Origin of the sequence: Fusicatenibacter faecihominis, assembly GCF_020686945.1 — a bacterium.
Lineage (GTDB): Bacteria > Bacillota > Clostridia > Lachnospirales > Lachnospiraceae > Limivivens > Limivivens faecihominis.
The window spans coordinates 1-46,872 of the sequence record NZ_JAJEPR010000025.1; the positions used below are offsets into that span (position 1 = coordinate 1).

38 protein-coding genes are annotated in these 46,872 nt (G+C 50.7%); 29 read left to right on the forward strand and 9 right to left on the reverse strand.

What is annotated here, in order from left to right; genetic code table 11:
* Positions 1-472 precede the first annotated feature (472 nt).
* From spoVT to LKD71_RS12840, 4 genes are all read left to right on the forward strand, one after another.
* Positions 473-1,021, forward strand: coding sequence for a stage V sporulation protein T (gene spoVT / locus LKD71_RS12825; protein ID WP_227615711.1), 549 nt, complete (start codon positions 473-475; stop codon positions 1,019-1,021).
* A gap of 166 nt (positions 1,022-1,187) precedes the next feature.
* Positions 1,188-2,051 (forward strand): sugar phosphate isomerase/epimerase family protein, encoded by an 864-nt coding sequence (locus tag LKD71_RS12830; RefSeq protein WP_227615712.1) that lies wholly within the window; start codon positions 1,188-1,190, stop codon positions 2,049-2,051.
* An 84-nt stretch (positions 2,052-2,135) separates the two neighbouring features.
* Positions 2,136-2,528, forward strand: coding sequence for a pyridoxamine 5'-phosphate oxidase family protein (locus LKD71_RS12835; protein WP_227615713.1), 393 nt, complete (start codon positions 2,136-2,138; stop codon positions 2,526-2,528).
* A gap of 107 nt (positions 2,529-2,635) precedes the next feature.
* On the forward strand, positions 2,636-3,871 hold the full coding sequence (locus LKD71_RS12840; protein ID WP_227615714.1) for a L,D-transpeptidase family protein: 1,236 nt from the start codon (positions 2,636-2,638) through the stop codon (positions 3,869-3,871).
* A 100-nt stretch (positions 3,872-3,971) separates the two neighbouring features.
* Here the strand turns inward: LKD71_RS12840 and LKD71_RS12845 are convergent, their stop codons facing one another.
* The gene (locus tag LKD71_RS12845; protein WP_178045290.1) at positions 3,972-4,538 is read right to left on the reverse strand and encodes a thymidine kinase; all 567 of its coding nucleotides are present in this window, start codon (positions 4,536-4,538) and stop codon (positions 3,972-3,974) included.
* A gap of 108 nt (positions 4,539-4,646) precedes the next feature.
* Here LKD71_RS12845 and LKD71_RS12850 point away from each other — a divergent pair, with 108 nt between their 5' ends.
* The 7 genes from LKD71_RS12850 (at position 4,647) to LKD71_RS12880 (ending at position 13,680) form a co-directional block, all read left to right on the forward strand.
* Positions 4,647-5,579, forward strand: a complete 933-nt coding sequence (locus LKD71_RS12850; RefSeq protein WP_227615715.1) for an LCP family protein — start codon at positions 4,647-4,649, stop codon at positions 5,577-5,579.
* 242 nt (positions 5,580-5,821) lie between these two features.
* Entirely contained in the window at positions 5,822-6,703 is an 882-nt protein-coding gene (gene ispE, locus LKD71_RS12855; protein ID WP_227615717.1) for a 4-(cytidine 5'-diphospho)-2-C-methyl-D-erythritol kinase, read from the forward strand.
* A 51-nt stretch (positions 6,704-6,754) separates the two neighbouring features.
* Positions 6,755-7,447, forward strand: a complete 693-nt coding sequence (locus LKD71_RS12860; RefSeq protein ID WP_178045287.1) for a GntR family transcriptional regulator — start codon at positions 6,755-6,757, stop codon at positions 7,445-7,447.
* Between the two features lie 93 nt (positions 7,448-7,540).
* Positions 7,541-9,022 (forward strand): spore germination protein, encoded by a 1,482-nt coding sequence (locus tag LKD71_RS12865; protein WP_227615719.1) that lies wholly within the window; start codon positions 7,541-7,543, stop codon positions 9,020-9,022.
* 2 nt (positions 9,023-9,024) lie between these two features.
* On the forward strand, positions 9,025-10,161 hold the full coding sequence (locus LKD71_RS12870) for a GerAB/ArcD/ProY family transporter (protein WP_227615723.1): 1,137 nt from the start codon (positions 9,025-9,027) through the stop codon (positions 10,159-10,161).
* On the forward strand, positions 10,158-10,727 hold the full coding sequence (locus LKD71_RS12875) for a Ger(x)C family spore germination protein (RefSeq protein ID WP_227615725.1): 570 nt from the start codon (positions 10,158-10,160) through the stop codon (positions 10,725-10,727). The genes LKD71_RS12870 and LKD71_RS12875 overlap by 4 nt, the downstream gene beginning before the upstream one ends.
* Positions 10,728-10,761: 34 nt before the next feature.
* Positions 10,762-13,680, forward strand: coding sequence for a hypothetical protein (locus tag LKD71_RS12880; RefSeq protein ID WP_227615727.1), 2,919 nt, complete (start codon positions 10,762-10,764; stop codon positions 13,678-13,680).
* 60 nt (positions 13,681-13,740) lie between these two features.
* Here the strand turns inward: LKD71_RS12880 and LKD71_RS12885 are convergent, their stop codons facing one another.
* Complete coding sequence (locus tag LKD71_RS12885) at positions 13,741-15,534, reverse strand: flavin reductase (RefSeq protein ID WP_227615730.1); 1,794 nt, start codon at positions 15,532-15,534, stop codon at positions 13,741-13,743.
* Between the two features lie 178 nt (positions 15,535-15,712).
* On the opposite strand from LKD71_RS12885, the gene LKD71_RS12890 reads away from it, so the two are divergent.
* Positions 15,713-17,107, forward strand: a complete 1,395-nt coding sequence (locus LKD71_RS12890) for an MATE family efflux transporter (RefSeq protein WP_227615732.1) — start codon at positions 15,713-15,715, stop codon at positions 17,105-17,107.
* Between the two features lie 286 nt (positions 17,108-17,393).
* On the opposite strand, the gene LKD71_RS12895 is transcribed toward LKD71_RS12890, so the two are convergent.
* Positions 17,394-18,293, reverse strand: a complete 900-nt coding sequence (locus tag LKD71_RS12895) for an AraC family transcriptional regulator (RefSeq protein ID WP_227615734.1) — start codon at positions 18,291-18,293, stop codon at positions 17,394-17,396.
* Between the two features lie 367 nt (positions 18,294-18,660).
* On the opposite strand from LKD71_RS12895, the gene LKD71_RS12900 reads away from it, so the two are divergent.
* The 4 genes from LKD71_RS12900 (at position 18,661) to LKD71_RS12915 (ending at position 22,998) form a co-directional block, all read left to right on the forward strand.
* Positions 18,661-20,691, forward strand: coding sequence for a glycoside hydrolase family 31 protein (locus LKD71_RS12900; RefSeq protein ID WP_227615735.1), 2,031 nt, complete (start codon positions 18,661-18,663; stop codon positions 20,689-20,691).
* Between the two features lie 373 nt (positions 20,692-21,064).
* On the forward strand, positions 21,065-21,670 hold the full coding sequence (gene thrH, locus LKD71_RS12905; protein WP_178046223.1) for a bifunctional phosphoserine phosphatase/homoserine phosphotransferase ThrH: 606 nt from the start codon (positions 21,065-21,067) through the stop codon (positions 21,668-21,670).
* 122 nt (positions 21,671-21,792) lie between these two features.
* Complete coding sequence (locus LKD71_RS12910; RefSeq protein WP_227615737.1) at positions 21,793-22,782, forward strand: nucleotidyltransferase family protein; 990 nt, start codon at positions 21,793-21,795, stop codon at positions 22,780-22,782.
* A 30-nt stretch (positions 22,783-22,812) separates the two neighbouring features.
* The gene (locus tag LKD71_RS12915; RefSeq protein WP_178046226.1) at positions 22,813-22,998 is read left to right on the forward strand and encodes a hypothetical protein; all 186 of its coding nucleotides are present in this window, start codon (positions 22,813-22,815) and stop codon (positions 22,996-22,998) included.
* A gap of 79 nt (positions 22,999-23,077) precedes the next feature.
* Here the strand turns inward: LKD71_RS12915 and LKD71_RS12920 are convergent, their stop codons facing one another.
* The 3 genes from LKD71_RS12920 to LKD71_RS12930 form a co-directional block, all read right to left on the reverse strand.
* The gene (locus tag LKD71_RS12920) at positions 23,078-25,219 is read right to left on the reverse strand and encodes a HelD family protein (protein ID WP_227615742.1); all 2,142 of its coding nucleotides are present in this window, start codon (positions 25,217-25,219) and stop codon (positions 23,078-23,080) included.
* A gap of 86 nt (positions 25,220-25,305) precedes the next feature.
* Entirely contained in the window at positions 25,306-25,653 is a 348-nt protein-coding gene (locus LKD71_RS12925) for a helix-turn-helix domain-containing protein (protein WP_178046228.1), read from the reverse strand.
* A 123-nt stretch (positions 25,654-25,776) separates the two neighbouring features.
* Positions 25,777-26,985 carry an ATP-binding protein gene (locus LKD71_RS12930; RefSeq protein ID WP_227615744.1) on the reverse strand — a complete coding sequence of 403 codons (1,209 nt, stop codon included), beginning with the start codon at positions 26,983-26,985 and terminating at the stop codon, positions 25,777-25,779.
* A 160-nt stretch (positions 26,986-27,145) separates the two neighbouring features.
* On the opposite strand from LKD71_RS12930, the gene LKD71_RS12935 reads away from it, so the two are divergent.
* A complete protein-coding gene (locus tag LKD71_RS12935) occupies positions 27,146-27,958 on the forward strand; it encodes a DNA-3-methyladenine glycosylase family protein (protein WP_178046230.1) in 813 nt (270 codons plus the stop codon).
* 41 nt (positions 27,959-27,999) lie between these two features.
* Here LKD71_RS12935 and LKD71_RS12940 read toward each other — a convergent pair whose 3' ends face one another.
* Positions 28,000-30,150, reverse strand: a complete 2,151-nt coding sequence (locus LKD71_RS12940; RefSeq protein WP_227615746.1) for a glycoside hydrolase family 36 protein — start codon at positions 30,148-30,150, stop codon at positions 28,000-28,002.
* A 126-nt stretch (positions 30,151-30,276) separates the two neighbouring features.
* Here LKD71_RS12940 and LKD71_RS12945 point away from each other — a divergent pair, with 126 nt between their 5' ends.
* The 4 genes from LKD71_RS12945 to LKD71_RS12960 all read left to right on the forward strand — a co-directional run bounded on the left by LKD71_RS12945 (position 30,277) and on the right by LKD71_RS12960 (position 34,140).
* Positions 30,277-31,119, forward strand: a complete 843-nt coding sequence (locus LKD71_RS12945) for a zinc ribbon domain-containing protein (RefSeq protein ID WP_227615747.1) — start codon at positions 30,277-30,279, stop codon at positions 31,117-31,119.
* 82 nt (positions 31,120-31,201) lie between these two features.
* Positions 31,202-33,031 (forward strand): DNA helicase RecQ, encoded by a 1,830-nt coding sequence (gene recQ, locus LKD71_RS12950; RefSeq protein WP_227615749.1) that lies wholly within the window; start codon positions 31,202-31,204, stop codon positions 33,029-33,031.
* A 3-nt stretch (positions 33,032-33,034) separates the two neighbouring features.
* Positions 33,035-33,496: a YbaK/EbsC family protein gene (locus LKD71_RS12955; protein ID WP_227615751.1), complete on the forward strand. Its 462-nt coding sequence runs from the start codon at positions 33,035-33,037 to the stop codon at positions 33,494-33,496.
* Positions 33,497-33,534: 38 nt separating this feature from the next.
* Positions 33,535-34,140, forward strand: coding sequence for a hypothetical protein (locus tag LKD71_RS12960; RefSeq protein WP_227615753.1), 606 nt, complete (start codon positions 33,535-33,537; stop codon positions 34,138-34,140).
* Between the two features lie 84 nt (positions 34,141-34,224).
* On the opposite strand, the gene LKD71_RS12965 is transcribed toward LKD71_RS12960, so the two are convergent.
* Positions 34,225-34,758 (reverse strand): PadR family transcriptional regulator, encoded by a 534-nt coding sequence (locus LKD71_RS12965; protein WP_227615755.1) that lies wholly within the window; start codon positions 34,756-34,758, stop codon positions 34,225-34,227.
* Between the two features lie 451 nt (positions 34,759-35,209).
* On the opposite strand from LKD71_RS12965, the gene LKD71_RS12970 reads away from it, so the two are divergent.
* From LKD71_RS12970 to LKD71_RS13005, 8 genes are all read left to right on the forward strand, one after another.
* The gene (locus tag LKD71_RS12970) at positions 35,210-36,451 is read left to right on the forward strand and encodes an L-lactate MFS transporter (protein ID WP_227615757.1); all 1,242 of its coding nucleotides are present in this window, start codon (positions 35,210-35,212) and stop codon (positions 36,449-36,451) included.
* Between the two features lie 2 nt (positions 36,452-36,453).
* Positions 36,454-38,400: an oxidoreductase gene (locus LKD71_RS12975; protein ID WP_227615759.1), complete on the forward strand. Its 1,947-nt coding sequence runs from the start codon at positions 36,454-36,456 to the stop codon at positions 38,398-38,400.
* Positions 38,401-38,560: 160 nt separating this feature from the next.
* Positions 38,561-39,007: a carbon-nitrogen hydrolase family protein gene (locus LKD71_RS12980; RefSeq protein ID WP_227615761.1), complete on the forward strand. Its 447-nt coding sequence runs from the start codon at positions 38,561-38,563 to the stop codon at positions 39,005-39,007.
* Entirely contained in the window at positions 39,007-39,156 is a 150-nt protein-coding gene (locus tag LKD71_RS12985) for a hypothetical protein (RefSeq protein WP_227615763.1), read from the forward strand. Before LKD71_RS12980 ends, LKD71_RS12985 begins: the two co-directional genes overlap by 1 nt.
* 76 nt (positions 39,157-39,232) lie before the next feature.
* A complete protein-coding gene (locus LKD71_RS12990) occupies positions 39,233-39,973 on the forward strand; it encodes a peptidylprolyl isomerase (protein ID WP_227615765.1) in 741 nt (246 codons plus the stop codon).
* Between the two features lie 67 nt (positions 39,974-40,040).
* Positions 40,041-41,066 (forward strand): transglutaminase domain-containing protein, encoded by a 1,026-nt coding sequence (locus LKD71_RS12995; protein WP_227615766.1) that lies wholly within the window; start codon positions 40,041-40,043, stop codon positions 41,064-41,066.
* A 3-nt stretch (positions 41,067-41,069) separates the two neighbouring features.
* A complete protein-coding gene (gene glgX / locus LKD71_RS13000) occupies positions 41,070-43,166 on the forward strand; it encodes a glycogen debranching protein GlgX (RefSeq protein WP_227615770.1) in 2,097 nt (698 codons plus the stop codon).
* 84 nt (positions 43,167-43,250) lie between these two features.
* Positions 43,251-45,077 (forward strand): serine hydrolase domain-containing protein, encoded by a 1,827-nt coding sequence (locus tag LKD71_RS13005; RefSeq protein ID WP_227615772.1) that lies wholly within the window; start codon positions 43,251-43,253, stop codon positions 45,075-45,077.
* A gap of 321 nt (positions 45,078-45,398) precedes the next feature.
* Here the strand turns inward: LKD71_RS13005 and LKD71_RS13010 are convergent, their stop codons facing one another.
* Positions 45,399-46,580, reverse strand: a complete 1,182-nt coding sequence (locus LKD71_RS13010; protein ID WP_227615773.1) for an iron-containing alcohol dehydrogenase — start codon at positions 46,578-46,580, stop codon at positions 45,399-45,401.
* Between the last annotated feature and the right edge of the window lie 292 nt (positions 46,581-46,872).

Genomic DNA, 46,872 nt, shown 5'->3' on the forward strand with positions numbered 1-46,872 from the left:
TCCGCTGATTTACTGCGTAAATCGCTGCTTTCTCATGTTTGGCGGGTCCCAAGTTCAAAAGCCTTATCATGCAAGCACGAACGGCTTTTTGAGCTTTTGACCCTGGCATCATACTATTACAGTGAAAATTAAGTATCTGCTATATTGACGCAGCAGATGAAAAGTCAGACAAGTCAATATGGCGGTTACTTAATATCCACTGTACTATATCACAATGAGACACTAAACATCCGTCATTTCACGCAGTTTTTGTATGACGTAAGCCCCCTATTTTCTAAAGCGGGCCCGCAGGGGGAGCTCGAGGGGGAGGCGGGCTCGCGACTTCGAGCCGCCCCCTCGAATAATAATGCTTTCCCTACGCTTTCCCAAAGCGTCAAAATTTGAAATAAAAGCATAATTTTTACATTTTCTCACATACTACCCATACATCATAAATTATGGAAAGTATGTAAGAAGCAGGAGGAATTTTTATATGAAAGCTACAGGAATCGTTCGGAGAATCGACGACCTCGGCCGGGTCGTCATCCCAAAGGAAATTCGCCGCACCCTCCGGATCAAGGAGGGCGATCCCCTCGAGATCTTCACGGATCGCGAGGGCGAAATCATCCTGAAAAAATACTCCCCCATCGGTGAACTCAGCGCCTTCGCCCGGGAATATGCGGAAGCTCTGGCGGCGACCAGCGGGCATAGCGTCTGCATCACCGACCGCGATCAGGTGGTGGCCGCCGCCGGAAATAACCGAAAAGAATACGCCGGGAAAGCTATCAGCCGTCAGCTGGAGAATCTCATCCAGAACCGGGAGCAGCTCCTGGTGAGCCAGAACCGCCAGAACTGCATTGCAGTGACCGTCGAAGAAAATGAAGGCGCCACCTCCGAGGCCATCAGTCCGATTTTAAGCGAGGGAGATGCCATCGGAGCCGTGATTCTCCTGAACAAAGATACCCGCAGCCGCATGGGAGAAGCAGAAAAAACACTGACCCGCTGTGCCGCCGGTTTTCTGGGACGGCAGATGGAACAATGAAAAAGCCAGGGATGAAATCTGTTTTGTGGATTTCATCCCTATCGTGCAAACACGAACGGCTTTTTGACCTTTTGACCCTGGCATCTTTTAAATAAATGTATAGTTGTATAAAGTCTGTTTTTGTGATAGGGTAGAATTAAAAAGTATGAAAAATGGAGGGTTTTCTATGAAAATATCTACAGAAATTGGTTCAGCCGCCCAGCTGGTAGGCGAGGAAAAAGCAGTAGAGTATGTTGCAAAGGCAGGGTTTGATGCCTGGGATTTTTCGATGTTCGATATGTGCGGATATGACTGGAGAAAAAAGGTCCTGGTGCCGTCAGATCATCCGTTGGCATCCGTCGATTATCTGAAGTTTGCCAGAAAATTAAAGCAGATTGGCCTGGACAACGGCATCGTATGCAACCAGTCCCATGCACCGTTTCCTTCCATTCCGCCCATGCGTCCGTTTTTGAAGCGTGCGATCGAATGTACGGCGGAGGCTGGCGGTAAAATCTGCATCATTCATCCGGACAATGATAAATCAGCCGAGGAGAACGCTGAGATGTATTTTGATTTGCTGCCCTTTGCGAAAGAGTGCGGCGTGAAGATCGCCACGGAGAACATGTGGAACTGGAATGAGAAAACGGAAGAGGCCTGCTTTGCAGCCTGTGCGACTTCAGAGAGCTTTTTGGAGCATCTGAACGCTGTGAATGACAGTTCTTTTGTGGCCTGCCTGGATATCGGCCACGCTGAGATGAGAGGAGTCGGTTCTGGCGCGGTCAATATGATCCGGGCGCTTGGCCCTCACCTGCAGGCTTTACATATTCACGATACGGATAAAATTCATGATTCTCACCAGATTCCGTTTTCTATGGCTATCGATTTCCAGTCGATTGTCGCTGCCTTAAAAGAGATCCATTATCAGGGCTATTTTACCCTGGAGGCCAGTTATTATCTGGAAAATTACCCGAAGGATGAAGTCTTAAAGGGTGTGAAAGAACTGGCCAAAAGCGCGAGAAAACTGGCGGAGATGTTTGAGCAGGAAGTATAGGAAGATACTTCGAAAAGATAGCTTTTGATTTTTTACCCCTGTGGTGCTATATTAAAAGTAAAGACATAATAGGAGGAAACCATCATGGAAGAAGTTGTAAAATTTTTAAAAGATGCGAACACTTATTATCTTGCAACTGTGGAGGGCGATCAGCCGAGAGTTCGTCCCTTCGGAACTGCCCACATTTTTGAGGGAAAACTCTATATTCAGACAGGAAAAGTGAAAGAAGTTTCCAAACAGCTCCATGCAAATCCGAAAGCAGAGATCTGTGCCTTCAAGGGCGGTGAGTGGATCCGGATTGCCGGAGAGCTTGTTGAGGATGACAGAAGAGAGGCCAGACAGTCCATGCTGGATGATTATCCGGGGTTAAAGAAAATGTATTCCGCCGATGATGGAAATACGGAAGTCTTCTATTTTAAAAATGCGACAGCAACAATTTCTGCTTTTAACCATGAACCGAAAGTGATTAAGTTTTAAATAAAAACTCTGCGACAGAAAAAAATCTGCTGCAGAGTTTTTTCACAGGACTTTTTAGCATTATAACCGTGAAGATTGGTTTCCGATGGGTATAAGGAGAAACGTGTATGAAGAAATGGATGAGTATCATTTGCCTGGGATTTGTTGTCACCGGAGTCATATTGGGGAGAAACGGACTGCAAAGTCAGGCGGCAGAGTTGAAACAGCCGGAGAAAATTGAGATAATGGCAGAGGAAAAGCTGGCTTCCAAAGATGGTTTCCGGGTAATAAACGGAAAAACCTACTATTACCGGAATGGAAAGAGGGTGAAAGGCTGGCTCCGGCTTTCAAATGGCGCAGGAAGATATTTTGATAGCAGGACCGGGGCCATGAAACTGGGATTTGCCAAAGTTGGCGGAAAATGGTATTATTTTGAGCCCCGGACGGGATGGTCACGAAGAGGAACCTGGACAGCGAAAAGCGGCAATGTCCGGTATTTTCGGAATACGACCAGAGATATGGTGACTGGCTGGGTCAGAAATATGAAGGGCGAGAGAAGATATTTTCAGCCATTCAGCGGCATCATGTGTAAAGGTTTAAAGAAGATCAGGGGAAAATGGTATTATTTCGATCCGGACAGGGGTGTGGCCTGTTCTGGCTGGATTACAGATGAGGCTGGAAACAGGAGATATTTTGATCCAAAGACCTTTGTTATGGCTGAAGGTGAGCAGACAATTGATGGAAAGACCTATACGTTTGATGAAAAAGGAGTAGGAACATTGAAACAGGATAAATGGAACCAGCTTTTGGAAACTTATGAAAATGACAGTTCAGTGAATCAGCTGATCTTTGTACAGTATCAGGGTGGAAGCAATGCACAGGTAATCCTTTATGAAAAACAAAATGGAAGCTGGAAAGAGGATTTTTCCTGTCAGGGATATGTTGGTGGCAATGGAATCGATAAAGTGAAGGAAGGAGACCGCAAAACGCCTACAGGCGTATTTGGTTTCACAAAAGCGTTCGGTATCAAAGACAATCCCGGAGCGAAGCTTCCTTATACGAAACTGAATCCCTATCTTTACTGGTGTGGGGATGAGCAGTGGTACAATACTCTGGTGGATGTCAGGGAGACTCCTCATGAATGTTCCGGTGAACATCTGATTTCATATGTTCCGCATTATAATTATGTGCTGGCAATTGATTACAATCCGGAATGTATTTTTGGAAAGGGATCTGCAATCTTTCTGCATTGTACGGGAAGTAATCCTTATACGGGCGGCTGTGTGGCAGTCAGTGAGAGCAATATGATCAGAATTATGCAGACGGTGGATAAAGGGGCTAAGATCTGTATTTATCCGCAATAAAAAGAATCTCTGAGAAAGAGATCAGATTTTCATTATTCAGAAGCAGAATGATTTTCAGCCAGAAGTGTAAGGACACTTTTGGCTGGAAATCTATTTGGCATTAAACAGGACCGGTTTTTCTTTCGGTGAAGTGTTTCCGGCATAAGGAAATGTAGCGCTCATTTGCGCCGAGTTCCACCTGCTCGCCGGAAGAAACCATATTGCCGTCGGCATCGATTCGGGCATTGCAGCGTGCGCCGCGGCCGCACCAGCAGACGGTTTTCAGTTCCTCAATCTTATCAGCCCAGGCCAGCAGCCACATGCTTCCTTCAAAAAGGTTCATCTGGAAATCGGTTCTAAGGCCGTAGCAGATCACCGGTATATCGAGATCATCCACGAGGCGGGTAAAAAATTTTACGTCTTCTTTTTTGCAGAACTGCGCTTCATCCACGATAATGCAGTCATATTTATTTAATTCATCCAGGGATTTTTCTACCAGATCTTCCACATAGATACAGGGTTGTTCAAGGCCGATGCGGCTGTGCATGACGCCAACCTCCCGCGTATCCAGTTTGGGCTTCGCCAGCAACACCTTTTTCCCACGTTCTTTGTAATTGTATGCGACCATCAGAGCGTTCGCTGTCTTGGAACTTCCCATAGCCCCATATCGAAAATATAATTTTGCCATTTTTCTGTCTCCTTTTCTTGGGATAGTATAACACATTTTTCAGATGAAGCCTATCAATCACACATTTTTCGGGATATAATATTGTAAAAAATATTGGAGAGGTAACAGATGATCAGGAAAATTTTTAAAGTTACTTTATTGCTGCTCCTCGTAGCAGTCTGTGGTGTGGGGTATCTGGGGTGGTCCAGAGTAAAAAACAGCCGCCTGGATCTTGATGATGTGGAACTGATGGCTGATCCGGAAGCGGCCCTGGAGGTGGATCCGGATATTTTGGACGAGATTGCCAGAAGAAAGACGGTGGGAGCAGAAGAGGCTGTACAGGTGCTGAATCAGGAGGAGACGGAAAATGAGTATTCCGGGCTCAGAATTGTAGATCCGAAGGATATCGTCTGGGAAAGTGACAGGCTTTCGGTGATTGAGAACAAGAATCTCATCAATTTCCTTCTGATCGATCAGGCGCAGAAAAAAGGTGCGAAAAGGCAGCCAGCAGATCTGATTCTGGTATGCAGTTTCAACCTGGAATCGAAAAAACTGACTCTGATTTCCATAGAAAAAGATCTCTATGTGCAGATTCCGGGTTATCAGGACAACAAGATCGGCGCGGCTTACCAGATCGGCGGCATGAAGCTCTTGGATCAGACCATTGAGAAAAATTTGGGCCTTTCCATCACCCACAATCTGGGCATGGATTTTGATACAATCCTGAGTTTTTTCCCGGAATTGAAAACAACGCCGCATGAGTCTGTAGAGGAGAAAATAGCGTGTATAAACGCAATTCTTCCGCTGCTGGAAAAGAAAACGCCGACAGAAGTTCTGGAGCTGGCAAACAAACTTCTTTCCGATGTGGTGATGGATCTGGGACCTCTTGACTTTCTGAAATATGTGAAGGAGCTTATGGCCTGCGATAAAAATAATATAAAAGAATGCTCTGTTCCGACGGAAGAGGCTTCGGAGAGAGTGCTTCTGACTATCGGAATGGAAGTACTGCTGCCTGATCTGGAGCAGAATCAGAAATATCTGCGGGAAATGATATACTTTTGATGAAAAGGAGCGGGAAGATTGATGGAGAATAACCTCACATTTACTGTTGAGAGGCTGAACCCTGGTACAATAGGTCAGGATCTTGCAGAGCGTAGATGGGGGAGCGAAGATCTGTATTTATGCAAAGTGAAACTGCTGAACCTGCAAATAAAATCTCATTGACTTTTGCATAAAAAATGATACAATATGGGCAGATTGTATACAAAGTACCAAACGATTTTTAGAGCTAAGGGGAACAAGTGATGAAGAAGATTCGGTTGAAAGCAATGGCAAAGATCAATCTCGGCCTGGATGTGGTGAGGAAGAGAGAGGATGGATATCATGAGGTGCGGATGATTATGCAGACGATCCGCATGTATGACCAGATCGAACTGGAACCCACGGAGGCGCCGGGGATTCGGGTGAGCACCAATTTGAATTATCTGCCGACCAATGAGGACAACCTGGTATACAAGGCTGCGAAGCTTCTGATGGATGAGTTTGATGTAAAGAAGGGCCTGAATATCGGGCTTCGGAAATTCATCCCGGTGGCAGCCGGAATGGCGGGCGGAAGCTCAGATGCGGCTGCTGTCATGGTGGGTGTGAACCGCCTCTTTCATCTGAATCTTTCCCAGAAGGAGCTGATGGAGCGGGGCGTGAAGATCGGCGCAGACGTTCCATACTGTATACTCAGAGGAACGGCTCTTGCAGAGGGGATCGGTGAGAAACTGACGCATCTGCCGCCGGCACCGGCTGGTTATGTGCTGATTGCGAAACCGGGAATCCATGTTTCCACGAAGTTTGTATACACGAATCTGAAGGCAAATGAGCTGGAGAGCCACCCGGATATTGACGGCCAGATTCAGGCGATTCGATCCGGTGATCTGAAAAAAGTGGCGGAGCTTTGTGGAAATGTGCTGGAGACCGTGACGATTCCGGCTTATCCGGTAATCGAGGAGATCAAGGATGTCATGAAAAAAGGCGGCGCTCTGAACGCCTGCATGAGCGGCAGCGGCCCGACCGTGTTTGGCCTTTTTGACGACAGAGAGAAGGCCAAAGCGGTCTATGAGAACCTTTACGGCGGAGAGCTGGCGAAGCAGGTGTATCTGACGACCTTTTTCAATAACCGGAAATCCGGAAGATAAGAGATTTGCGGCCGAATGCACAGACGATAAAAGAACGGAGGAGATACAACTATGGCGGACAAGCTTGAAATCCGTATGGATGAGTACCTGCCTTTGCGAGATGTGGTGTTCAACACCTTACGGCAGGCGATTTTAAAAGGGGAACTGAAACCGGGAGAGAGACTGATGGAGATTCAGCTGGCCAATAAGCTGGGCGTGAGCCGGACACCGGTCCGTGAGGCAATCCGGAAACTGGAGCTGGAGGGACTGGTACTGATGATCCCGAGAAAGGGAGCGGAGGTTGCCGAGATCACCCGTCAGGATATGGAGGATGTGCTGGAGGTCCGGACCGCTCTGGAGGAGCTGGCTGTGAAGGATGCCTGCGATCACATCACAGATGCCCAGCTTTCCGAGCTTAAGAAGGCTTCCAATGAGTTTAAAAAAGCGCTGCTGGAGGGCAAAGATCTCGTCACCTGTGCGGATGCGGACATGCATTTTCATGATGTGATCCTCAGCGCCACCAACAATCGGCGTCTCATTCAGATGCTGAACAATTTAAGCGAGCAGATGTATCGTTACCGCATGGAGTATCTCAAGGATGAGCGGACTCACAAGACCCTCATTGAGGAGCACGATGCAATCCGCCGGGCTCTGAAAAAGCATGATAAAGTCAAAGCCGGAGCTGCGATCCGTGTCCATATCGACAATCAAAAGCGCTCCATTCTGGAGAGCCTGACGGAGAAGGAAGAGGACGAAGAACTCTAAATAATGTATGATTTTCCCATAACTGGATAAAGTAAACATAAGAAGGATAGGTGGATAGCCTATCCTTTTTCATTTTGTTCAGGGAGGGAAACGATGGAACATTTATCAAAGGAGATTTCGGAAAATCAGCGAATTGTGGAGGAGCGGCTCCGGGGCTGTGACGATATACTGCTTCGGCCCATAATGCTGGGAAAAGACAGGGAAACTGCCTGTTTTCTGATTTACATTGAGACGGCTGTGAGCAATCTCATGCTGGAGGATTCGGTGATCGGAAGGTTTTTGAACGGGCTTCGCTCCATGGAGCAGGCAGAGCTTTACGAGACTCTGGAAAAAGATGGCATGGGACTTTCGGATACGGGAAAACTTTGGGATATGGAGGCGGCTTTTGCAGCCATGCTGGCGGGAAATGCCGTGCTTTTTGCGGACGGTCTGGATTTCGCACTGAAAATCGGAAGCAAAGGCTATCCGGGAAACGGCGTGCAGAAGGCGGAGTCGGAGAAGGTTCTCAGGGGCTCCAGAGAGGCTTTCTCGGAATCGGAAAAAACGAACACGGCTCTCATAAGAAAACGGATTCGGAATACCGGGCTGAAGGTAAAAGAGACGCCGCTGGGGGAGAGTTCTCATACGATGGCGGCTCTCCTTTATATGGAGGATCTGGTCTATCCGCCATTTTTAAAGGCTATTGAAAAAAAGATGGCCGGAATCCATCGGGACGGTGTGCTGGATTCCGGTGTGCTGGAGCAGCTGACGGCAGATGTCTGGTACTCGCCTTTTCCGCAGTATCAGGTGACGGAGCGGCCAGACCGGGCAGCCCAGGCTCTTCTGAATGGCAGAGTGGTGGTGGTGACGGATAATTCTCCGGAGGCCCTGATTCTGCCGACCACGCTGAATACGCTTTTTCAGACGAGCGACGACGCTTACCGGCATTTTGCAATCGTTTCATTTTTAAGGCTGATCCGGTATGCGGCGGCTTTTCTGGCGCTGGCTCTGCCGGGGCTTTATGTGGCGGTGACGACGCTTCATCCGGGAATCCTTCCGACGAACCTGATTCTGGCGCTGAAAAAAGCCAGGGAGGGAGTGCCCTTTCCCAGTGTGCTGGAAGTGCTGATTCTGGAGCTGGCCTTTGAGCTTCTGCGGGAGGCGGGGCTTCGGATGCCGGGGCCAGTGGGAAACACGATCGGAATTGTGGGCGGGCTGATTATCGGCCAGGCAGCCGTGAGCGCCAATCTGGTGAGTCCGATGGTGGTGGTCATTGTGGCACTGACGGCTCTGGGAGATTTTGCGATCCCTTCAGAGGAACTTTCCGAAGGCATTCGTCTGGTAAAATACGCCATGCTTTTTCTCTGTGCAGGCTTAGGGATTATGGGCTTTTTCCTGGGTCTGGTCTTTCTGCTGATTCATCTGGCGAATCTGAAAAGCTTCGGCGTTTCCTACCTGGCGCCCTATTCCGCCTGGGAGCTCAACCGGGGAGCGGACCGGAAAGACAGTCTGCTCCGCTTTCCATTGATTTTCCTTAAGCGGCGGCCGGTGTTTGCCAGAGCCGGCCGGCGGGTGCGGACCGGAAAGGGGGAGTGAGGGTGTTCTCAGAAAATGGAAAGATTTCGCCGCGACAGCTTCGCTGCCTTTTGACGCTGGATTTTTTCGGAAAAGGAGCCCTGCTTCTTCCGGCTCTTGCGGAAGGGCTGACCAGCCGGGAATTTATCAGCTGCCTGCTCATCGTTTTTCTGCTGGTGTTCGCCTACGGGAGACTGGTGGAGCGGATAGGAAGAGACTGCGGCGGGAACTTTAAAGCTTACGCGGAGCAGAAAATGGGAGAAAAAACAGTAAAAATTTTTCTCGTTTTCTTTTTTCTCTATGCCTTCTGGAATCTGGTGTATCTTCTGAATACCTTTGGAAGTGTAGGACAGGCTTTTATCCTGCCGGGGGAGAAAAAAGGAGTTCTTATGATTATGGTGCTGGCGGCTGGTGTCTGCATGGCCTATGGCGGCGCGGAAGTCCGGGCCAGGACGGCGGAAGTGCTCTATCCGCTGCTTTTTTTCCCGATTCTGCTTCTGATGCTGCTCAGTGCCTTTCATCAGCAGCCCGGGATCAGCGAGGCGGGTCTGGTGTTTGGTGAATATCAGGAGGCTTTGGGGCAGCTTTTGAAGATATTCAGTGTTTTTGGAGGGTTAAGCTTTTATGTGTTTCTGGCGCCTTATGTGAGCGGACAGGAAAAAGGACTGGCAAGGAAAGGGTTATGGAGGGCGGCGGCCGCTCTTGCAGCCCTGTTTCTTCTGGTGGCAGCTGCTTTTGGCGAGCGGGGAATGGCGCTTCTTCCCTGGCCTGCGGTGTCGTTTATGAGCAGCGCCAGGGTTCCGGGAGGCTTTCTGGAGCGCTGGGATGTGATTTTTGCGGGGCTTCTGGAGACGATGCTTCTGGTGAGTGCGGGAAGCTCGCTTTTTTACCTGGGACTGATTGGAAAGCTGCTTTTTCCAAAAGTGGGGAAAAAACTTCTCTGGGGCGGTCTGGCTGTGCTGGTGTTTCTCGTTGCTCTCTGGTGCGGGGAAAACGGAAAGGCGGCAAAGATTTATGTGATCTGGAACAGCTTTGTGGCGGTTCCGGTGAGCGTGGCGTTTCTGGTGATGGTACGGTGTATTGGGAGAAAAACAGAAAGGAAGGGTGCGGTTTCGTGTGGAAAAGAACAGAAAAGCGGACAGAGAAAATCAGGGGATTGAATGATAGAAGGCATCTGGGAGCAGCGGGGTTTGTCGCGTGCTGGATTCTGCTGACTCTCTCCGGCTGCTCCGCCCAGGAGCTGGAAGCCCGGGATTTTGTGTCGGTGCTGACGGTCCCGGATGGTGATACGGAAAGCCTGCTGGCAGAGCGCCAGAGAACGAGCACCTGTACGCTGGATTACAGCCATACCAAGGCGGTGATCCTTGATACAACTCTGACGCAGAATCCGGAGCAGCTGGACAACGTGCTGGAGACGCTGCTCTCCCGCCCGGAATTTGCCTGGAATCTCCTGGTTTTTACGGGGGACGAGGAGACACTCCGGAGAGCGGATGAAAAGAAAGAAAAACTGGGCCTGGAGCTGGCAGCCTATTATAAGAACCATACGGCAGGGGAGGAGAGTGGTGAACTGGTACCTGTAACGCTTCTGGACCTCTGGAACTGGCGGACCGGAAGCGGAGAGGAGTTAAGCTTACCTGTATTGAGCTGGCAGGAAGATAACCTGATTCCGGAGGGTGTTCTGATAATAAAATCCCCTTGCTCATTCCCAAAAAGAGATTTACAATAGATCATAACAGTTTACTAAAGAAAGGGAGTGGGTTATGAAACGAATGAAAAAATTTTTGAGTTTGCTGTGTGCCGGCCTGGTGCTTTGCGGAAGCTTTGGAGGACTGGGAGTGCAGGCCTCAGAACCGGCTGAGAGCTCCGAAAATATAACGCAGGTCCGTTACCGGCCGGGCTATATCCGGACGCTGTACCCGACGAAATATCACGATCCGGTGAAGTTGCCGGTCCTTTATGACCAGGAGAAGGATACGGTTCTGGTAAATCCAGAGGCCTTTTTTGGAATCTTTCCGAATTATTCTTATACCTTTGATCAGGAGGATCGGTCCGGGGAAATCTGGCTCTATAACCGGAGGATGGCTTTCCATGCGGGCTCGGATGTCACAGCTTATAAGATCAGCGGCTGCGAGGGCTTTTTTTCGATGTCCACGGAGGCGGTTCTCTGGAAGAAACAGCTCTGGGTTCCGGCAAAGGACCTGCTCTATTATCTGGGTTGCCAGGTTCTTCCGCTTTCGATAACGTTGGAGGAGACCTATAAGCCGAAGGAAGATCTTCTGGTGGTGGGTGATCCGGCGTATACGCTCCTGGACGCGCTGGCGGATCTTTTTAAGGAGAACAACGGCCAGAACTGGATGTTCAGTTTTGCGAAGGATTTCGGTTTCACGAGTATGGATCAGTTTAAGCTGGCGGCTTCGGCGGTGGTGGCGGACAGCCTGTACGGTACGGTGACACTGGATCTGGACACGATTCTGAGCTGGGGAACACAGCCCTTTACGGATTTTTACAATAATATCGTAAAACTTTCCAACACCTTTTTCGATACGGAGTGGAAGGAGACGGGCTCCTGGTATGATGGAAAATTTATGCGGAAGTTTCTGACAGCCATGCAGCAGCCGATGGAGGAACAGAGCGATTCTATCGCAGAGCTTTCCGATAACCTGGCAGGCTCCATTCTTCCGATTATCTCGGTTTATGCGGATGATGTGAAGGAACATCTGGTCAACAGTCCGGAACAGCTGGCGGAGCTTATCAACAACTGGACCTGGGATGGCAAATATTTCAATGTTTTCAAGGATTCTATCGAGGAATTTGAGAAAACGAATGAGAGTTATAAAAAGCTTTCCGATACTCTCTCAGATGGTTCAGAGACGCTGGGCACCATGACTACAGCCGCCTATTTTATCCTCTCCGGATTTGAGATTCTGGACCAGACGAAAAATATGGATCAACAGATGATGGAAGCCATGGACCGTTACATATCGGCTTCCAAAGAACATTCTCTGATGCCGGAGACCGCCAGATCGGCTTTGGATACACAATACGCGCTCCTGAAGAGTCAGATAGCATTCAGTATGTCAGAGGTGACGTCCAATGCATACAATAAACTGATCCCGGATTTTGCACTGGATGCGCTGGGAACGGGCTACTCTCTGGTACCGACGATGACAAAGATGCTTTGGAGCGTTTTTGAGGAAAATCAGAGTTTTCTGCCGAAGGTGGAGGAACCGGAGGCCATGCAGTTTGCTACTTATGGCATGTATTATGAGAGCGATGCCTGGAATGAACTGGTCTGGAGCTACCAGGGAATCGCCCTCCAGGATGGACTGGATGGCTATGAAGCGCTGAAAGAGTGCGGTTATCTGGCAGCCAATTATTTGAAAGCCTGTGCCCTCATGCAGGAGGCGGGGCTCAAATCCATGGAGAGCTCCGATTTCGCGAACTCCGAGGCTTATCAGGCGACGGAGGAGAAGTTGAAAAAGACCACAGCTCTGCTCACACAGCTGCTGACGCAGCTTAGGAGGGCGGAGGATACGAAAACGCTGGACAAGATCCCCAGGAGCTACGGTCTCCTTCCCAATACGGTGGCAAACAGCGATTCCAATTATTCTTATGACATGCTGCTCTATCCGTCGCTTATGGAAGTGGACAAAATCTACCAGTATTCCAAGCGGCCGCTGGCGGCTCCGGAGGTAACGCTTCTTCCGCTGGTGAATTTCACGGATTACTATGAATTTATCCATGAGAAACTGCTTCCGGAATATGGATATGCAAACATCGGGGAAAATTCGATTTTCCTGGAGTATCAGAACGGTTATCAGAATGAAAACTGGGATCGGAGAGATGGAATCCTGGATGCGGCGATTAAAGATCTGAACGGAGACGAGGTGGAGGATCTTCTGGTATTCCGCTTCGGTCACTGGGATGGAGATCCGATGGAGGGCGATGCCCTGGGAAATCAGGAAGGACGCAGGATCATTCTGGAAGGAGAAAACAGGCTGATTGCGGAACTCTATTCGATGGATGAAAACGGAGAAATTTTCCTGGCGGGAAGACAGGCCTTAGGCAGCTATTCCGGCCTTACGGGAGAGTGGCTCGCAGCAGGAATCACGGAAATCGACGGAACGACCTATCTGTATACAGAGAGCTATTCGAATGCTCTGTTTGCAAATGGTTTTTATCTGGGCTATGATTTTTACGAGTATACAAAAGACGGAGCCTTCCGGCCCTGCATGAGTGTGTGCAAGAGCGACGGCGGAAGCAGCGGCATCGCTTACTCCGTTCTCCAGAGAGAAGGAGAGGAAAAATGGCGGAAAACGGTGCTCCAGGGAGACGGAGAGTTCCGGATGTATACAGAAGATAAGATCTTTTTCAATGAGGATATCTCGGTGAGAATTGCCCTCGATTATGGATTTTCTGTCCTGGGCTTCCCGTCTACGCTGAATGATATGGAGCTTTACAGTGAATATCCTACCTATATGGAAAATGAGGAACTGATCGAACCGCTGTTTCACCTTCTCTGTCAGGGAGACAATGGAAACGGCGGCTGGAGTATCCATACCGAAGTGAAAGAGCAGTCGGATTTCCGCTGGGTTATGAAAATGCTTTTTGGAGATGAGAATGATGCGCCGGACACCGTTCCGGGCAGGCCGTTTCCGAATACAACGACAACATCATAAGGCATAAAAAATCCCCGGCAGGAAGCGAATCGCACTTCCTGCCGGGGAATCGTTTTTTATTTACTCAATCGGTACGAAGTCCGCCACGCCGTGTTTGCAGAGCGGGCAGATGAAATCATCCGGGAGTACATCGCCTTCGTAGATGTAGCCGCATACGGTGCAGACAAAGCCTTTTTTGCCTTCAGTCTGGGGCTTCGGCTTTACATTTTCCTGGTAGTAGGTGTAGGTCATCGTGTCTTTCTTGTTGATGACTCTGGCCTCGGCAACGGAGCAGATGAACATGCCGTGGGTGCCGAGATCCACATACTGCTCGACTTTCAGGGACATGAAAGCGTTGATGTATTTCGGAAGGATCACCAGTCCGTTCTCAGAACGCGGAGTCTCCCAGCCGGCGAATTTGTCTGCCTGACGGCCGCTCTGGAAGCCGAAGTTCTCGAATACCTGGAAGGGAGCTTCCACGGAGAGGCAGTTGACGTTCATGACACCGGTCTGCTTGATGACATGGTGGGAATAGTTTTCCTTGTTGATGTTGACAGCCACGCGATTCGGCTGATCGGTGAGCTGGATCACGGTGTTGACGATGAGACCGTTGTCCTTCTTGCCGTCGTTGGAGGTAACGACATAGAGGCCGTAGCCGATGCGGAAGAGCGCCGTGGGATCTACTTTTTTCTCCACCTCACCGGAGCGGGCGATATACTCTTCGCAGAGCTCGTTTGCCATTGCTTCCAGCTCGTCTTTGTTCTCAGCGCTTAAGGAGGAGAGAATCCGGACGGTGGTGTCCAGCCAGGTGATCTTTTTGCTCTTCTCGAACATACCCTTCATAATCTTGGCAGCCAGAGGAGCCCAGCTTCCGTTCTCAATGAGACCGATCGTACGGTTCTGGTAGTTACGCTCGGTGAGATGCTCGATAAAGGTACGCATGAAGGGATAGATCTCTGCGTTGTAGGTGGTGGTAGCCAGAATCAGCTTGCCATAGCGGAAAGCGTCGGCAACAGCCTGGGACATATCGCATCTGGCGAGATCATAGACAACAACTTTCGGACATCCCTTGTCACGGAGCTTCTCCGCCAGGAGCTCAACGGCTTTTTTGGTATTTCCGTAAACGGAGGTGTAGGCGATCATGACGCCCTCTTCCTCAACGGAGTAGGAAGACCAGATATCGTATTTCTCAATGTAATGGCCCAGATTTTCTTTCAGAACGGGACCGTGCAGGGAGCAGATGGTCTGGATATCGAGAGTAGCGGCAACTTTCAGGAGCTTCTGAACCTGCATGCCGTATTTTCCAACGATACCGATGAAATAGCGGCGGGCTTCGTCATCCCAGGGTTCGTCAACGTCCAGGGCTCCGAATTTACCGAAACCGTCGGCTGCGAAGAGGACTTTGTCGGTGCTGTCGTAAGTCACCATAACCTCGGGCCAGTGTACCATGGGAGCGAAAACGAAGGTCAGCGTGTGCTTTCCAAGAGAAAGGGTGCCGCCGTTCTGTACCTCCAGTTTTCTGCCTTCGAGGGGCATATCGCGGAAGAAGTTCTCCATCATGCCGAAGGTCTTGGCATTAGCCACGATCGTGGTGTCCGGATAAACCTTCATGAAGTTGTGGATGTTTGCGGAATGGTCCGGCTCCATGTGCTGAACGATGAGGTAATCGGGTTTCGCTCCATTCAGAACGGTAGCGATGTTGTCCAGCCACTCATGGGTGAAATTGGCATCTACGGTGTCCATAACGGCGATCTTTTCATCCTTGATCACATAGGAGTTGTAAGCCATGCCGTTGGGAACCACATACTGTCCCTCAAATAGGTCTACCTTGTGATCGTTGACGCCTACATAAAGAATATCATCGGTTATTTTCATGATGGAACCTCTCTTCTTAAAATAATTTTCATAACAGTAACTATTATTATCTTCAATGACTTTATTATATCACAAGACGCAAGAAAGTCAATAATAAATGGGAAAAAATTTCCAATAAGGGCGCCCATTGCCACTTTTGGCAGAAACTGTTATAATAGTTTCCAGATACAGGGCGTTTATGCCCTTTGGGAGGAAAATAGAAGTGAAGAAAAGTAAATATGAAATCGACATGTGCAGCGGATCGATCATGGACAAACTGATCTCGTTTTCTCTGCCTTTGATGCTGTCCGGAATCCTGCAGCTGATGTTCAATGCGGTGGATATCATCGTGGTGGGACGGTTTTCGGGGAGCGAGGCGCTGGCGGCTGTCGGGTCCACGACGGCCCTCATCAGCATGTTTACAAACCTGTTCATCGGTGTATCGCTGGGAACCAGCGTGCTGACGGCAAGGTTTTATGCGGCGGGGCGGGATCAGGAAGTCTCGGAGACCGTTCATACTTCGATCATGCTGGCATTATTAAGCGGAATTCTCATGGTCTTCGTGGGGCTCTTTTTTTCCAGGGGAGCTTTGGAGCTTATGGATACGCCGGATGATGTCATCGATCTTTCCACTTTATATATGAAGATTTACTTCGTGGGCATGCCGTTTTTCATGCTCTATAACTACGGAGCCGCGGTGCTCCGGGCAGTAGGAGATACGAAAAGGCCGTTGTTTTTCCTGATTATTTCCGGTGTGCTGAATGCCGGGCTGAATCTGTTTCTGGTAGTCGTTTTCCATATGGGCGTGGCCGGTGTCGGTATCGCCACGGTGATTTCCCAGATGGTCTCCTGCGTGCTGGTGCTGATCTGTCTTTACCGGGCGGAGAGCAGCTATCAGCTTCGTCTCTCGAAGCTTACGATGAAGGGCGTTTATTTAAAGCAGATCTTTCAGGTCGGGGTTCCGGCGGGAATCCAGAGTACGGTCATCAATTTTTCCAATGTGCTGCTCCAGTCCTCGGTAAACTCCTTCGGCTCCATCGCTATGGCGGGTTACACGGCGGCCAACAACCTGCTGGGCTTTCTCTATGCGTCGGTGAACTCCATCACCCAGGCCTGCATGAGCTTCACGAGCCAGAATTACGGCGTGGGAAAATGGAAGCGGATGGATCGGGTGCTTATCGACTGCATGATCCTGACGACGGGCGTGGCGCTGGTGATCGGCGGCGCGTTCTATGGCTTTGGCCCGGAGATTCTGAAAATTTATACGGATAACGAGGAAGTCGTGCGAAGCGGTATGGAGATTCTGTCCTTTACGACGCTGACCTATTTCCTCTGCGGCCTCATGGATCTCTTCCCGGGAGCGCTCCGGGGCATGGGTCATTCCGCCGTGCCCATGATACTCTCCGTGCTGGGAACCGTGGGAACCCGGGTGGTCTGGATCTTCCTGATCTTCCCTCAGCATCGGTCCCTGGATATCCTGTTTATTTCCTATCCGGTATCCTGGCTTTTAACGATCCTGATGCAGGTGATCTGTTTTGGGTTTGTGAGAAAAAAAGTACACGAAGGCCTCCAAAGCAAAGGGGCTGCAGCCTGAAAAATGTTTGGTTTTCCCAAGAGAAGGTGACAAAATTCCGGTGCTGGCTGTGGATGAAAATATCATGTTGCCGCACCTTTTGGACGGCCACCCGAAGGATCAGGAGCGGCTTGACAAGGCGGTGGCGGAGATGGGCCTCATGGACCGGCGCGATAACCTTCCGAGTCAGCTTTCCGGCGGTCAGCAGCAGCGGGTCTGGCATTGGTCTTTCCATGGCGTGTCAGCTTTTTCTACAGCAGAACAGGACCATCGAGGCGGGGAAGGGCACGACCTTCCGGATTCGTTTTTACAACGGAGTCTCGCTGTGAGTTTTCCGGTACTCTTTCGGGGTGCAGTGCATGTATTTTCGGAACATGCGGTTGAAATAGCTGATATTGCTGTAGCCGCAGCCGGTGGCGATGGAGCTTACGGGCTCGGAGCCGGAGAGAAGCTGGTCGCAGGCCGCGCCGATGCGGTAGTAATTGATGTATTCGATAAGGGTCATGTGGACCTGGGATTTGAAAAAACGGCAGAACTGCCCTTCGCTCATGTGAAAGGCGGCGGAAAGTCCTTCGAGCGTCAGAATGGAGCTATAATGCTCCTGAATGAACCGGAGGATTTTTTTCGTGAGGAGGATTTTTGAGTCATCTTTGGGATAAACCGAGAAGGCTTGTGTCGCGGGATAGCGGCAGAGATAGTGCCAGATCCGGAGAAGTTCCGCCTTGATGAGGAGCTCATGGGAGGAAAAATCCTCCTGGTAAAGGGAGCGGATGGCCTCTAAACTCTGGCGGAGCGGTTCTGTCCCTGGGCTTTTCGGGTGAAAGACCGTCTGAAAAAGTAACTCGCCGGAGGTTTGCCGGTGGATGTATTTCTGCTGGATGTCGTCGTTTCCGTAGCTGCTGATGAGATCCAGACCGAAGACCACGGCGTAGAAGGTCAGGGGAACGCCGGGAGGGGCAGAGATGGAGTGGACTTCGCCGGAATTGAAAAACAGGATATCGCCGGCAGAAATCGGGAGTGCCCGGCCGTTGACGTGGGCAGTTCCGTTTCCTTCCGTGAGAAAAAGCAGCTCATATTCTTCGTGCCAGTGGGAAGTCACGCGCTCCGAGCGGGAAGGGTCTGAGGCAAATTCGTGGACCATGAGATGAAAGCGCATGTCGCCGTGGAGGACGGTTTCGTGGATTGTGCTGATGTCCGGTGTTTTCATGGAAGCCTCCTTAATTATTCAGGTCGTTCAAAGCAACAGGCCACAGGTCTACGCGCTGCTTCGGTCGGTGCTAAACGAGTCCCACTGGGACTCAGCACCCCGCACATTGCATGTGCTCTCGCTGCATTCGTAGCTTTTGTCTGAGGCTGATGGGCGTTCCGCCCATCCCAAAATGAAAATCCATCCTATTGCAAACAAATTTGCATAGTCTGATTTTTCATTTTGCTGATGCTCTGAACTATTATGTCAAATCTGTGTTAGAAATAGTGAAAAAACGTCAAGTATTTTCATTCTGGGATTAGTATAATACAACTATCAGGAAAATGAAAGTGTTCCGGAAGGCTTTCCGGAGGAAAAGGAGGACACTATGCAGTTTTGTGGAGAAAATGGCATTCTGACTGCCCGTCTGGGCGGTGAGATACTGCGTATTGAGCCCTGGGGAAAAGATTCCCTCCGTGTGCGGGCAACGAGATTTTCAAAATTTACCGATCAGGACTGGGCGCTTATAGAGACACCGGAAAAATGTCAGGCAGTCGTTGAGATCGGCGAGGAGGACCACTGGGTTGGTGACGGCACCATCGATAAAAAAGAGATTGCGTCCATCACTAATGGCCGCATCAAGGCAGTGGTAAACTTCCGCGGAATCATCACCTATTATCGTGACGGCAAGCAGTTCCTTCGCGAGTATTTCCGTTTTTACGATGGAACCCTCTGTAAAGAGAGCCGCTGCCTGAAGGTTGTAAACCGTGAGTGGAAGGGTGTCATCGGCGGCAGCGAGTATCAGCTGAATGTAAAATTCGAGAGCAACGATGGCGAGAAGATCTTCGGAATGGGACAGTATCAGCAGCCCTACATGGATCTCAAGGGCTGTGTGCTGGAGCTGGCCCAGAGAAACTCCCAGATTTCCGTTCCCTTTGCCGTATCGAGCCTTGGTTATGGTATACTCTGGAACAACCCGGCCATCGGCGAGGCCACCTTCGGAAAGAACTATACCGAGTGGACCGCCCGTTCCACGAAACAGATGGACTACTGGCTGACCGTTGCGGACGGACCGAAGCAGATCGTGGAAAATTATACGGCCGTTACCGGACGCGCACCGATGTTCCCGGAGGACCGGATGGGCCTGTGGCAGTGTAAGCTCCGTTACCGCACCCAGGAGGAAGTGCTCTCCGTGGCAAGACAGTACCAGAAGGAAGGTATCAAGATTGATCAGATCGTCATCGATTTCTTCCACTGGACCGTGCAGGGCGACTGGAAATTCGACAAGACCTACTGGCCGGACCCCAAGGCTATGGTGGACGAGCTTCATTCCATGGGAATCAAAGTCATCGTTTCCGTATGGCCTTCCGTGGACCGCAGAAGTGAGAATTTCCAGCCCATGATGGACAGAGGCCTTCTGATCCGCACCGAGCGCGGCGCTGACCAGACCTACGATTATCAGGGCGACTGCGTGGAGATCGACGTTTTCAATCCCGAGACCCGGAAATATGTCTGGGAGGTCTGCAAGAAGAACTACTACGATCTTGGCATCGACGCTTTCTGGCTGGATAACTCCGAACCGGATTACGGCGTTTACGATTTTGACAATTACCGCTATGCAGAAGGACCGGCTCTCTCCTGCAGCAACATTTACCCGCAGCTCTACAGCCGTGTCTTCTATGATGAGATGAAAAACTTAGGCGACGGAACTGTCGTAAACCTGCTTCGCTGCGCCTGGGCCGGAAGCCAGAAATACGGAAATGTGGTCTGGTCCGGCGATGTGCCCAGCACCTTTGAGGCTTTCTACGATCAGCTTCAGGCAGGCCTGAACATGGGCCTTGCGGGAATCCCATGGTGGACCACCGATATCGGCGGCTTCATGACCGACGATGTGAACGATCCGGATTTCCAGCAGCTTCTGATTCGCTGGTATGAGTTTGCCGTTTACTCCGCAGTTCTTCGTATGCACGGCGATAGAGGCCCCTACAACATTCCGGCCCTGGATGACCGCGACTGGGGCGGCGGATACCTCCACACCGGCCAGCCCAACGAGCTCTGGAGCTACGGCGAGGAGAATTACCGGATCATGAAGAAATATTATGACATCCGGATCTCCATGCACGATTACATCCGTGATCTTTATAAGGAAGCTTCCGAGAACGGTTCTCCGCTGATCCGTACGATGTTCTACGAGTTCCCGGAGGATAAGAAGTGCTGGGAGCTTCAGGATCAGTACATGTTTGGAAACGAGTATCTGGTAGCGCCGATCTTCCATCTGAATCAGTTTGAGAGAGAGGTTTACCTTCCCGAGGGAAGCCGCTGGACCGATACCAGAGACGGAAAGGTTTATGAGGGCGGTCAGACGATTCTCGCTGACGCTCCGCTGGATTCCATGCCGGTATTTAAGAAAACGAAATAAGGAATGATTTTTTAAGCGTTCCGCAGGGCTGTGAAAATGGCTTTGTGGAACGCTTTTTTGCTCCTTATTGATAAGAAATGACAAATAAGAACCGTTTACGCCCTTTTCCATCCATGTTAAGCATAATGGTTGTGTAAAACTAACCATTAGCATATATATAAGGTGGTGAGCGCGGAGACGATGGAGACCGCCAGATTCCTGCTGGATGAGGCTGCGATGAGCTTCAGGGCTATTATTATTACCGGCCCATGCCGGAAGAGAGCTTCGAAGAAGTGCTGAAAGAGAGCTGAGGCTTGTCTTGCATGGTGGCCGGAAGTATGGTATGATGGACTACAGTAACGCGATACAGTGTATAAGGAAGGAGCGGATGAATATGTATATTACCTGTTTGGATGTAGAGGGAGTGCTGGTACCGGAGATCTGGGTCGCTTTTGCGGAGGCCAGCGGGATTCCGGAGCTGAAGAAAACCACCCGGGAAGAGCCGGATTATGACAAACTGATGAAATGGCGGCTGGATATTCTGAAAGAACATGGTCTTGGACTGAAGGAGATTCAGAAAACCATCGAGACTATCGATCCTCTGCCGGGAGCAAAGGAGTTCCTGGATGAGCTTCGAACCTTTTCACAGGTGATCCTTATCAGTGATACTTTTACGGAGTTTGCCGCTCCGCTGATGAAGAAGCTGGGCTGGCCGACGCTGTTCTGTAATTCTCTTGAAGTGGCGGAAAATGGCGAGATCACCGGTCACAAAATGCGGGTGCAGCAGTCCAAGCTCACGACGGTGAAGGCTCTGCAGTCCATCGGCTTTGAGACCATTGCCAGCGGAGACTCCTATAACGATCTTGGCATGATCCGGGCCAGCAAAGCCGGTTTCCTTTTCCGTAGCACCGATAAGATCAAGGCGGAAAATCCAGATATTCCGGCCTATGAGACCTACGGGGAACTTCTGGATGCGATTAAAAAAGCAATGAAAGACTGAGCGGGTGGGCATGCTTCCGCCGGTACGGCGCACAGCGGGAGGCATGCGGGATTATGGAGAAAAGGACTGCAGCTGGACGACCAGATCCGGTGTTATGAGAATGCGATGGAAAGGTACAGCCTATGATCACACTAAATGATTACTTATATTCGGGAGATACGATCTTTCGGATTCTGCAGAATTATATGGACGATCTTCGGAAAGAAGCCAAGAAGAACCGCAATGAGATCGATATGATCCACTGTAATTTTCTCCTGCAGATCCGGGAGCTTCTGGCTCATAATGATTTCCTGACGGCCCAGTCCCAGCAGATCCGGGAGTTTTATAAATATATGGCCAGGGAGTATCCTTTCCTTGCCTTCACGTTTCGGGGGCGGATCAAATCCCTGATCCGGGCGGAGGAAAAATTCAACAGCTATATCGTAGAAGATATTTACAATTATTATGAGAAAAACGGAAGTTATCCGCCGATAGCCGAGCTGAAACAGCGCCTGGGCTGCTTTCGGGATCTTATCGCCTATCGGATTGTGATTTCCATGCCGAAATGTCATTATGAGGATGAGGCGGAGCGGGAAGCAGCGGAGATCCACTGTCTTTATGATATTGCCAATATTCTGCCGGGCTTTCTGGAGGAGAGGGGCTTTACCGCGGAGCCGGCCAACGGCGTGCAGGAGAGCACCTCTCACCTGATGGACGAGACCATCCGTCCCTATTACCGGGATTACATATCGAACCACGGTCCTTATGAATATCAGTCCCTTCACATCACCTTCTATGACAACAGCTCCAGAAGCTACATGGAAGTCCAGCTTCGGACGAAGGCCATGGACGATGTGGCGGAGATCGGTCCGGCCAACCACCTGGGCTACGAGAAACGCCAGGAAAATGAGATGAGCCGCCGGGAACTCATTCCCGTGGGCGAAAACCGTTACTTTGATGAAGCTTACGAGAGGGGCATGCGTCTCCTCAACCTGGAACTTTCCAAGCTGGACGTCAACATGTTCTCCGCAGAGAACAACAGCCTCATCAACGATGGCTGCGGCCTTTACCGGGGGCGATTGATTCTGCCTTATGAGCATTTGTCGCGGTTCCAGAATGATTTGATTGATTAAATAAGAACTGCCCTGCGGGGCAGTTTTTTTATGAAGATATGGACTTCCGCGAAATCGCCTAAGGCGGTGGAATACTCCATGACCTACGGCCTCATCGTCTGCGTGGAAAGCCTGGGAATTTTCCTTGAGAGCATTTTTGCGAAGGTGCATCAGGCAGGCGGAAACATGCGGATTCCCATGGCGGCGTGGGTTTTATTCTCTATCGACGCTGGGTGAAAAAGCCTCTGCCTGCAAAAATCGAACAATAACAAAAACGCTGTAAAACAGACGGAAAATCTGTCTTACAGCGTTTTCTTTAATCCTGAATTTCGTAAGCGTACAGCTCGTGAAGCGCACGGGTAGCGGCGATGTATCTCGCCTGGCGGACCAGAGGCCGCTGGTCTTTCGACGGGAAAATGGAGAATACCTGGTCAAACTCCAGGCCTTTCGCCAGATAGAAGGTGGTGACGGTGAGACCTTTTCGGAACGTGGTGCTGTCCCGGTGAAGAAGGGAGAGGGCATTTTTTACATCGAAACCTCTGGCGGAGAGTTTTTCACGGAGAATCTCGTAAGCCTGCTCGGCCTCCGCGGCGGTGCGTAGAATAACAGCGGCGGTCTCGAAAGCGGGAGCGTTGTCGGCGGATTGTTCATCCGGACAGGCAGAATTTTCAGAAGCTGGCACATCCTCATCCGAAGTCGCAGCTACCAGCTCCGGATCGAGACGAAGTTCCTGTACAACTGCATCCAGGGCCTGATCCAGAGAAGCAAAATTCTGTTCCGTCACCGGTTTTCCATGCCGGTCGAAGAGCTCCACATCATCCACGCCGGTGAGGGCATTGGCATAGGAGGAAATCTCCACGGTGTTCCGGTAGCTCTTGTTCATGACGATGCGGCGAATATCCTTCCCGAAAATCTTTGGTAGAAACGTAAGGGAGTCCTGCTTTTCATCGGCCATGGTCTGGGCCCGGTCGCCTAGAATCGTCATGCGGCAGGAGAACATCTGCTTTAGGATCAGATACTGGAGGCGGGAATAATCCTGCATCTCATCCACCACCAGATGTTTGATATCCTGGCGGCCCTGGCGCTTCTGAAGCCGGTATTTGAGATAAAGGATGGGATAAACGTCCTCGTAGGCAAGCTTCCGTTCTTCGGGCGGAAGGTCTGGCAGCAGGGGCAGCCCTTCCTCCTCCAGAAAACGGTTGTACAGCACATAGAAATCCCGCGTGTCGTACATCTGACGGAAACGTTCGATCAGCTCCTGTTTTTCCTCCTCTGGAAGGTCTTTGTTTTTCAGGGTCTCGACCTCATCGATAAAAGTATCTGCCACAGCATCCATGCGGGAGAGCAGGGGGATCTCGCCGAATTTATTATAGAAGAGATCCAGCATCTCCGTCTCGGTCATGGTGACATTTTTGTATTCCACAGGGGTGAAATCCATGAGTTCATCCTCCAGCCGGAGCAGGAAGCCTTCCATATGGGTGATGAAGCGCTGGGACTGTTTTTCCAGAGCCACAGGATCCTCCGTCTCGGATAAAAGATTCCGCTCGATCTGGTCGCAGCGGTCTTCGCAGTCGGCGGCGGTTCCCTTGAGCTGGCGGTAGGCGAAGAGATCGAAGCTCATTTCCTGAATGTTTTCCTCACCCAGTTCCGGCAGAATGTGGGAAATATAGTCGGAAAAAACGCCGTTTGGGGATAAGATCAGGATATTGGAAGATTTCAGGTGCTTCCGGTCATGGTAAAGGAGGTAGGCGATCCGATGGAGGGCCACGGAAGTTTTGCCGCTTCCGGCAGCACCCTGAATCACGAGAATCTTATCGCTGGTGTTGCGGATGATGGCATTCTGCTCCTTCTGAATTGTTCGGATGATATTTTTCAGCTGGACTTCGCCGTGGCTTCCAAGCTCGGCCTTCAGGATCTCATCGTCGATCTTGGTGTCGCTCTCGAAGGCGTAGATCATTTTTCCGCGGCGGATCTTGTACTGCCATTTGGCCGTGATCTCACCGGAAAGCTCGCCCATGGGAGCCTGGTAGGAAGCGGGCCCCTTGTCATAGTCGTAAAAAAGGCCGCTCACCGGGGAGCGCCAGTCATAGATCAGAGGAAGGGCGCCGGTTTTCTCGGCAAAGTTTCCGATACCGATATAGAAAATTTCCGGTTCCTCGTCACCCTCATAGCAGAAATCCACCCGCCCGAAGAAGGGAGAATCCAGCATTTTCCGGAAACGGTGCTTCAGAATCAGCTGTTCCTGGTTTGCGTTGATCTGATGGAGAAGGGCCTGCTGGTTGTCAAAATTTTCATAGCCGTACTCATCCATCTCGGTGTAGTTCTGCCAGTAGTATTCGTGCATGTCATCAATTTCCTTCTGGCCTTCCAGCAGGGATTCGTTGATGGAGAGGATGCGCTGCCGGATTTTTTCCAGAACTGCGTCCAGATAGGCCTGGCCGTCTCTGTTATCTATCATAAAAACCTCCAGATTGTCGTAATAAAAGGATAACGGCCCAGAAATGATTTCTGAACCGTTATCAGTATAACAAAGATTGCCTGCCTTCACAAGGTAGTTTCTTTTTCGTTTTGCTTGAAGATCCTGCGGGCGTAGGAGAGGAGCCGGGAGCGATCTTTTTCATCCAGTTTGAGATAAATGGTCATCAGCTCTTTTTCCTCCGGCGGAAGCTTCTCAAGAAAAGAAGAACCGGTGAAAAACTGGGGAACTGTGATGCCAAGTCCTCCGCAGATAGCGGACAGGGTGCGGTAAGTAGGAGTCGTGCCCTTCTGAAACATGTTCCGGACGGAACTTTCCTGCAGCTGGGAGCGTTTGGCCAGCTCATACTGGGTGATTCCGCGCTCTTTGCAGAGCCGTGCCACTTCGTTGGCAATTTCTGATTTTCGTATCTCCATGCGGAATCTTCCTGCCTTCCCGGATATTACAAATCCATTGACTGCCATAAGTATATCCGGGAGCGCTACTTTTCATAAGTAGGAAGAAAAAATGGTAGATACTGCTAAAAAGAGAATGAAGCCTTACTCCTTTCGTTTTCCGCGTTCGTTGTAATCATCGAGGAAGCAGTAGGCCTCGTTGTCTTTGTGATAACCGATGATCGTCCGGAGATTGACGTTCTGTACGCTGTTGAAAATGTTGGACTCGATGAAGGGGCTGGTCTCGCGGAAATGAGCGATGAGCTCTTTCATCTCGTCACGCTTGGAGCCGCGGCCGCCTCCGCAGGTCGCACAGTTCTCGGTGAAACGGCAGGCGCACTGGATGAAATGAAGATCGTTGGAATCTCTCCAGGCCTTGATGTCGGCTTCTTTCACAAGATAGAGGGGGCGGATCAGCTCCATGCCCTCAAAGTGCTGGCTGTGCAGCTTGGGCATCATGGTTTCAATCTTGGCACCGTAGAGCATGCCCATGAGGATGGTCTCGATGACATCGTCAAAATGGTGGCCCAGGGCAATCTTGTTGCAGCCGAGTTCTTTGGCGTGGGAGTAGAGATAGCCGCGGCGCATTCTCGCGCAGAGATAGCAGGGATTCTTGTCGATGCCGGCTACGACATCGAAGATCTCGGTCTCAAAAACGGTCAGCGGAATGCCTAAAATCCGGGCATTGTTCTGGATGATTTTCCAGTTGTCAGCGTTGTAGCCCGGGTTCATCACGAGAAAGACGAGCTCAAAGGAAACAGGGCCATGCTTCTGGATCTCCTGCATGAGCTTGGCGAGAAGCATGGAATCTTTGCCGCCGGAGATACAGACGGCGATCCGGTCTCCGTCCTGGATCAGCTGGTAGTCCCGGATGGCTTTGGTGAAAGGCCGCCAGATGGATTTGCGGAATTTTTTGATAAGGGACCGTTCAATTTCTTTTGTACGCTCAGTCACAGAAGCTTCTGAAACCATGCGCTCCAGGGAAAGGCGGAGCCAGGAGCGGTAGCCGCCATCAATATTGGAAGCGTTGTAGCCGTCCTCGTTCAGGATTTTGACGGCTTCCTTGCTCTGCTCTCCGGTGTGGCAGAGAATATAGACCGGTTTGTTTGCCGGAAGGTCTTTTTCCAGTGTTTCGATGGAACCCGGCTCAAAAAAGCCTTCCTCCGCGCTGTCCTCGTCCAGATTTTTTTTTATGGGAATATTGATGGCTCCCGGAAAAGAACCCCGGCGGAAATCCTCCTCTGAACGGATATCCAGGATGGTGATATTGGAAGGATCCAGATTTTCCAGTTCTTCCACGCTGATTGTATGCATAAATTCCTCCGTAAAATAGATATAAAAATTCAGTTTTTTGCCTTTACCATCATAAGGATTCACTTTTCAAAAGTCAACTGTTTTAACAGAAAATCCCAGTTGTTTTTCAAAAAAAGGGAGGCTATAATCGGGGTGAGAATGATAGAAGAGGAGTAGTAAGATGGTAGTAAAAGAAATTCCGTATTTTGATCTTTCGGAGATCTGCGATTCCGGCCAGTGTTTCCGGATGGAGCGGATAACGGAAAATGAATTTCAGATCCGTGCAGAGGATAAATACCTGAGAGCCACCCAGGAAGGTGAGACCGTGCGCTTTGACTGCAGCGAGGAAGAGTTCGAGACGTTCTGGAAACACTATTTTGACCTGGAAAGAGACTATGGCATTTATATAGAAGCGATTGACCCGGAAGACACCTATTTGAAAACTGCGGCGGAGCTTGGAAGCGGTATCCGGATTCTGAATCAGGACCTCTGGGAAATGATCGTCTCGTTTCTGATCTCCCAGCAGAACAACATCTTCCGCATCCGAAAATGCATCGACCGGATCTCAAGAAGATACGGCGAGGAAAAAAGAGCCGCGGACGGGACCGTTTATCATGCTTTTCCGACAGCGGAGGCCTTAAGTCAGGCCACGGAAGAGGAGCTTCGGGACTGCAACCTTGGGTACCGGGCAAAATATGTCCGGGACACAGCCCTTCGGGTAGCATCCGGTGAAGTAGATCTCGCTGTAATCCGGAAAATGACCTACCCGGAGGCCCGGGAGGAGCTTCTGAAGCTTTACGGCGTCGGCGTGAAAGTGGCGGACTGCATCTGCCTTATGGCCCTTCACGAGCTTTCGGCGTTTCCAGTGGATACCCATATCCGCCAGGCCCTGGAAAAGCATTATCCAGGCGGTTTCCCGGCGAAGCGGTATGGGGGAATGGAAGGTGTGCTCCAACAGTACATTTTCTATTATGAACTGATACATAAAGAATAAAAAAGCGGTCCATGTGAAAAAAACATGGGCCGCAAATTTTTTTAACGGTCGGGGGTCAGCTCAAAGAGCCGGGCCATCACGGGCTTGGGAAGAGCAACTTTCACTGCTTTTTCCAGAGGATCGTAGGAGGCTTCGGCGGTCTCAGGTCCCGGATAAATGCAGGAGAGGGCGATTTTTTCTGAGTCCAGGGCAGTACGGACGGCATCGGAGATGGGAAGGGTTACGCTCTCGGCAGCACCGCTTCGTTTCCAGACAGCGAGGTAGGCTTTTCCTTCGACGAAAAGGCCGAGACTCACGATCTCGTCGCTGTAGCCTGCAAGACCGAGGGGCCAGAAGGGGCGGGAGACGCGGATGTTCGGGCGGATGGTCTTATAGACGCTGAGGGCCTGTTTTACCAGAGCTTTCCGCTCCTCATCAAGCTTGGCCAGATGGCCGCTCTGATGGATGCGGAGAAGCATGGCGCTGACCATGTTAAAAATGACTTCCTCCCGGAGAGCGTCGGGGGAAATGCTTTCCTCATGGTTCATGGGATAAGCCCAGACTGCGGCCTGCTCCGGGGTGACGCCGGTGGGAGCATTGGCGGCGATGACGGCATACTGGAGATAGTTTTCCTGGTCGCTTGTGGACTGGATGCTACAACGGGAGAGCATGCCGTAATCCATACGGAGGCCGCCGCTGGAGCAGTTCTCAATGATCAGCTCCGGATGGCGCTTGAAAAGACCGTCCAGCCAGGAGATATAAGCCCGCTCGTGTTCCAGCATGCCCTCGCCCACGCTGTCGGCAGAGAGCTCCGTGCCGATGCCGGGCTCAATATTGTAATCCGTCTTGATATAGCCCACTCCGTATTCGCTGACGAGCCGGTCCACAACCTCGTCCATATGAGCGCGGACTGCGGGATTGCGGTAGTCCAGCTGGAAACGGCTGCGGTCGTAGACCCGTTTTCCGTGGCGGACAAAGAACCAGTCGTCGGGAAGCTTTTTCGCCAGGTCACAGCGGATGCCCATGACCTCCGGCTCCAGCCAGACGCCGGGAACCAGTCCTTTGCTCCGGATATAATCGGTGACTTTCTTGACGCCTTCCGGGAAGCGTTTGCGGCTCTCCTCCCACTCGCCGACGCTGTCCCACCAGTCGCCGTCGGCGTACCAGCCGGCATCGATACAGAAGTACTCGCAGCCAGCCTCGGCAGCAGCGTCCACCAGCGGATATTCCTCAGCGGCGGTGGGACGGCCCCAGAGACAGTTCATATAATCGTTGAAAATGACGGGCAGTTTTTCATTGTCCTGATTTTTTCGGCGGATTTTTCGGCGGTAGTCCGTGAGCGTGCCCATGGCATCGTCGAAGCCAATGCCGGTGACACCGACGGCGGCAGGAACGGTGGTGAAGCTCTCGCCGGGCTTTAAGTCCTTAAACCAGTGGGAGTAGGTCTCATTGGGGCCGCCCAAAGCCAGGTAAAAATGGCCGTTCTGGTCGCCGATCTCCCAGTGCCAGGAGCCGTTGTGGTCGATTTCCCAGAAAAGACCGGTATGTACCTCGGTGTTCTCGAGATAAGCCATGGGGAGATATTCCTTGGCGGACCAGTTTCCGGTGTTGGAGATGTGGAGATGGTTGGAGGAGCGCTGAATCGAAGGCTCCTGAACGAGCTCCATGCCAAGCTCCGGGAAGGTGTAGGCCTTCCAGTTGAGTTCCCGCTGCCAGCCGTTGTGGGGGATCATGACTTTGAGCTTTTCATCCCGGGAAAGCTTGCCCTCTTTTTCGATGCCTTCATAATGGAAGTTTGCGATGTAGTCGAGGGTCTGGGTCTCGTGACCGTTGTTTGTCACGGTATGCCAGGTGCGGATCACCGGGAGATCATCGTAGAACTGCCAGAAGGAGGCCGCGGTGACGCCGGTCTCTTCATCTTTGGTATGGAAGGTGAGAAGACGGCCAAATTCATTTCGCTCGTCGGAATGGGAGAGATATTTCATTCGATAGCCGGGAGCAGTGACGATGAATTTGTTTCCGTGGCGTTCATAAGGCCGGTCGAAACCGGCGAGGTTCATGCTGAGGAAGGGGAAGCCTTCCGGAATGGCCTCCTTTACCAGGTCCTCCTCATGGAGAGGGAGCGCAGAGAAATGGAGAAGCTTCAGATCCTGGCTGTCGGTGACGGCGAGCCGGATGTAGATCTGATTTTCGTGAATGTCGATGTACTGCATGAGAGACTCCTTTCTTGAAAAAATATAACGCATTTTTCTTTCATTATATCAGATAAAAATACTTGTGCAAATGGTAAGCTTGAGTTACACTGGAAGAAATCAGTATAGACAAAGGAGGAAGAGAAAATGGGATTTACAGGAGGTTATTATACTGGGGGAGGAAATTCGGCCGGAACGGTTATGGCTATCCTTCTGCTTCTGGCGGTGGTGCTGACCGTACTGGCTTTTATCTTCATCGTGCCGGAGAACCGGCGTGAGAAACTGAGTGCCTTTGGCAAGTTTCTCCATGATACCTGCAATTTCAACTATCTGCTGATTGAGAAAATCCTGCAGGCACTCTACATTTTCCTGACGGTTTTTGCTATTCTTATGGGTCTTTATACCCTGGTTCACAACTTCTGGGTAGGTCTGGCCCTGACGATCATCATGCCCATCGCGATCCGTCTGATCTATGAGTTTCTGATGATGGCGGTTCTGCTTCTCAAGCATGTGATCATGATCGACAACAAGCTGAAAAATCAGAACACAGTCGATAAGAAACCGAAAACAGCTGATCCGGAATTTATAAGCCGTGAGCCGAAAAAGCCCTCTCCGACACCTGCTCCGGCCAAGCCGGCAGTAAAGAAGGCTGCCCCGGCAACAAAACCCGCGGCAGAGAAAACGGCTCCGGCAGCAAAGCCCGCAGCAAAACCGGCTCCGAAAGCAGCGCCGGTGAAAGCAGAAACAGAGACTCCGGTAAAAACAGCCCCGGTTAAGAAAACGGTTCCGACAGAGACGGCTTCTGAGGCTCCGGTGAAGAAAGCGCCGGCAAAACCGGTCGTTGAGAAAGCTGCTCCGGCAGAGACGGCATCCGAGCCTGTCAGCGCCCCGGTCAAAACCGAAGCACCGGCCAGCCCCAAAGCCCGCTTTTGCACGGAATGTGGTTCTCCGCTGGATGAAAACGGCAAGTGCCCGAATTGCAGCAAATAAGCGGCAAGATTTCATAAAAGAATACGGTGTGGTTCCCATTTCGGAGCTGCACCGTTTCTTTATAAAAAAGAAAGGCGTATTGATGACGAAAGAAGAAGTTTTAAAGAAATATTTCGGTTACGACAGCTTCCGGGCGGGGCAGGAGATCCTGGTGAACGGCATTCTTTCCGGCCGGGACACCTTAGGCATCATGCCCACGGGAGCAGGAAAGTCTCTCTGTTACCAGATTCCGGCCCTTCTCATGCCGGGTATCACATTGGTTATTTCTCCTCTGATTTCCCTGATGAAGGATCAGGTCACAGCCCTCAATCAGGCCGGAATCCATGCGGCCTATTTAAACAGCTCCCTGACCCAGGGCCAGTACCAGACCGCGCTTCGGAACCTGATCCAGGGCCGCTATAAGATCGTCTATGTGGCTCCGGAGCGGCTTCTGACGGAGAGCTTTCTCTGGGCAGCTTCCCAGATCGAGATATCCATGGTGAGTGTGGATGAGGCCCACTGCATTTCCCAGTGGGGACAGGATTTCCGGCCCAGCTATCTGAAAATTCCGGATTTTGTAGAACAGCTGCAGGTGCGGCCTGTGGTCAGCGCTTTCACGGCTACCGCCACCGCCGAGGTCCGGGAGGATATTGCAGCTATTCTGGGGCTCCAGGACCCCGTCACCCTGGTCACGGGCTTCGACCGGAAAAATCTCCGCTTTTCCGTAAAACAGCCTGCGGATAAAATGGCGGCCACCCTGGCCTACATCATGGAGCACCCGGACGAATGCGGCATTATTTACTGCCTGACACGAAAGACTGTGGAGGAGGTACACAATGCCCTGGTGGGCCGTGGCTTTTCGGCCACCCGTTATCATGCGGGCTTAAGCGATGAGGAGCGCCGGGAAAATCAGGAGGATTTCATTTTCGACCGAAAGGAGATCATGGTGGCTACCAACGCTTTTGGCATGGGCATCGACAAGTCCAACGTCCGCTATGTGATCCACTATAACATGCCGAAAAATATGGAAAGCTATTACCAGGAAGCCGGAAGAGCCGGTCGTGATGGTCTCCCTTCGGAATGTGTGCTTTTTTATTCCGGACAGGATGTGGTGACGAATCAGTTTTTCATTGATCGGATGGAAGCAGCGGAAGGCATGGATGAGGAGACGGCGGCGCTGGTTCAGGAACGGGAGCGGGAACGGCTGAAAAAGATGACCTTTTACTGCTTCACCAACGAGTGTCTCCGGGCCTATATTCTCCGGTATTTTGGGGAGTACGGGGATAATTACTGCGGAAATTGCTCGAATTGTCTCACACAATTTGAAGAAAAAGACGTGTCGGAGACGGCGAAAAATCTCATCGGCTGTGTGAAGACAGCCAGACGGAGCTACGGAATGACGCTGATTGTGGATACGGTCCACGGCAGCAAAAACAGCCGGCTCATCCAGGTGGGCATGGACCAGAATCCCTACTACGGTACCTGTGAGGAGGAGCCAATCTACCGCCTTCGCCAGATCCTGAACCATCTTCTGGTGGAAGGTTATCTTTTTCTCACGGACGACAAATATCCGGTGCTGGAGCTCACGGAAAAATCAGAAGAAATCCTGAATGGCGGCACGCTTCTCATGAAGACCGCCAAAGAACAGCCGAAAAAAATCAAAGAGAAAAAGCCGAAGAAACGCCTGCTGGCCGAGGAGGGAGAGGTGGACTACGACCTCTTTGAAAAACTCAGAGGGCTTCGCATGGAGCTTGCGAAAAAAGACCGGGTGCCGCCTTATCTTGTTTTCACGGATAAGACTCTGACCCAGATGTGCCAGCTCCACCCGAAGACAAAAGAAGAAATGCTTATGGTAAGCGGCGTGGGCGAGAATAAATTCAGAAAATACGGGGAAGCGTTCCTTGCGCTTCTCAACGAAGAAAGGCAGGACTAAGAAATGTCATTAGTAAAAGCGGAAGAAGATCTCAAAAAGAAAGGAATGCTGGATCGCGTAATCCATCTGGCAGCTTCCACGGCGACGGTGGCGGAGGCCGCCGAAGCTCTCGGCGTGGAGCCCGGAATGATCGCCAAGACCCTTTCCTTTCTCCAGGAAGAGAAGCCGGTGCTGATTCTGACCGAAGGAACCGCAAAGATCGACAACCGGAAATACAAAGATACCTTCCATATCAAAGCCAAAATGATTCCCTTCGAGGAAGTGGAAACTCAGGTCGGTCATGCTCCCGGCGGCGTCTGCCCCTTCGGCATCAACGAAAATGTCATCGTCTATCTGGACGAAAGCCTGCGGCAGTTTGAAACCGTCTACCCCGCCGCCGGCGACGACCACAGCGCCGTGAAACTCACCGTGGACGAACTGGAAAAGATCGCCGGAGCCACGGGCTGGGTGGATGTGTGCAAATAAAAAGAATATACACTGTACTAGAAAGGAAAAAATAGTGAATGGAAATACAACGAATTGATACATACGCGGATAGCAGATTTTCTGAATGTGCGTTGTTTCAGCATGGATGTTTCCTTGTAGAGGGAAAACCTTATGAAATAGAAATTATTTCTGATTTTGAAGCGGTAGTTCGAGGAGAAGAAAAAGAAGTATATTTGAAAATCATCGAAGAATTTAGATTTTACGCTCCTCACATTACAAAATTTTATAATAGCCGGGGAAATATAATAAAAGAATATTCAACTGTTTTTATAAAAACGATTTCACTTGAAGAAATTCAGCCTTCACAGTTTTATGTAGATGAGGAAAAGATTTTTGCAATTCAAAAATTTGTTCATAGCGCAAATGATATTATAATTCCGGTAATGCCATATAAAGGGCGCTATATCTCTCTAGATGGTCATACACGTTTGTATTATGCAGTGTTAAATGAATGGAAAGCCGTCCGGGCCGTTGTGGAAAGTTCAGATGTGTATATTTTTGATTTTGTGAAAGAGGCACAAAAGCGCGAGATTTATACGCCACAAGGCATAAAAATGGTAAGTCATAGTGAGTATGAGAAAAAGTGGTATCAGTTTTGCGATGAGTATTTCAAGACACATTAAAATAGCTATCCTACACTGTCAAAAATGCGTCAATTTCCCTAATGAGCCCAATGGGCTCTTTGGAAAATTGACGTATTTTTACCCTCAGCCTAACAGCGCCAGACACTTCCTCAGCCACTCAATCACCATTTCCTCCCGCATGATAGCTCCCATCAGCACGAGATAATCGCCAAATTCATCTGCCTCACTGTCCGGTACGGCGGTAAATTTGGTCTGGTTGTTCCTGAGGTGCTTCAGGCGGGAGGAATGCTTGTGGAGCTGGTCCTCCAGGAGAAATTTCCGGTCCTCAGCCGGAAGACAGTTACAGAAAAAAATCTTCAGCCGGGAGATATCCTTCGGGGTAGGCTGCGGCTTCGTCTCAGAAGAAAGCCAGTCGATGAAATCCCTCCGCCCTTCCTCCGTGATATGATAAATTTTTTTCTCAGCTCCGTTGTCAGAAGGCTCCGTCTTATAAGCGACGCTGCCCTCCTCCGTGAGCTTCTTCAGTTCCGGATAAATCTGGCTGTGCTTGGCAGACCAGAACTCACACAAAGTAGATTCAAACTGCTTCATCAGATCATACCCGGTCATTTCCTTCTGATTCAAAAGTCCAAGAATTGCATATTTTAAAGTTCTCATCTAAATTCACTCTTTCTTTCGTATAAAAATCCTGTTTTTATCATACCATATCGCCAGAAATTTCCAACAGCTTTTTACCCAAATCCAACTAACTGTCTACCAAAGGGCTTTTTTTCTCAGATACACCCCAGCCTCACGCTCCGGAAGAGCTCAGACTTCATGTGGAGGCAGTAGAGAAATTCTTGGTTTGTCGGAATCTGCGTATGAGCGGAAATCCATTGTCTGAGCGAAGCGAGTTCTGGATTTCCGCGAATGCTCTTAGCAGATTCCGGCAAGCCTTAGAATTTCCTACTGCCGTAACTGAAGACGGAGTGCTTCCGGAGCATGGGGCGTCCTGTTTACAAAATGACGAAAATTACATGTAATATTTTATATGTCACTATTTACATATCGAGAAAGATGTGATATGATAGCGATGCATTGATATAAAATTAACAAAGGAGAGTAAAAAATGAACTTAGCCAAAAAACGATGGGTGACTCTGATTGCCTGCTGCTTCATCAATCTGTGCCTGGGGTCCATTTATGTATGGAGCGTTTTCGCTTCCTCCATGGCAGAATTTTTAAGCGCACATAACGGCGTTTCCCTGACAACTGCGGACCTGGCAATCGTTTATACCGTAGCCAATTCGGTTGGACCAATCACCATGATCACAGGAGGCTGGTTTAACGATAAATTCGGTCCGAAAAAAGTGATACTGGCAGGCGGCCTCATGGTCGGCATCGGTATGATTGCCTCCGGCTTTGCCACAAGCGTCGGCATGCTGGTAGTGACCTACGGTCTGATTTTCGGACTGGGACTTGGAATGACCTATGGAACGGCAGTCAGCAGTTGCATGAAATTCTTCCCGGACAAACGCGGCCTCATCGGAGGAATCACGACGGCCATTTACGGACTGGGCTCCGTGATCCTGCCGCCGGTGGTGACACTGATTGTCTCAAAATCCAGCGCCCCGACAGCCTTCAAAATCGTCGGCATTGCCTTTCTCATCATCATCTGCGGATGCTCCTTCCTGATGGAACAGTGCCCGGCTGATTTTAAGCCGGAAGGCTGGAATCCGCCGGCAGCTATGAAACAGGGCGGCGCGGAAAACAAAAACTGGAAAGAAATGCTGAAAACGCCTGTTTTCTATGTGATGCTCCTTCTTTTCACCTGCGGAGCCTTCAGTGGAATGATGGTTATTTCCCAGGCTTCCGCTGTGGCAGCAAATATGGTAGGAATGACTGCTGTTATGGCCAGCACGGCCGTGTCTGTTTTGGCAGTCTTTAACGCCTCCGGCCGTATTCTGGCAGGCCTTTTATCCGACCGGATCGGCCGCATCAGCACACTGACCATCGCGACCGTTCTTGGAGTTGCAGGTCTTCTGCTTCTCTATTTTACCGGAGAAGGCGGCTATGTTACCTTCTATATCGGAATCGCAGGCATCGGCCTCAGCTTTGGTTCCTTCATGGGCGTTTATCCTGGCTTCACCGCCGATCAGTTCGGCGCAAAAAACAACAGCGTAAACTATGGTATCATGTTCATCGGTCTGGCAGCGGCAGGCTACTTCGGACCGTCGGCCATGCGGAGTATTTACCGGGTGGACGGAGCCTATGGACGGGCCTTCCTTGTTGCAGCCGCTTTCGGAGCCGCAGGCTTTGTGCTTACCTTTGTATATCGTTTTTTCACCAATAAGAGAAAGAGAGGAATCTAAAAATGGAAAGAAAATATCCGCATTTATGTCAGCCCATCACCTTGGGAAATGTCACCTTCCGCAACCGCATGTTTGCTTCTCCGATTGGAGCCACCGACATCGACAAAGACTGTGTGCCCGGCGAGCGGACAAGGGCCTTTTATGAGCTCCGCGCAAAAGGCGGTGCAGCAGCTGTGACCATGAGTGAGCTCGTGGTTCATCCGGAAACCGATGGTTCTCATATGCTTCATCTGGACCTTGCCACCGTCGGTTCCCTGGCAGCCTTTACCTTTACGGCAGATGCCATCAAGCGCCACGGGGCAGTCCCGAGCGTGGAATTTTCCCATTCCGGCCAGTATGCCGGAACCTACATGGCAGACAAAGATAAAAAACAGGGCCTGACCCAGTACGGCCCGAGCGACGGCGTGCGCCCGGACGGCAGAAAAGTGACCGCCCTGACGAAAGAGCAGATCGCGGATATCGTGAAACGTTACGGTGAAACTGCGATCCTTGCAAAAAGAGCCGGCTTTGAGATGATCATGGTTCACGGCGGCCACACCTGGCTTCTGAATCAGTTCATGTCTCCATTTTTCAACCACCGGACCGACGAGTACGGCGGAAGCTTCGAGAACCGCATGCGCTTTACTATCGAGGTACTTCAGGAAGTGAGAAAGGCCGTAGGTCCCATGTTCCCGATTGAGTTCCGTATGAGCGGTTCTGAACTTTTCGAGGGCGGCTACGATCTGGAGGAAGGCGTGCGGATTGCCCAGGCGGTAGAAGAGTATGTGGATCTCATCCATGTCTCTGCCGGTTCCTACCAGTTTGGCTTTTTCAAAACCCATCCTTCTATGTTCTCCGAGCACGGCGTGAATGTTTATCTCGCTGAGGAGATTAAGAAACATGTGAAAAAGCCTGTGGCTACGATTGGTGCCCTCAACGATCCGGAGCAGATGGAGGAGATCATCGCTTCCGGCAAAGCAGATGTGGTCTACATGGGCCGTGCTCTGCTGGCAGATCCATACCTGCCCCAGAAGGTCGTTTCCGGAAATGATGACAAGATCGTGAAATGTCTCCGTTGCTTTACCTGCATGGCGGAGCGCCCCACGACCCAGACCAGAAGATGTACCGTCAACCCCCTGATCGGAAGAGAGATCGAGGGAACGGAAGTTCTTCCGGCAGCTGTGAAAAAGAAAGTTCTCGTTGTGGGCGGCGGCGTGGCAGGCCTCAAAGCGGCTGTCACTGCAGCGCTCCGCGGTCACAGGGTTGTGCTCTGTGAGAAGAGCGACAAGGTCGGCGGTATCTTAAAATGCGAGCAGGCCATCGATTTCAAACAGGAAATGTATCAGCTTGGTCTTTCCCTGGAAGCACAGGCAAAGGAGGCCGGTGTGGAGATCCGCTGCAATACGGAAGTTACCCCGGAGTATGCGGAGAAGGAAAATGCCGATGTCATGATTCTCGCTGTTGGCTCCAATCCCATCGTTCCGCCCCTTAAGGGTATCGACGGGGACAATGTGGTCATCGTCAACAATTATTATCTGGAAAAAGAAAAAGTCGGGGATTCCGTGGTCGTTCTCGGCGGCGGTCTGGCAGGCTGTGAGGCTGCCATTCATCTGGCCCAGGAGGGCAAAAAGGTTCATCTCGTGGAGATGCGCCCCGAGCTTGCGCCGGATGCCAACATTCGTCACCGTCCGATCCTGATGCAGATGGTGGAAAAATATGTGGAGGCACATACCGGCTACCAGGGTCTGGAAGTCACTTCCGAAGGCGTGATCTGCAAAGATCCCGAAGGAAAAGAAGTGCTGGTGCCTGGAAAATCCGTGATCTGCGCTGTGGGCCAGAGAGCCAACCGCGCCGCTGTAGACCAGCTTCGTGACTGCGCGCCCGTCGTTCGCGAGATCGGCGACTGCGTCCGTCCGAGCAACATCACCAGCGCCATCTACATGGGCTACCATGCAGGACTTGATGCATAAATTATAAAAAAGAAATGCGCTCCGGACGAAAAAAATCCGGGACGCATTTTTTTTATGATAAACTATAGTCAGAAAGAAGGATAAGAGAAGGAGGAGAGGGGAAATGTTTTTTCAATCAACTGCAATTGTGATTCTGTTGTTGTTTTACGGATGTTATTATATGAAACTCAAAATAGCTTTTTTACAACTGCTGCCTGGTGCAGCTATCGAAGATAATATAGAAAAAGGAATAAAAGCGTGCCGCGAGGCCGGGGAGAAGGGTGCGGATATCGCGCTGTTTCCTGAAATGTGGAGCAGCGGCTATGTATTTCCACATGATGAAGAATGGCTGAAGAAAAACACAGTTTCCCTGGACAGTGCATATGTAAAGAGATTTTCAGGGCTGGCCCGGGAACTTCAAATGGCAATCGCGATCACACTGCTGGAAAAGCATGAGGCTAATCCCAGAAATACCGTCTGCCTCTTTGACCGGCATGGAAAGCTGGTTTATCGCTATTCCAAGGTACATATCTTTTTCTGGAGCAGGACACTTATCTTTTTGACACCACCATCGCGGAAAATATCGGCATTGCCCGAATCCTTCTCCGCGATCCGGATATCTGCCTGATGGATGAACCCTCCAGCGCCCTGGATGCCCTCCATGAAAAAGAGCTTCTCCACACCCTGAACACCGAATATGGGGGGAAAGACCCTGCTTCTCATTTCTCACCGGAGCAGCACCCTCACCGGCTGCGACCGGATCCTGAAAATGGTTGAGGCGAGAAAATAAAGCTGTTGTTTTTCTCCAGAGTCTGTTATACTTTTGGAAGAACAAGAAAAAAGGAGAACAACAATGGAAAATAAGGTATTAGCCACCGTAGCAGGTGAAGAGATCACAGAAGCAGAATTCAACGCATTTTTACAGAATGTGCCCAGAGAGCAGCAGGCTTATCTCTCCAACCCGGCCATGAGAAGCCATTATCTGGACCAGCTCATTGCCCTGCATCTTTTTGCAAAGGACGGAGCCGATCAGAAGCTGGATGAGACTGAGGAGTTTAAGAACATGATTGCCAACGCGAAACGCGACATTCTGGCTCAGATGTCCATGGCAGAGGCTCTGAAAAATGTGACCGTTTCCGACGAGGAGATCCGCACCTTCTATGAGGAAAATAAAAATCAGTTTACCAAAGGCGGAAAGGTCCGCGCAAAACACATCCTCACCGACAGCGAGGACAAATGCAAGGAGATCCTGGAAGAGATCGAGAACGGCACCAAAGCCTTCGAGGTAGCTGCTCAGGAATATTCCACCTGCCCCTCCGGCCAGAAGGGCGGAGACCTAGGAGAGTTTGGCAGAGGCCAAATGGTAAAAGAGTTTGAGGATGCAGCTTTCAACGGCGAGGTCGGCAAGGTCATCGGTCCGGTGAAGACCCAGTTCGGTTATCACCTCATCAAAGTGGAGAACCGTACAGAGGAAACCATTGCTTCCTTTGACGAGGCAAAAGAATCCATCCGCAGAAACCTTCTGAATATGAAGCAGAATACTGCTTATAATGAGAAGGTGAAAGCCCTGAGAGAAAAATACAACGTGAAATAAGAAATACATATCTGTGGCGCAGTCTGGGCAAAACCTCCTGCGCCACAGGTGTTAAAAGGAAAAAAGAATGAAACAGGAATACTATTTTCAGCAGATGAACCGGGAAGAAAAGCAGGTTTACCGGGCTATGTACGATGGCTTTACGGCGCTGTCGCCGGAATTCCCGGTCCTTCGGCTGGAGCGAAAAGAGCTGTCGGAGATTTTTTTCAGGCTCCGGTTGGACCATCCCGCGATTTTCTATGTGAGCAGTTTCACCTATCGCTTTTTCGACCAGGCAGACTACGTTCATCTGATTCCGGAATACCTTTTTGAGAAGAAAAAGATCAAAGAACATCAGAAAGCGCTGGAAGGGCGGATCACCCGGCTTCTCCGGCCCATGCAGGAACTGACGCCGGAGGAACAGGAAAAGAGCATCCATGATTTTATCCTGGAAAATGTGACCTATGACAAACTGCAGAAACAGTACTCCCATGAGATCATCGGGCCGCTCCAGCAGGGGATTGGCGTCTGCGAGGGCATTGCCAAGACCGTGAAACTTTTCTGCGACCGGCTAGGGATCGACTGCCTGATTGCCGTCAGCGAGGCGGATCCGGAGCATGGAGTCCGCTACCGTCACGCCTGGAATCTGGTAAAAATCGGCGGTTCCTGGCTGCATCTTGACGCCACTTTTGACAATTCCCTGAAGCGATACGGGACAAAAAGGTACGATTATTATAATCTGGAAGATCGTCAGCTTTTCCGGGACCATCAGCCGCTGATCGCTCTGGTGCCGGCCTGCACAAAAAGCGATGCCTTTTATTACCGGGTGAACCGCCTTTCCCTCACCAAGACCGAGGAGGTGGGCAAACGGCTGAAAGCAGTTCTGAGGAAAAAGCAGCCCTGTTTTGTGTTTCACTGGCGGGGAGGGGCGTTGAACCGCTCCATTCTGGAGGAAATCTTAAAGGAAGCGGAAGCAGCCGCAGCGGCCAAGGAAAAGCATGTGCGGCTTTCGGTGAATGTGCCTCAGGCTGTGATCCAGGTGAATTTCGTGGACCAGCCTGTCGGGGAGGAGATTCTGACGGAGGAAGCCAACGAAGGAGAAGAAGGAGGCTGAAGGATGGATGGAAAAAAGATGGTTGCAGCAGAGGAAAAACATCTCATACCGCTGGATAAAGTCAACGGTTATGAGGTAAGACCCGGTTTTTATGGAATCAACGGGGCAACGGCGCTCAGGGAGGGCGTGAACTTTACAGTTTCTTCCCTGGAAGCGGCGGGCGTGGAGCTTCTTTTGTACCACAGAGGGGAAAAAGAGCCCTATGCAGTGCTGCCTTTTCCGAAACACTACCGGATCGGAAGCGTTTATTCCATGATTGTATTTGGCCTGGATATCTGCGATTTTGAGTATGCTTACCGGGTAGATGGCCCCTATGCGCCGGAAAATGGCCTGATTTTTGATAAGACCAAACCGCTTCTGGATCCTTATGCGAGGGCGGTTACGGGTCAGAGCGTCTGGGGGGAACGGCCCAATCAGGATCATGAATACCGGGCCAGAGTGGTGGTCAATGATTTTGACTGGGGAGACCATGTGGATCCTGTCCGGCCGATTCAGGATCTGATCATTTATGAGCTCCATGTCCGGGGCTTTACCAGAGACGCTTCTTCTGGCGTGACGCATCCGGGAACCTTTGCGGGAATCCGGGAAAAAATTCCTTATCTGAAGGATCTTGGAATCACAGCCGTGGAGCTGATGCCCATTTTTGAGTTTGACGAAACCATGGGAAGGCGGGAAGTCAATGGCAGGATGCTTCTGGATTACTGGGGCTATAATCCGGTGAGCTTTTTTGCACCAAACACCAGTTATACCGCGGAAAAAGAGTTTAACCGGGAGGGAGATGAGCTGAAAGCCCTGATCCGGGAACTGAATGCCAGCGGGATCGAGGTGATCCTGGATGTAGTGTTCAACCATACGGCGGAAGGAAATGAAAAAGGGCCGATCTTTTCTTTTAAAGGTTTTGATAACCGGGTTTATTATATGCTGACGCCGGGAGGCTGGTATTATAATTTCAGCGGCTGCGGCAATACGCTGAACTGCAATCATCCGGTGGTGCAGCAGCTGATCCTGGAATGCCTGCGTTACTGGACCATTGAATACCATGTGGATGGATTCCGGTTTGATCTGGCAAGTATTCTGGGAAGGAATGAAGACGGTTCCCCCATGAATCAGCCGCCTCTTCTGAAAAATCTCGCGGAAGATCCCATTCTCCGGAATGTGAAACTCATTGCGGAGGCCTGGGATGCCGGCGGACTTTATCAGGTGGGCAGTTTTCCGGCGTTCACCCGCTGGGCGGAGTGGAATGGAAAATACCGGGATGACATGAGAAGTTTTCTGAAAGGAGATTACTGGTTTGCCCAGGCGGCGGCCAGCAGACTCACGGGTTCCCTGGATCTCTATACCGGTCAGTATAAAGGCTATGATTCTTCCATCAATTTCCTCACCTGCCATGACGGTTTTTCGCTCTGGGATCTTTATTCTTATAACGGGAAACATAACGAGGCCAACGGCTGGAATAATTCTGATGGAAATGACGACAACCGGAGCTGGAACTGCGGAGTGGAAGGGGAAACGGAGGATCCGGATATCCGCGCCCTTCGTCTTCAGATGATGAAAAACGCCTGTGTGGCCCTGATGTGCAGCCGGGGAACGCCCATGTTTCTGGCAGGAGATGAATTCGGGGACACCCGTTTTGGAAATAATAATCCTTATTGTCAGGATAATGAGATTTCCTGGCTGGACTGGAAGCGGCTGGAAACCAACCAGGAACTTTACCGGTTTTTCCGGAAAATGATCTGGTTCCGGAGGGAACATCCGGCGATCCGGAGTGACCAGGAGCCTTCGGAAACTGGTTTCCCGGCGGTGAGCATTCATACGGACCGGGCCTGGGACTGTTCTATTGACCGGGAGACAAAGGCTCTTGCGGTCTGCTATGCGGGAAAGACGGATCAGGGAGAAGATCTGGTGTATATGGCATTGAATGTCTACTGGGAGGAGCAGAGTTTTGAGCTGCCAAAGCTCCCGAAAGATTACGAATGGAGATGTTTTGTGGATACGGCTCTGGATGGAATCGGAGAAGAAAATGGCGAAGCAGCCATTACGGAGTACCGGCTTCATCCGAGATCTGCAGCGGTATTTGTAGGGGTTCGGCGAAACAGCTGATTTGATTTCCGTGAGCAGCGAACCGGGTACCATGCCTGCATGGTTATTTGGCGCTGCAGCGGAATCTGGTTAGGAGGGATATTTATGGCAAAAGAAGCAGCAACCATTGAACTGATCTGGGACCTGATGAGAGGAAGAACGGACGACATCAGCCGGGTGGAGTATTTTCCACAGAAACCGGCTTTTCCGGCGGATCTTCCCTATGAGCAGCCTTTTGAACGCACCTCGCCGGAAGCCGAAGGCCTTCCTTCTAGGCAGATTGAGGAGCTTCTTCGGGCTCTGAAGACGTCCAAAGAACTGCACATGCATACGGTGATGATCCTGAAAGGCGGTAAAGTCATTGGGGAGACGGCTTTTTATCCCTATCGACAGGAGCTCTGGCATGCCACTTACTCCATGTGCAAGAGTGTGACTTCCATGGCTATCGGGCTTCTGATCGCGGAAGGAAAACTTTCTCTGGATACAAAAATCGTGGATGTTTTCCGGAAAAATGTAAGCCTTTTTGGCTTTATCCGGCAGAAAGATCTCACCGTGCGCCATCTTCTGACGATGACCAGCGGCGTGTCCTTCAATGAGACCGGAGCCATCTCCGGAAACGACTGGGTGAAGGGCTATCTGGAAGCCTTCTGTCACCACGAGCCGGGAACGTATTTTGAATACAACAGCATGAATACATACATGCTTTCCGCGATCATCACCGAAATCACAGGGGAGACCATGCTGGATTACTTAAAGCCGAGACTTTTTGCACCTCTGGGCATCACGAGGGTCTTCTGGGAGACCTGTCCCAAAGGAAAAAACAAGGGCGGCTGGGGACTCTTTCTATGTGTGGAGGATATGGCGAAGCTCGGCCAGCTCTATCTGGACGGCGGAAAATGGAAAGGGCAGCAGGTGATTCCTGAAGACTGGGTACGAGAGTCTGTGGATGCAAAGGTCGTGCCGCCGGCAGATACCGGTTTTCCGGGCTATGGCTATCAGATCTGGGCCTGTAAAAGAGCGGGCCAGTTCGCCTTCAACGGCATGCTGGGGCAGAATGTGTTCGTTTATCCCGATGTGGACATGGTGGTAGTGACCACGGCGGGAAATGAGGTGCTTTTCAACAGCAATGCCCTGCAGGATGTGCTGGAGGAGCATCTGCCTCCGGAGAGCGCTTATCTGTCGCCGCTTCTCGAGGACAAGCGGGCCTATCAGAGTCTGCTGGCTTATCAGTGGGAGCTTTCGCATCCGGCACCGGCAGCGCCGGCTCTCCGGTACGGGGGCTGGAAACGGGATAACCGGCGGAAAAAAGCTTCCGCAGGAAGACTTTCTCAGACGGACAGCTGGAAACGGGAAAAAAGATGGCTGGATCCCGGCGAGCTGAGCTGTAAACAGCGCGTTCTTGACGGCAGGCGCTATGTGATGATGACGCCGCAGGCAGGACTCTTTACCTTGATGGGACAGGTTTTCCACAATAATTATACCGATGGCATCCGGGAGCTGGGCTTCCATATGGAAAAGGAACGGTTTTACCTAGATGTGCGGGAAGGCGAGAAGAATGTGGCTCTTCCGGTGGGCTTTGGAAAAGCGGAATATGCGAGCATCGATTTCCACGGCGAACCCTATCTCTGCGCGGTGGAAGGAAGATTTGCCTCCGATGAGGATGGGAGAGAGGTGCTGGCGCTGACCATTTATTACCTGGAAGATGCGATCCGGAGGAGAATCAAGATTTTCTTTGAGGAAGAGAAGATCGAAGTCCACTTCAGCGAAGTGCCGGGGAAGAAGATTATATTGGATGGCTTGGCATCCATTACGTCGGTGTTGTCCGATGTAGCGGTGGTGAGGAAGATACGGGAGAAAGGGAATGTGGATTTGCTTACGGTGGCAATGGAAGGAACTATTGAGCCGGTGGTTTTCGCAAAGCGGATAATATAAGCTTTGACGAAAGCTGTGGGAAATGCATGCGAGAGGTCGTCGTCTCCTCGCTGACCGCTTCCCAAGGCCCCGCTTTAGAAATATGCAAAGGGGCGGCTCGGAGTCGCGAGCCCGCCGCCCCTCTGCACTCCCCGCTGGGCCCGCTTAGAAAATAGGGTGCTTACGTCAGACTACTATTGTGTGAAATGACGTAAGCCCCCTATTTTCTAGCGTGTCCCAGAAGGGGGGAGCACGAGGAGGAAACCAGGACTGCAAGACTCCGCTGGTTTCCCCCTCGTATTATCATTTCCTACGCTTTCCCAAAGCGTAAATTATTTTGTTTTAGAAATCAACTTCTGTTCCATAATATGTGCAAGTCAGCAGCTTCTCCATATTAGCGGGATCAATTGCTCTCGGGTTAGATCCTGTGCAGGCATCTCCGACAGCCAGCTCAGCGATCTTCGCAACCTTCTCCTTGAACTCCTCTTCATTGATACCGAAATCTTTCAGAGTCTTCGGAATATTCAGTTTTACATTGAAGGAGTCGATCTTTTCGCAGAGGCTGTTGATCAGAGCCTGCTGGGAAGTTCCCTCAAGCCCCATTCTGCGGGCGATCTCAGCGTAGCGGCCTGCAGCTACCGGATCTTTTGCGTTATATTTGATTACATACGGCAGATAGATAGCGTTTGCACAACCGTGAGGAATATGTCCGGTGGAGAAAGCGGCTCCGGTCTTATGAGCCATAGAATGTACGATACCCAGCAGAGCATTGGAGAATGCCATACCAGCCAGGCACTGTGCGTAGTGCATCTGCTCTCTTGCAACTTTGTTTCCGTTGTAGGAAGCCGGCAGATACTCGAGAACCATCTCGATGGCCTGCAGAGCCAGCGGATCGGTGTACGGACAGTTCAGGGTGGAAACATAAGCCTCGATGGCGTGGGTCAGAGCGTCCATGCCGGTGTAAGCAACCTGTTTTACCGGAAGCCCCATAACCAGATCCGGATCAACGATAGCTACATCCGGGGTGATGTTGAAGTCAGCCAGCGGATACTTGATACCAGTGCTGTAATCTGTGATAACGGAGAAGGCAGTTACTTCGGTAGCAGTACCGGAAGTAGAGGGGATAGCAGCGAATCTTGCTTTCTGTCTCAGCTCCGGGAAGCCGAAGGGAGTGATGAGATCCTCAAATTTGATTTCCGGATACTCATAGAAAGCCCACATAGCCTTTGCTGCATCGATGGGGGAACCGCCGCCCATTGCTACGATCCAGTCGGGCTGGAACTCCTGCATCACTTTTGCACCTCTCATGACAGTCTCAACAGAGGGATCCGGTTCTACGCCTTCGATAAGCTGCACTTCCATGCCGCCCTCTTTCAGGTAGTTTACTGCGCGGTCAAGAAAGCCTTGACGCTTCATGGAGCCGCCGCCTACAACCAGAACAGCCTTTTTACCTTTCAGGTTTTTCAGCTCTTCCAGACATCCTTTTCCATGGTAAATATCTCTCGGTAATGTAAATCTTGCCATGTTTGTCATCTCCTTTTAATTAAAAACATTTTGGTAAGCTTGAAACAATAAACTGCACAGCCGTACATATAAAAATATTTTTTTCGGCTGCATTTTCGAGGTTCTTACCTCTCGATGCCCTTATTATAACTCTGTTAAATAATTAACGCAAGTGTTTTTTGTCTTTTTTTTAACAAAATTTTTGAGATGAAGCTTGATCATGCGAGCACGAAGAATTTTTTAACAAATGTAGCAAGAATTCTCCCACCTCTTCAGGTGGTGAGATGAATTGCACATCTGAGCATATCTGCTC

Excerpts from the sequence above, each read along its gene's own strand:
- LKD71_RS12860 (WP_178045287.1), top strand. The coding sequence starts at position 6,755 with ATGGCGGACAAGCTTGAAATCCGTATGGATGAGTACCTGCCTTTGCGA.
- LKD71_RS12865 (WP_227615719.1), top strand. The coding sequence starts at position 7,541 with ATGGAACATTTATCAAAGGAGATTTCGGAAAATCAGCGAATTGTGGAG.
- LKD71_RS13005 (WP_227615772.1), top strand. The coding sequence starts at position 43,251 with ATGGCAAAAGAAGCAGCAACCATTGAACTGATCTGGGACCTGATGAGA.
- recQ (WP_227615749.1), top strand. The coding sequence starts at position 31,202 with ATGACGAAAGAAGAAGTTTTAAAGAAATATTTCGGTTACGACAGCTTC.
- spoVT (WP_227615711.1), top strand. The coding sequence starts at position 473 with ATGAAAGCTACAGGAATCGTTCGGAGAATCGACGACCTCGGCCGGGTC.
- LKD71_RS12995 (WP_227615766.1), top strand. The coding sequence starts at position 40,041 with ATGAAACAGGAATACTATTTTCAGCAGATGAACCGGGAAGAAAAGCAG.
- LKD71_RS12910 (WP_227615737.1), top strand. The coding sequence starts at position 21,793 with ATGATCACACTAAATGATTACTTATATTCGGGAGATACGATCTTTCGG.
- LKD71_RS12900 (WP_227615735.1), top strand. The coding sequence starts at position 18,661 with ATGCAGTTTTGTGGAGAAAATGGCATTCTGACTGCCCGTCTGGGCGGT.
- LKD71_RS12835 (WP_227615713.1), top strand. The coding sequence starts at position 2,136 with ATGGAAGAAGTTGTAAAATTTTTAAAAGATGCGAACACTTATTATCTT.
- LKD71_RS13010 (WP_227615773.1), bottom strand. The coding sequence starts at position 46,580 with ATGGCAAGATTTACATTACCGAGAGATATTTACCATGGAAAAGGATGT.
- LKD71_RS12850 (WP_227615715.1), top strand. The coding sequence starts at position 4,647 with ATGATCAGGAAAATTTTTAAAGTTACTTTATTGCTGCTCCTCGTAGCA.
- LKD71_RS12975 (WP_227615759.1), top strand. The coding sequence starts at position 36,454 with ATGGAAAGAAAATATCCGCATTTATGTCAGCCCATCACCTTGGGAAAT.
- LKD71_RS12830 (WP_227615712.1), top strand. The coding sequence starts at position 1,188 with ATGAAAATATCTACAGAAATTGGTTCAGCCGCCCAGCTGGTAGGCGAG.
- LKD71_RS12940 (WP_227615746.1), bottom strand. The coding sequence starts at position 30,150 with ATGCAGTACATCGACATTCACGAAAATCAGATCTACATCCGGCTCGCC.
- LKD71_RS12965 (WP_227615755.1), bottom strand. The coding sequence starts at position 34,758 with ATGAGAACTTTAAAATATGCAATTCTTGGACTTTTGAATCAGAAGGAA.
- LKD71_RS12935 (WP_178046230.1), top strand. The coding sequence starts at position 27,146 with ATGGTAGTAAAAGAAATTCCGTATTTTGATCTTTCGGAGATCTGCGAT.
- LKD71_RS12980 (WP_227615761.1), top strand. The coding sequence starts at position 38,561 with ATGAAACTCAAAATAGCTTTTTTACAACTGCTGCCTGGTGCAGCTATC.
- LKD71_RS12955 (WP_227615751.1), top strand. The coding sequence starts at position 33,035 with ATGTCATTAGTAAAAGCGGAAGAAGATCTCAAAAAGAAAGGAATGCTG.
- LKD71_RS12890 (WP_227615732.1), top strand. The coding sequence starts at position 15,713 with ATGCCCTTTGGGAGGAAAATAGAAGTGAAGAAAAGTAAATATGAAATC.
- thrH (WP_178046223.1), top strand. The coding sequence starts at position 21,065 with ATGTATATTACCTGTTTGGATGTAGAGGGAGTGCTGGTACCGGAGATC.
- ispE (WP_227615717.1), top strand. The coding sequence starts at position 5,822 with ATGAAGAAGATTCGGTTGAAAGCAATGGCAAAGATCAATCTCGGCCTG.
- LKD71_RS12880 (WP_227615727.1), top strand. The coding sequence starts at position 10,762 with ATGAAACGAATGAAAAAATTTTTGAGTTTGCTGTGTGCCGGCCTGGTG.
- LKD71_RS12985 (WP_227615763.1), top strand. The coding sequence starts at position 39,007 with ATGGATGAACCCTCCAGCGCCCTGGATGCCCTCCATGAAAAAGAGCTT.
- LKD71_RS12895 (WP_227615734.1), bottom strand. The coding sequence starts at position 18,293 with ATGAAAACACCGGACATCAGCACAATCCACGAAACCGTCCTCCACGGC.
- LKD71_RS12845 (WP_178045290.1), bottom strand. The coding sequence starts at position 4,538 with ATGGCAAAATTATATTTTCGATATGGGGCTATGGGAAGTTCCAAGACA.
- LKD71_RS12990 (WP_227615765.1), top strand. The coding sequence starts at position 39,233 with ATGGAAAATAAGGTATTAGCCACCGTAGCAGGTGAAGAGATCACAGAA.
- LKD71_RS12920 (WP_227615742.1), bottom strand. The coding sequence starts at position 25,219 with ATGATAGATAACAGAGACGGCCAGGCCTATCTGGACGCAGTTCTGGAA.
- LKD71_RS12945 (WP_227615747.1), top strand. The coding sequence starts at position 30,277 with ATGGGATTTACAGGAGGTTATTATACTGGGGGAGGAAATTCGGCCGGA.
- LKD71_RS12915 (WP_178046226.1), top strand. The coding sequence starts at position 22,813 with ATGAAGATATGGACTTCCGCGAAATCGCCTAAGGCGGTGGAATACTCC.
- LKD71_RS12970 (WP_227615757.1), top strand. The coding sequence starts at position 35,210 with ATGAACTTAGCCAAAAAACGATGGGTGACTCTGATTGCCTGCTGCTTC.
- LKD71_RS12960 (WP_227615753.1), top strand. The coding sequence starts at position 33,535 with ATGGAAATACAACGAATTGATACATACGCGGATAGCAGATTTTCTGAA.
- glgX (WP_227615770.1), top strand. The coding sequence starts at position 41,070 with ATGGATGGAAAAAAGATGGTTGCAGCAGAGGAAAAACATCTCATACCG.
- LKD71_RS12840 (WP_227615714.1), top strand. The coding sequence starts at position 2,636 with ATGAAGAAATGGATGAGTATCATTTGCCTGGGATTTGTTGTCACCGGA.
- LKD71_RS12885 (WP_227615730.1), bottom strand. The coding sequence starts at position 15,534 with ATGAAAATAACCGATGATATTCTTTATGTAGGCGTCAACGATCACAAG.
- LKD71_RS12930 (WP_227615744.1), bottom strand. The coding sequence starts at position 26,985 with ATGCATACAATCAGCGTGGAAGAACTGGAAAATCTGGATCCTTCCAAT.
- LKD71_RS12925 (WP_178046228.1), bottom strand. The coding sequence starts at position 25,653 with ATGGAGATACGAAAATCAGAAATTGCCAACGAAGTGGCACGGCTCTGC.